General features: G+C 71.6%; 41 protein-coding genes and 1 pseudogene (1 of these 42 running past the window's edge). 24 read left to right on the top strand and 18 right to left on the bottom strand.

All coding sequences use genetic code 11. The annotated features are described in order from the left end of the window. From ACFY3N_RS31870 to ACFY3N_RS31825, 10 genes are all read left to right on the top strand, one after another. Positions 1–449, top strand: the end of a protein-coding gene (locus ACFY3N_RS31870; protein WP_390820258.1) for an IS701 family transposase. The gene continues 733 nt to the left of window position 1, outside the view; only the last 449 of its 1,182 coding nucleotides appear in the window; the start codon falls outside the window, past its left edge; it ends in the stop codon at positions 447–449. Positions 450–537: 88 nt separating this feature from the next. Further along, positions 538–981, top strand: coding sequence for a winged helix-turn-helix transcriptional regulator (locus ACFY3N_RS31865; protein WP_390820257.1), 444 nt, complete (start codon positions 538–540; stop codon positions 979–981). Positions 982–1,080: 99 nt separating this feature from the next. Then, the gene (locus tag ACFY3N_RS31860) at positions 1,081–2,061 is read left to right on the top strand and encodes a DUF1702 family protein (RefSeq protein WP_390820256.1); all 981 of its coding nucleotides are present in this window, start codon (positions 1,081–1,083) and stop codon (positions 2,059–2,061) included. Between the two features lie 83 nt (positions 2,062–2,144). After that, a complete protein-coding gene (locus tag ACFY3N_RS31855) occupies positions 2,145–3,131 on the top strand; it encodes a DUF1702 family protein (RefSeq protein WP_390820255.1) in 987 nt (328 codons plus the stop codon). Positions 3,132–3,187: 56 nt separating this feature from the next. Then, positions 3,188–5,038 (top strand): CRTAC1 family protein, encoded by a 1,851-nt coding sequence (locus ACFY3N_RS31850; protein ID WP_390820269.1) that lies wholly within the window; start codon positions 3,188–3,190, stop codon positions 5,036–5,038. Positions 5,039–5,040: 2 nt separating this feature from the next. Then, positions 5,041–6,159, top strand: a complete 1,119-nt coding sequence (locus ACFY3N_RS31845; protein ID WP_390820254.1) for an enediyne biosynthesis protein — start codon at positions 5,041–5,043, stop codon at positions 6,157–6,159. Beyond that, on the top strand, positions 6,156–12,080 hold the full coding sequence (locus tag ACFY3N_RS31840) for an SDR family NAD(P)-dependent oxidoreductase (RefSeq protein ID WP_390820252.1): 5,925 nt from the start codon (positions 6,156–6,158) through the stop codon (positions 12,078–12,080). The genes ACFY3N_RS31845 and ACFY3N_RS31840 overlap by 4 nt, the downstream gene beginning before the upstream one ends. Continuing rightward, positions 12,070–12,531, top strand: coding sequence for an acyl-CoA thioesterase (locus tag ACFY3N_RS31835; protein ID WP_390820251.1), 462 nt, complete (start codon positions 12,070–12,072; stop codon positions 12,529–12,531). The genes ACFY3N_RS31840 and ACFY3N_RS31835 overlap by 11 nt, the downstream gene beginning before the upstream one ends. Continuing rightward, positions 12,528–13,073, top strand: coding sequence for a flavin reductase family protein (locus ACFY3N_RS31830; protein WP_390820250.1), 546 nt, complete (start codon positions 12,528–12,530; stop codon positions 13,071–13,073). Before ACFY3N_RS31835 ends, ACFY3N_RS31830 begins: the two co-directional genes overlap by 4 nt. Then, a complete protein-coding gene (locus tag ACFY3N_RS31825) occupies positions 13,070–14,422 on the top strand; it encodes a cytochrome P450 (protein WP_390820249.1) in 1,353 nt (450 codons plus the stop codon). Before ACFY3N_RS31830 ends, ACFY3N_RS31825 begins: the two co-directional genes overlap by 4 nt. 59 nt (positions 14,423–14,481) lie before the next feature. Here the strand turns inward: ACFY3N_RS31825 and ACFY3N_RS31820 are convergent, their stop codons facing one another. Together ACFY3N_RS31820 and ACFY3N_RS31815 are read right to left on the bottom strand one after the other, a co-directional pair. After that, positions 14,482–15,276, bottom strand: coding sequence for a helix-turn-helix domain-containing protein (locus ACFY3N_RS31820; protein WP_390820248.1), 795 nt, complete (start codon positions 15,274–15,276; stop codon positions 14,482–14,484). Between the two features lie 68 nt (positions 15,277–15,344). Then, a complete protein-coding gene (locus tag ACFY3N_RS31815) occupies positions 15,345–16,451 on the bottom strand; it encodes a ParB/RepB/Spo0J family partition protein (protein ID WP_390820247.1) in 1,107 nt (368 codons plus the stop codon). A 275-nt stretch (positions 16,452–16,726) separates the two neighbouring features. Between ACFY3N_RS31815 and ACFY3N_RS31810 the strand changes: the two genes are divergently transcribed. The 3 genes from ACFY3N_RS31810 (at position 16,727) to ACFY3N_RS31800 (ending at position 19,848) form a co-directional block, all read left to right on the top strand. Further along, positions 16,727–17,257 (top strand): DUF5987 family protein, encoded by a 531-nt coding sequence (locus ACFY3N_RS31810; protein WP_390820268.1) that lies wholly within the window; start codon positions 16,727–16,729, stop codon positions 17,255–17,257. Further along, a complete protein-coding gene (locus ACFY3N_RS31805; protein WP_390820246.1) occupies positions 17,254–18,912 on the top strand; it encodes an FAD-dependent oxidoreductase in 1,659 nt (552 codons plus the stop codon). The genes ACFY3N_RS31810 and ACFY3N_RS31805 overlap by 4 nt, the downstream gene beginning before the upstream one ends. Before the next feature lie 132 nt (positions 18,913–19,044). Then, on the top strand, positions 19,045–19,848 hold the full coding sequence (locus ACFY3N_RS31800; protein WP_390820245.1) for a TIGR03084 family metal-binding protein: 804 nt from the start codon (positions 19,045–19,047) through the stop codon (positions 19,846–19,848). Between the two features lie 177 nt (positions 19,849–20,025). On the opposite strand, the gene ACFY3N_RS31795 is transcribed toward ACFY3N_RS31800, so the two are convergent. Further along, a complete protein-coding gene (locus ACFY3N_RS31795) occupies positions 20,026–21,354 on the bottom strand; it encodes an FAD-dependent oxidoreductase (protein ID WP_390820244.1) in 1,329 nt (442 codons plus the stop codon). A 227-nt stretch (positions 21,355–21,581) separates the two neighbouring features. Here ACFY3N_RS31795 and ACFY3N_RS31790 point away from each other — a divergent pair, with 227 nt between their 5' ends. Next, positions 21,582–22,745, top strand: coding sequence for an epoxide hydrolase family protein (locus ACFY3N_RS31790; protein ID WP_390820243.1), 1,164 nt, complete (start codon positions 21,582–21,584; stop codon positions 22,743–22,745). A 157-nt stretch (positions 22,746–22,902) separates the two neighbouring features. Here the strand turns inward: ACFY3N_RS31790 and ACFY3N_RS31785 are convergent, their stop codons facing one another. Both ACFY3N_RS31785 and ACFY3N_RS31780 read right to left on the bottom strand, forming a co-directional pair. Next, positions 22,903–24,291: an FAD-binding protein gene (locus ACFY3N_RS31785; RefSeq protein ID WP_390820241.1), complete on the bottom strand. Its 1,389-nt coding sequence runs from the start codon at positions 24,289–24,291 to the stop codon at positions 22,903–22,905. 299 nt (positions 24,292–24,590) lie between these two features. Next, a complete protein-coding gene (locus tag ACFY3N_RS31780; protein ID WP_390820240.1) occupies positions 24,591–25,208 on the bottom strand; it encodes a TetR/AcrR family transcriptional regulator in 618 nt (205 codons plus the stop codon). Between the two features lie 588 nt (positions 25,209–25,796). Here ACFY3N_RS31780 and ACFY3N_RS31775 point away from each other — a divergent pair. From ACFY3N_RS31775 to ACFY3N_RS31760, 4 genes are all read left to right on the top strand, one after another. Continuing rightward, entirely contained in the window at positions 25,797–27,293 is a 1,497-nt protein-coding gene (locus ACFY3N_RS31775; RefSeq protein ID WP_390820239.1) for an MFS transporter, read from the top strand. A 164-nt stretch (positions 27,294–27,457) separates the two neighbouring features. Continuing rightward, positions 27,458–27,841 (top strand): VOC family protein, encoded by a 384-nt coding sequence (locus tag ACFY3N_RS31770; RefSeq protein WP_390820238.1) that lies wholly within the window; start codon positions 27,458–27,460, stop codon positions 27,839–27,841. Between the two features lie 374 nt (positions 27,842–28,215). After that, positions 28,216–29,460 carry a cytochrome P450 gene (locus tag ACFY3N_RS31765; RefSeq protein WP_390820237.1) on the top strand — a complete coding sequence of 415 codons (1,245 nt, stop codon included), beginning with the start codon at positions 28,216–28,218 and terminating at the stop codon, positions 29,458–29,460. 95 nt (positions 29,461–29,555) lie between these two features. Then, entirely contained in the window at positions 29,556–30,425 is an 870-nt protein-coding gene (locus tag ACFY3N_RS31760; protein ID WP_390820236.1) for an alpha/beta fold hydrolase, read from the top strand. Between the two features lie 826 nt (positions 30,426–31,251). On the opposite strand, the gene ACFY3N_RS31755 is transcribed toward ACFY3N_RS31760, so the two are convergent. Then, positions 31,252–32,409 (bottom strand): epoxide hydrolase family protein, encoded by a 1,158-nt coding sequence (locus tag ACFY3N_RS31755; protein WP_390820235.1) that lies wholly within the window; start codon positions 32,407–32,409, stop codon positions 31,252–31,254. A gap of 1,001 nt (positions 32,410–33,410) precedes the next feature. Here ACFY3N_RS31755 and ACFY3N_RS31750 point away from each other — a divergent pair. Next, a complete protein-coding gene (locus ACFY3N_RS31750) occupies positions 33,411–33,857 on the top strand; it encodes an enediyne antibiotic chromoprotein (protein ID WP_390820234.1) in 447 nt (148 codons plus the stop codon). A 163-nt stretch (positions 33,858–34,020) separates the two neighbouring features. On the opposite strand, the gene ACFY3N_RS31745 is transcribed toward ACFY3N_RS31750, so the two are convergent. Together ACFY3N_RS31745 and ACFY3N_RS31740 are read right to left on the bottom strand one after the other, a co-directional pair. Further along, complete coding sequence (locus ACFY3N_RS31745) at positions 34,021–34,914, bottom strand: ChbG/HpnK family deacetylase (RefSeq protein WP_390820233.1); 894 nt, start codon at positions 34,912–34,914, stop codon at positions 34,021–34,023. Further along, a complete protein-coding gene (locus tag ACFY3N_RS31740) occupies positions 34,911–36,119 on the bottom strand; it encodes a glycosyltransferase (protein WP_390820232.1) in 1,209 nt (402 codons plus the stop codon). The genes ACFY3N_RS31745 and ACFY3N_RS31740 overlap by 4 nt, the downstream gene beginning before the upstream one ends. A 225-nt stretch (positions 36,120–36,344) precedes the next feature. On the opposite strand from ACFY3N_RS31740, the gene ACFY3N_RS31735 reads away from it, so the two are divergent. The 4 genes from ACFY3N_RS31735 to ACFY3N_RS31720 all read left to right on the top strand — a co-directional run bounded on the left by ACFY3N_RS31735 (position 36,345) and on the right by ACFY3N_RS31720 (position 41,182). Next, the gene (locus ACFY3N_RS31735; RefSeq protein ID WP_390820231.1) at positions 36,345–37,061 is read left to right on the top strand and encodes a class I SAM-dependent methyltransferase; all 717 of its coding nucleotides are present in this window, start codon (positions 36,345–36,347) and stop codon (positions 37,059–37,061) included. Positions 37,062–37,202: 141 nt separating this feature from the next. After that, a complete protein-coding gene (locus tag ACFY3N_RS31730) occupies positions 37,203–38,198 on the top strand; it encodes an SDR family NAD(P)-dependent oxidoreductase (protein ID WP_390820230.1) in 996 nt (331 codons plus the stop codon). Positions 38,199–38,212: 14 nt separating this feature from the next. Beyond that, complete coding sequence (locus ACFY3N_RS31725) at positions 38,213–38,926, top strand: sugar phosphate nucleotidyltransferase (RefSeq protein ID WP_390820229.1); 714 nt, start codon at positions 38,213–38,215, stop codon at positions 38,924–38,926. A gap of 66 nt (positions 38,927–38,992) precedes the next feature. Then, a complete protein-coding gene (locus ACFY3N_RS31720; RefSeq protein ID WP_390820228.1) occupies positions 38,993–41,182 on the top strand; it encodes an ArnT family glycosyltransferase in 2,190 nt (729 codons plus the stop codon). Between the two features lie 64 nt (positions 41,183–41,246). On the opposite strand, the gene ACFY3N_RS31715 is transcribed toward ACFY3N_RS31720, so the two are convergent. Beyond that, positions 41,247–42,923: a (2,3-dihydroxybenzoyl)adenylate synthase gene (locus tag ACFY3N_RS31715; RefSeq protein ID WP_390820227.1), complete on the bottom strand. Its 1,677-nt coding sequence runs from the start codon at positions 42,921–42,923 to the stop codon at positions 41,247–41,249. Between the two features lie 425 nt (positions 42,924–43,348). On the opposite strand from ACFY3N_RS31715, the gene ACFY3N_RS31710 reads away from it, so the two are divergent. After that, positions 43,349–48,655 carry a beta-ketoacyl synthase N-terminal-like domain-containing protein gene (locus tag ACFY3N_RS31710; RefSeq protein WP_390820226.1) on the top strand — a complete coding sequence of 1,769 codons (5,307 nt, stop codon included), beginning with the start codon at positions 43,349–43,351 and terminating at the stop codon, positions 48,653–48,655. 528 nt (positions 48,656–49,183) lie between these two features. On the opposite strand, the gene ACFY3N_RS31705 is transcribed toward ACFY3N_RS31710, so the two are convergent. From ACFY3N_RS31705 to ACFY3N_RS31665, 9 genes and pseudogenes are all read right to left on the bottom strand, one after another. Further along, positions 49,184–49,612 (bottom strand): SgcJ/EcaC family oxidoreductase, encoded by a 429-nt coding sequence (locus ACFY3N_RS31705; RefSeq protein ID WP_390820225.1) that lies wholly within the window; start codon positions 49,610–49,612, stop codon positions 49,184–49,186. Positions 49,613–49,737: 125 nt separating this feature from the next. After that, positions 49,738–50,736: a methyltransferase gene (locus ACFY3N_RS31700; RefSeq protein ID WP_390820224.1), complete on the bottom strand. Its 999-nt coding sequence runs from the start codon at positions 50,734–50,736 to the stop codon at positions 49,738–49,740. 148 nt (positions 50,737–50,884) lie between these two features. After that, positions 50,885–51,928, bottom strand: a complete 1,044-nt coding sequence (locus ACFY3N_RS31695; protein WP_390820223.1) for a carboxymuconolactone decarboxylase family protein — start codon at positions 51,926–51,928, stop codon at positions 50,885–50,887. Beyond that, positions 51,925–52,479, bottom strand: a complete 555-nt coding sequence (locus ACFY3N_RS31690; RefSeq protein ID WP_390820222.1) for a hypothetical protein — start codon at positions 52,477–52,479, stop codon at positions 51,925–51,927. The genes ACFY3N_RS31695 and ACFY3N_RS31690 overlap by 4 nt, the downstream gene beginning before the upstream one ends. Positions 52,480–52,677: 198 nt before the next feature. Further along, positions 52,678–54,252 carry a tyrosine 2,3-aminomutase gene (cmdF, locus tag ACFY3N_RS31685; RefSeq protein ID WP_390820221.1) on the bottom strand — a complete coding sequence of 525 codons (1,575 nt, stop codon included), beginning with the start codon at positions 54,250–54,252 and terminating at the stop codon, positions 52,678–52,680. 292 nt (positions 54,253–54,544) lie between these two features. Further along, complete coding sequence (locus ACFY3N_RS31680) at positions 54,545–55,456, bottom strand: NAD-dependent epimerase/dehydratase family protein (protein ID WP_390820220.1); 912 nt, start codon at positions 55,454–55,456, stop codon at positions 54,545–54,547. 98 nt (positions 55,457–55,554) lie between these two features. Further along, a complete protein-coding gene (locus ACFY3N_RS31675; protein WP_390820219.1) occupies positions 55,555–55,953 on the bottom strand; it encodes a hypothetical protein in 399 nt (132 codons plus the stop codon). Continuing rightward, complete coding sequence (locus ACFY3N_RS31670; protein WP_390820218.1) at positions 55,953–56,228, bottom strand: hypothetical protein; 276 nt, start codon at positions 56,226–56,228, stop codon at positions 55,953–55,955. The genes ACFY3N_RS31675 and ACFY3N_RS31670 overlap by 1 nt, the downstream gene beginning before the upstream one ends. A gap of 90 nt (positions 56,229–56,318) precedes the next feature. Further along, positions 56,319–57,435, bottom strand: a pseudogene (locus ACFY3N_RS31665) (IS3 family transposase). Positions 57,436–57,671: the final 236 nt, after the last annotated feature.

The following is a 57,671-nucleotide window of genomic DNA, read 5'->3' as shown; positions in this document are numbered from 1 at the left end:
ACGCGGGCGAACGCGGCCTGGCCCTGGCCGCCCGAAGCCTGTTCGAATTCGATTCCGGTCTCACCCATGCGGAGGTGGTCGACACCGCTGACGCGAACACGCGGCGTCTGGAGGTCAGGTCCGTCCGGGTCTACCTACCGGACACCCACCCGTCCTTCCCTCCTCGTACCTACTCGCTGTTCACCGTGGCCTCGGAGAACAGCAGGCGGCCGGTACAGACGTGGCTCACCAGCCTGACGCACGCCCGGGCGGCCGAGGTGGTCGGTCTGACGCGGTTGCTGGCACACAGCCAGGAGGCGGTGCGCCGCATGGAGAGCGATTTCGGTCTGCTCGACTTCGAAGGGCGGTCCTACCCGGGCTGGCATCACCACATGACCCTGGTGTCCGCGGCATACGCGTACAGCAGGACCGGACACCTCTCGGCCGTCGAAAGACCCGAGGCCGCCTGATCGCGTACGGCCGCTCCTTTCCGGCGGCCCCGCTGGCCCCTGCACGTCAACCCCCTGCGCGGTCGGAGGCGGCACCCACGGTGAGATCATGCTGAAGCACACGTACGAGGGGCAGGACTGCAGTCTGGCCCGGGCCCTCGAGGTCATCGGTGAGCGCTGGACCCTGCTCATCGTCCGTTCGGCACTGCTCGGTGTCCGCCGCTTCGACGGCTTCCTGGGCAGCCTGGACATCGCCCGCAACGTCCTGACGAACCGGCTGGCACGACTCGTCGACGCCGGGCTCATGGAGCGAGTCCCCTACCAGTGCAGACCCCTTCGTCACGAGTACGTGCTCACTCCTGCCGGGCATGACCTCACACGGGCGGTCCTGGCGCTCATGCAGTGGGGCGACCGGAACCTGCCCGCGCGCCTGGGGCCCCCGCGCAGGGCCGAGCACCGCGGGTGCGACGGATCCGTCCACGTCGAACTGCGCTGCTCGCGCTGCGGCCACGAAGTCGGTGACGAGGAAGTGGAGATACGACGCATGCGGTGACCGGAACGGCAGCGCACGACCGGAGATGCCCCGTGCGAAAACTCCGTCCCACGATGATCCCCTCCGCCCCGACCGGGCGGTTGGAGGAGGAGGTGGATCGTGGTGTCCGTCACGGGAGCGCTCCGCAGAGCGGTCATGGCGCCCTCTTTGACCGAAGTGAGTTTCGCAGGAAGGGGTTTCCCCGTCAGCCCCACCGAGGAGACCAGACGTCTGGAAGGCGTCCCGCAGGCGGTCGTCTGCGGTTTCGAATGGGCCATCGGAGACCGTTCCCTGGCGGACACGGAGCGCCGCCTGGCCATGGTCGACGCGGATGTCCGGGGCTTCGCCTACGAGGGGGCGACCATGGCGTGCGCGGTCAGGGACGTGATGGGCCGCCGGGGCCGCCGCACCCGGGACCTCCTGCAGGGTGACGGGGGCAGGCCCCACATCTTCCTGAACTACATCGGCATCGGCTTCGCCATGGCACGCCTGCCCCGGCCCCTGTGGCGGGGAATCCTGCCCCGGCTCACCGGTGCCGAGTACTACCCCGCCATGAACTGGCTGGCCGTGGACGGTTACGGGTTCGACCGCGCCTACTTCGACACGGCGCGCCGGGTCGACCGGCAACGGCGCCCACGACCGTATCCCTGGCAGGGCGACGCCGACTACTTCCTGCGCGCCGTCGACCAGGGCATCGGGCGCGCCCTGTGGTTCATCCACGGGGCCCACGTCGGCCACGTCACCGCTGCCGTCGCCGCATTCGCCGAACAGCGCCGGGCGGATCTGTGGAGCGGCGTCGGCCTGGCCGCCACCTTCGCCGGCGGCGCTCCCGCCCTGATGACCGCACTGCGCCGGAACGCCGGCCCGCACGGTGGGCACCTGGCCCAGGGAGCGGTCTTCGCCGCCAAGGCGCGCCACCACTCCGGGCATGTTCCCGAGCACACGCGGGCCGCCGTTCACGCCCTCACCGGGCTGGAGGTCCGTGCGGCCGCCGAACTCGCCGACGACTGCGCCGTCCCCGCGGCCGGAGGCGGGGCCGTGCCGGCCTACGAACTCTGGCGGCGCCGGGTGCGCGAGCAGGTCTTTCCCGTCTCCGTCTGAGCACGCTCGGAGTGGACGGCCGTTCCGGAACCACCGATACATTCGTCGCGGAATTCTTCGGCCACGAGGGGCGGTCTATCGCGGTGTCCACTGCATTTGGTGCGCTTCGGCGCCGACTACTCACACCTCCGCTTTCCGAGACGACAATGGAGGTGCGCGGATTCCATGTGAAGAACCTGGAATCCAAGGCGCGTCTCGAGAAAGTCGGCGAGACGTTTCTTCAGGGGTACGCCTTCGCCGTCGAGGCGGGTTCGGGGGCCGAGGCCGAGGAGCTCCTCGAGACGGTGCCGCGGGAATTCCGCGGCTTCGCCTACGAGGGTGCCGCCATGGGCGCCGTCGTCCACGACGCGCTCCCCGGCCACGGCGGCCGGCTCTCGAGCCTGATGTCCGGCCGCGGCCGGCATCACGACTACATGATCCATGTCGGAATCGGCTGGGCGATGGCCCGGCTGCCGCGCCCCCTCTGGCCGGACATCCGCACCACGGACCCCCTCCTGCGCTGGCTGGCCCTGGACGGGTTCGGCTTCCACCAGGCGTACTTCAAGACCTCCGCATACGTGCGCGATCCCTCCCCGCCCGCGCCCTTCCGCTGGAACGGCGGCCACAACCACTACACCGCCAACGCCATCGACCAGGGCATGGGGCGGGCGCTGTGGTTCGTGGGCGGTACGGATCCGGACACGGTCGCCGGCCTGATCCGCTCCTACTCCGCACACCGTCACGCCGACCTGTGGGCCGGTGCGGGACTCGCCTGCGCCTACGCCGGGGGTGCCACGGAGGAGGAACTCACCTTCTTCGCGCAGCAGGCGGGCGAGCACCGCTGGGCCCTCGCCCAGGGGGCGGCCTTCGCGGCCGAGGCCCGGGCCAGGGCCGGGACCGTGATCGAGCACACCCACCTGGCCGCCCGTGTCGTGTGCGGGGTCTCCGTCGAGCGGGCGTCCCGGATATGCAACGGCCTCAGGCCCTCCGCCGCCTCCCGGGACGCGCTTCCGGCCTACGAGAGCTGGCGCAGAGACATATCCGCCCGACTCGCTTCCGAATCGATCCTCCGGAAAGGTGCCGATCAGTGACCATAGCGAAGAGCTGGCTGCGCAGGAATTCCCCGGGGATCCTCGCGCTCACCCTCATGGCGAGCGTCTTCTATGCCGTCCGCATCCCCGAACCGTCTGCCGCCGACGTCAGGGAATCGGCAGCCGGATTCGCCTTCGAGCCGATGACCATAGCCATGCCGGGAGGGTTTCCCACGCAGAAGATAAGAAAGGTCAACAAGGCTTACGAGCACATCGACGCCTGGATTTCCTCGGTCGGCGCCGGCATCGCCCTCAACGACATGGACGGCGACGGCCTGCCCAACGACCTGTGCCTGACCGACCCCCGGATCGACCAGGCCGTGGTGACCCCGGCTCCCACCCGCGGCAAGGCCTACGAACCGTTCGCCCTCGATCCGGCCCCTCTGGGAACCAGCGACACCATGGCTCCGATGGGGTGCCTGCCCGGCGACTTCAACGAGGACGGCGCCATCGACCTGCTCGTCTACTACTGGGGCCGCACCCCTGTGATCTTCCAGAACGAGGGTGACCGCGGCGATCCGCTCGCCGCCTCCTCGTTCACGCCCGTGGAACTGCTGCCCGGCAAGCCCGGCCCGAGGTACACGGGTCCGTTGTGGAACAGCAACACCGCGGCCGTCGCCGACTTCGACGGCGACGGACACGACGACATCTACATCGGGAACTACTTCCCCGACAGCCCCGTCCTCGACCCGTCCAAGGACGGCGACGTGACCATGAACGACTCGCTGTCGCACGCCCAGAACGGCGGCGGCGGTCACTTCTTCCGCTGGACCGGGTCCGGTTTCGAGAAGACGGACGACGCCGTCCCGCAGGGCCTCAACAAGGGCTGGTCGCTCGGCGCGTCGGCCGCGGACCTCGACGGCGACCGGCTTCCGGAGATCTTCCTCGCCCATGACTTCGGGACCTCCGCACTGCTGCACAACACCTCGCGGCCGGGCCGGATCGAGTTCCGTGAGGTCAAGGCGGTGCACACCGGAACCGTTCCCAAGTCCAAGGAGATCGGGCGCAGTTCGTTCAAGGGGATGGGTGTCGACTTCGGGGACCTGGATCACGACGGCCTGTACGACATGTTCGTCAGCAACATCACGACGTCGTTCGGGATCCAGGAGTCGAACTTCGCCTTCATCAACAAGGCCGACGACAAGGACGACCTGCGGTCCCGCTTCGAGGACGGCGAGGCGCCCTACAGGGACGAGTCGACCGACCTCGGCCTGGCCTGGTCCGGCTGGGGCTGGGACGTGAAGATGGGCGACTTCGACAACAACGGCGATCTGGAGATCACCCAGGCGCTCGGTTTCGTCAAGGGCACGAACAACCGCTGGCCGCAGCTGCAGGAACTCGCCACGGCCAACGACGCGCTGATCGCCAACCCCACCTGGTGGCCGAACGTCAGGCAGGGGGACGACCTCGCCGGCGGTCAGCGGATGCGGTTCTTCGCCAAGGACCGGGACACCGGCCGCTACGTCAACCTCTCCACGGCTCTGGGCCTGGGGGATCCTGTGCCGACCCGCGGCATCGCGACCGGTGACGTGGACGGCGACGGCCGCCTCGACATCGCCGTCGCCCGCCAGTGGGACGAGCCCGTCTTCTACCGCAACACCGCCCCGGAGTCCGGCTCCTGGCTGGAACTCGTCCTCACCCACCCCGACGGTGCTCCGGTGATCGGCGCCGAGGTCCGCGTCGAGCTGCCCGACGGGAGCAAGCGCATCGCCCGCGTCGACGGGGGCGGTGGCCACTCCGGCAAACGCAGTACCGACATCCACATCGGCCTGGGCGAGGAGGTCCGGGGCGAGGTTTCAGGGACGGTCACCTGGCGCGACCGCGCGGGTGACGTCCACGAGCAGGAAATGAGGCTGGCGCCGGGCAGGCACAGCTTCGAGCTCGGCAGCCAGGTCAAGGAGAAGTGACCATGTCCGCAGCACAACCCCTGTCGCAGACCGCGGGACCGCGCCACAATCCGAAGGTCGTCACCGCGCTCCGCCGCTTCGCGATCTCGATCTCCGTACTCAACATCCTCGGCTACACGGTACTGGGCTTCGAGCAGCCCTGGACCTGGCCGTTCATCGCGCTGGCGACGGCCTACACCGTGGAGCTCGCGCTCGAGGCCGTCGGTGCGCGCGCCGAGAAGCGGGCGCCGCGCTCCCGCGGTGGCGGCTTCCGGGGGCTGATGGAATTCCTCTACCCCGCGCACATCACGGCCCTCGCGGTGAACATGCTCACCTACGTCAACGACCAGGTGTGGGTCATGGTGTTCGGCGTCGTGGTCGCCGTGGGCACCAAGTGGGTGCTGCGGGCTCCGGTGAAGGGCCGCATGCGGCACTTCATGAACCCCTCGAACTTCGGCATCGCGGTCATCCTGCTGCTGTTCCCCTGGGCCTCGATCGCCCCGCCGTACCACTTCACCGAGTACCTGGACGGCGGCTTCGACTGGCTCGTGCCGGCTGTCATCATCACCCTCGGCACCATGCTCAACGCGAAGCTCACCGAACGCATGTGGCTCATCGTCGCGTGGGTCGGCGGGTACGCCGTGCAGGCGATCGTGCGCGGGCTGCTGTTCGGCACGTCGATTCCCGCGGCCCTCGCGATGATGACCGGTGTGGCGTTCGTGCTGTTCACGAACTACATGATCACCGACCCGGGCACCACACCGTCCTCGAAGTGGGGCCAGATCGCCTTCGGCGGCGGTGTCGCCGCCGCGTACGGTGTCCTGACCGCGCTGAGCGTCGCCTACGGCATCTTCTTCGCCACCGCTCTGGTCTGCGCGGTCCGCGGCGGCTTCCTGTGGATCAGCGACATCGTCTCCCGCAGGCGTGCCGAGGAGGCCCTGGCCCTCGCCGCGGTCGGCCAAACCCTCGAACAGCCCGCTGTCCGGCAGCACTCCGCCGAGGAGTCCCCCGCCGAACGGACCTCGGCCGCGCACACGGAAACACGCGCGTGCGTGAACGGGTGCGCCGAAGGGGCCTGCGCCTGCTCCGGGAAGAGCGCGGACGACGAGGCGGACGACCGCAGGATCGTGGTGTCGGCATGACCAGAATCGCCATCATCGGCATGGCCTGCCGCTACCCCGACGCCACCGACCCCGCCGAGCTCTGGGCCAACGCCGTCGCCGGACGCCGGGCCTTCCGCCGCCTCCCGGAGGAACGGATGCGCCTGGACGACTACTGGGACGCCGATCCGTCCACACCCGACACCTTCTACGCCCGCAACGCGGCCGTGCTCGAGGGGTACTCCTTCGACCGCGTCGGCCACCGGATCGCCGGCAGCACATTCAGGTCCACCGACATGACGCACTGGCTCGCCCTGGACACCGCAGGGCGCGCGCTGGCCGACGCCGGGTTCCCGGCGGGGGAGGGGCTGCCCCACGAGCGGACCGGCGTCGTCATGGGCAACACGCTCACCGGTGAATTCACCCGCGCCAACGTCATGCGGCTGCGCTGGCCGTACGTGCGGCGGGTGATGGCCGCCGCACTCACCGGACAGCGGGACTGGGACGAGGCCCGGATCACCGCGTTCCTCGAGGAGGTCGAGACCTCCTACAAGGCACCGTTCCCGGCCGTCGACGAGGACACCCTGGCCGGCGGGCTCTCCAACACCATCGCCGGCCGGATCTGCAACCACTTCGACCTCAACGGCGGCGGTTACACCGTCGACGGAGCCTGTTCCTCCTCGCTGCTGTCGGTCACCACCGCCGGAACGGCCCTGGCCAACGGTGACCTGGACGTCGCCGTCGCCGGCGGCGTCGACCTGTCCATCGACCCGTTCGAGATCATCGGCTTCGCCAAGACCGGTGCTCTGGCCCGGGGGGAGATGAAGCTGTACGACAAGGGCTCCAACGGCTTCTGGCCCGGCGAGGGCTGCGGAGTGGTCGTGCTGATGCGGGAGGAGGAGGCGATCGCCCGCGGCCACCGCATCTACGCGACTGTCGCAGGCTGGGGAGTCTCCTCGGACGGCCGGGGCGGGATCACCCGGCCCGAGGTCGACGGTTACCGCCTGGCCCTCGAGCGTGCCTACGCGCGAGCCGGGTTCGGGATCGACACCGTCCGCCTCTTCGAGGGCCACGGCACGGGCACGGCCGTCGGTGACGCGACGGAGCTGGCGGCGCTGATGAAGGCCCGCTCGGCAGCCGACCCGCAGGCACCTGTCGCCGCCATCGGCTCCATCAAGGGCATGATCGGCCACACCAAGGCGGCCGCAGGCGTGGCAGGTCTGATCAAGGCGGCCCTGGCGGTGGACAACCGGACCGTGCCGCCCTCCATCGGCACCTTTGATCCGCACGAGCTGCTCACCGCGCAAGGGGCCAACCTCAAGGCGCTCCGCAAGGCGGAGGCCTGGCCCCGGGAGGCGCCGCGCCGCGCGGGTGTCACCGCCATGGGGTTCGGCGGCATCAACACGCACGTCGTCCTGGACGAGCCGGCGGGCCGGCGCCGGCCCGCCGGCGCCCGCCGTCCCACCCCCCTGGCCGACTCACTGCAGGACAGCGAACTCCTGCTGTTCGAGGGAGCCTCGGCCCGCGAGCTGGGCCACCGTTTGTCCGAGGTCGCGGACTACGCCGCGCGGCTCTCGTACGGGCAGATCACCGACCTCGCCGCCACCCTCCAGCGCGAGCTGCGTGGCCTTCCGCACCGGGCGGCGGTGGTGGCGACGTCTCCGGAGGACGCCGAGAGCCGGCTGCGCCACCTCGTCGGCCTTCTGGACCGGGGGGAGACGGAGCACCGGGCCGCGGACGGCCGGACCCTCCTCGGGAAGGCCACCGGCCGCAAACGGATCGGTCTGCTGTTCCCCGGCCAGGGGTCCGGACGCGGCACCGGTGGTGGTGCGCTGGGCCGCCGCTTCCCCGAGGCCGCCGAGGTGTTCGGTCGCGCCGGGCTGACGGCCGGCTCGGACACCGTGGCCACCGAAGTGGCCCAGCCGCGCATCGTGACCGGTTCGGCAGCGGGTCTGCGCGTGCTGGACGAGTTGCGCGTGGAGGCGTCCGTCGGCATCGGGCACAGCCTCGGCGAGCTCTCCGCCCTGTGCTGGGCCGGGGCCATCGAGGAGGACACCCTGATCGAGGCGGCGGGCGTGCGCGGCAGCGCGATGGCGGAGCACGGGACGCCGGGGACCATGGCGTCACTGGGTGCCGGCCCGGAGCGGGCGGAGGAGCTCATCGGCGCCCTCCCCGTGGTCGTGGCCGGCTACAACGGCCCGGAGCAGACGGTCGTCTCGGGTCCGGTGCGGGAAGTGGAGGAGGTGCGCCGACGCGCCGCGCGCTCCGGTGTGACGTGTACGCCGCTCGCCGTGTCCCACGCGTTCCACTCACCGCTCGTGGCGTCCGCCGCCGAGTCGTTCGGCGACTGGCTGAAGAGCGTCGCCTTCCGCGAGCCCGCCGGCCGTGTGGTGTCCACCGTCACCGGAGCCGAACTGGCACCGGACACCGACCTGTCGGCGCTGCTGCGGGAGCAGATCACCGCTCCGGTGCGTTTCACCGAAGCGGTCCGGGCCGCGGCCCGGGACGTCGACCTGTTCATCGAGGTGGGACCCGGCCGGGTGCTCGGCCACCTGGCCGGGGCGGCGACGAACGTTCCCGTGGTGTCCCTCGACACGGACGACGAGTCCCTGCGCTCGCTCCTGCAGGTGGTGGGCGCCGCGTTCGTCATCGGCGCGTCCGTCGCCCCCGAACGCCTCTTCCGGGACCGGTTGGTGCGCCCGCTCCGGATCGGCCAGGAACTCTCTTTCCTGGCCAGCCCGTGCGAACAGGTACCGGCGGCGGCCGTGCCCGCACCGCGCCGGTCCGCCGAGAGGCCGGCCGTGCCCGCGGTCCGCGGGCAGGAGCCGCCGTCCGCGGCCGTGTCCCCTCCGCCGGCACAGGACCCCCCGGCTTCGAAGGACGCGCCTGCCGCGGCCACGGCCGGGTCCGAGCGGACGCCCCGGGAGGAGGGGAGCGACGGGGTCGAGGCCATCGAGGTCCTCAGCGCTCTGGTCGCCGAGCGCGCCGAGCTCCCGGCCCACCTGGTGGATCCGGGCAGCAGGCTCCTGGACGACCTGCACCTGAGCTCCATCACCGTCGGGCAGATCGTGAACCAGGCCATGGCGCAGCTCGGTGTCGCCCCGGCGGCCCAGGAGCCGACGAACTTCGCCACCGCCACTGTGGCGGAACTGGCCGAGGCGCTGGAGACCCTGGCCCGTACCGGGAGCCGGGCCGATGCCGGTGCGGCTCCGCTCGTCGCCGGGGCGGCGCCGTGGGCGCGCCCCTTCGCGGTGGACCTGGACGAGGTCGCCCGGCCTCCGGCCGCTCCGGAAGCGGCTCCCGGCGCCTGGGAGCTGTTCGCGCCGGCGGGGTACGGGATCGCCGGGACACTGCGCGCGGCCCTTCAGGACGCCCGGGTGGGTTCCGGGGTTCTGGTCTGTCTGCCGCCCCGGTGTTCCGCCGACGGAACCGACCTGGTGCTCGCAGCGGCGAAGCGGGCGCTCGCCGCCCCGAAGGGCAGCCGTTTCGTGCTGGTGCAGCACGGACGCGGTGCCGCGGGCCTGGCCAAGACCCTCCACCAGGAGGCGCCCCACCTGGTGACGACTGTCGTCGACACCCCTCTCACCGAGGAGACGGTGGAGCGGGTGGTGGCGGAGGTGTCGGCGACGATCCGGTTCTCCGAGACGCGTTACGGCGCGGACGGAGTCCGCCGCGTCCCCACGCTGCGGGTCCTCCCCCTGCGCCCGGAGCGCCGGGACGACCCGCTCGGCGCATCCGACGTCCTGCTGGTCACCGGGGGCGGCAAGGGCATCTCCGCCGAGTGCGCCCTGGCGATCGCCCAGGACAGCGGGGCGCGGCTTGCGGTGCTGGGACGCTCCGACCCGGCCACGGACCGGGAACTGGCCGACAACCTGAAGCGGATGGCGGACCGCGGTGTCACCGTGCGGTACGCACGCGCCGATGTCACCAGCCCGGACCAGGTCCGGGCGGCGGTCGCCGGACTCCGTGGCGAGCTGGGGCCGATCACCGGAGTGCTGCACGGCGCCGGACGCAACGAGCCCGGGCCGTTGCACGCGCTGGAGCCGGAGGACTTCCGGCGCACCTTCGCTCCCAAGGTGGACGGCCTGCGGACCGTGCTCGAGGCGGTGGACGCCGGGGCACTGAGACTGCTGGTCACGTTCGGCAGCATCATCGGCCGTGCCGGCCTGCGGGGCGAGGCGCACTACGCCACCGCGAACGAGTGGCTGGCCGACCTCACCGAGGAGATCGCACGGACGCATCCGCAGGTCCGCGCCCGCTGTGTGGAGTGGTCGGTGTGGTCCGGGGTCGGGATGGGCGAGAAGCTCTCGGTCCTCGAGTCGCTCTCCCGCCAGGGCATCGTCCCGGTCTCCCCCGACCAGGGGGTGGAGATCCTCCTGCGGCTGATCCGCGACCCCGACGCGCCGGTGGTGACGGTCGTCAGCGGCCGCACCGAAGGCATCGAGACGGTACGCCGCGATCTGCCGCCCCTGCCGCTCCTCCGGTTCACGGGCACCCCGCTGGTGCGCTACCACGGCGTGGAGCTCGTCACCGAGGTCGAGCTGAACGCGGGCACGGACCCCTACCTCGGCGACCACCTGCTGGACGGCAATCTCCTGCTGCCCGCCGTGATGGGGATGGAGGCCATGGTCCAGGTCGCGGCCGCGGCCACCGGCTGGCCGGGGACACCGGTCATCGAGGGCGCGCGCTTCCTGCGCCCCATCGTGGTTCCGCCCGACGGGAGCACCACCATCCGTATCGCCGCGACGGTGACGGGGCCGGACACGGTCGATGTCGCCGTCCATGCCCAGGACACCGGCTTCGCCGCGGAGCACTTCCGCGCCCGGCTGGTGTACTCCGGCGCCGCTGTCCCGGACGGACCGCCGCTGCAGACGGGCGCCGGATTCCCGGAGGTTCCTCTGGACCCCGGGGCCGACCTCTACGGCGGCGTCCTCTTCCAGGGCTCCCGCTTCCAGCGGTTGCGGCGGTTCCACCGGGTGGCGGCCCGTCATGTGGACGCCGACGTGGCGGTGCAGCGGCCGGAGGGCTGGTTCGCCGGCTTCCTCCCCGGGGAGATGCTCCTGGCCGACCCCGGCATGCGCGACGCGCTGATGCACGGCAACCAGGTGTGCGTGCCCGACGCCACGCTGCTTCCCTCGGGGGTCGAGCGCGTCCACCCGCTGGGCGCCGGCGGCCCCGTCCCCGGTCAGCTGCGCTACTGCGCGGTCGAGCGCAGCCACGACGGCGACACGTACGTGTACGACATCGCGGTACGCGACGCCGAGGGCACCGTCGTCGAGCGCTGGGAGGGGCTGACCCTGCACGCGGTGCGCAAGACCGGCGGCTCCGGCCCCTGGGTCGCTCCTCTGCTGGGGCCGTACCTGGAGCGGACGCTCGAGGACGTGCTCGGTGCCCGCATCGGGGTGACGGTCGAACCCCACGGCGACACCCCGGCCGGGTCGGTCGCCGAACGCCGGGCGTTCACCTCCACCGCGGCCTCCCGGACCCTCGGGGCTCCCGTGGCCGTGCGCCACCGGCCCGACGGGCGGCCGGAGGTGGACGGCGGATGGCACGTCTCGGCCTCCCACGGCCTGGAACTCACCGTGAGCGCCCTGGCCCGGACGGAGGTCGCCTGCGACATCGAGGCGGTCAGCATGCGGGAGCCGGGCGAGTGGCACGGCCTGCTCGGTGAGCACGCCGCGGTCGCCGAACTCGTCGCCCGGGAGACCGGTGAGGCCCCCGACACGGCCGCCACCCGGGTGTGGAGCGCGGTCGAGTGTCTGAGGAAGGCGGGCGTCGCGGCGGGCACGCCGCTGACCGTGCTGCCTCGGGAGAAGGAGGCGTGGGTGGTCCTCACCGCCGGCGACCTGCGGATCGCGACCTTCGTCACGGCCCTGCGGGACGCTCTGGAACCCGCCGTCTTCGCATTTCTGACACGGGCACCACAACTGCTGGAAGGGCGGTCCCAGGACCATGTCGGATGACTACTTCGAGTACCGGCACACGGTCGGTTTCGAGGAGACCAATCTGGTCGGCAACGTCTACTACGTGAACTACCTCCGCTGGCAGGGACGCTGCCGGGAGCTGTTCCTCAAGCAGAGGGCACCGGAGGTCCTCGCGGACGTCCGGGAAGACCTCAAGCTGTTCACGCTCAAGGTGGACTGCGAGTTCTTCGCCGAGATCACCGCCTTCGACGAGCTGTCCATACGGATGCGGCTGTCCGACTTCGGGCAGACCCAGCTGGAGTTCACCTTCGACTACGTCAAGGTGGGCGAGGACGGCGGCGAGGCCCTGGTCGCCAGGGGCCGGCAGAGGGTCGCCTGCATGCGGGGGCCCAACGCCAACACGGTGCCCTCGCTGGTCCCCGAGGCACTGGCCCGGGCCCTCGAGCCGTACGGCGCGCGAGGCCGGGCGCTGTCGGGGCGGACGGCATGAGGACACTCGGCGCCGCACCCTCCCCGCACACGGGCGCGGCCGATCCGAAGCGGCTGCGCAGGGCGCTGGGGACGTTCGCCACCGGCGTGACCGTGGTGACGGTCGGTGGCTCCTCGCCGCACGGCATGACGGCCAACTCCTTCACCTCCGTCTCCCTGGATCCGGCCCTGGTGCTGGTGTGTCTCGGCCGGGACACGGTGATGCACCGTGTCCTGGCCGAGGCCGACGCCTTCTCCGTGTCCGTGCTGGACGCCGGGCAGGAGGAGGTGGCCCGGCACTTCGCCGACCGCTCCCGGCCGAGGGGCCCGGCCCAGTTCGAGACCGTCGGCTGGGTGCCCGGCCGGTCGGCTGACGCGCCGCTGATCGCCGGTGCCGCCGCACATTTCGAGTGCGCGAAGTGGCGTGCGTACGACGGCGGGGACCACACCATATGCGTGGGGAGGGTACTCACCCTGAGCGAGTCCCCCGATCAGGAGCCGCTGTTGTTCCACCGGGGCCGTTTCCGGCGCCTGCCCACCGGGCGACCGGGGGGTGCGGCATGAACGGGCCGCGTCCGGTCTCCCCTCCGCTGCGGGCGCTGCCCGGCCTGCTGCGCAAGCTCGCCGTCGACCGGCTCGGGATGATGCGCGACGCGGCGGCTCTGGACGACGCCGTACTGGTCTCCCTGGGGCCGAAGAAGATGTTCGTCTTCAACCGGCCCGACTACGCCAAGCACGTGCTGGCGGACAACGCCGCCAACTACCGCAAGGGCATCGGTCTGGTCGAGTCCCGGAAGATGCTCGGCGACGGTCTGCTGACGAGCGAGGGCGAACTCTGGCGCGAGCAGCGGCGCACCGTGCAGCCGGCGTTCAGGCCGGCACGCGTGGCCGCCCAGGCGGACGCGGTGGCGGAAGAGACCATGAAGCTGCGGGACCTGCTGGTGCGACGGGGTGCCGACGGTCCCGTCGACGTGCTCCAGGAGGTGACCGGGTTCACCCTCGGCGTACTGGGCCGGGCCGTGCTCGGCACCGACCTCGGGGGGCACGGGGGCATCGCCCACGCCTTCGAAGCGGTACAGGACCAGGCCATGTTCGACATGGTCACCCAGAACACGGTGCCGACGTGGGCTCCGCTGGCCACCCAGCGGCGGTTCCGCAGAGCCCGCCGGGAACTCGTACGGACCGTTGACGAACTGGTGGCCGACCGGAGCGCTCGCATGTCCGACGGCGAGGAGGCCGACGACGCCCTCTCCCTCATGATCACAGCCGCCCGCCGGCAGGCCGATCCGAGGGCGGGACGGAGGCGGCTGCGGGACGAACTGGTCACGCTGCTCCTCGCCGGCCACGAGACCACGGCGAGCACGGTGGGGTGGACCCTGCTGCTGCTCGCCCGTCATCCGCACCTGAGGGACCTGGTGCGCGAGGAGGCCCGCGGAGTGCTCACGGGCGGCCGGGCCCCGGACGCCGGGGACCTGCGCAAGCTGACGTACACGACGCAGGTCGTCCAGGAGGCCATGCGTCTGTATCCGCCGGTGTGGATCCTGCCTCGTGTGGCCCGGCAGTCCGACGAGGTGGGACCGTACACGGTGCCGCCCGGCGCCGACGTCCTGATCTGCCCGTACACCCTGCACCGTCATCCGGGCCTGTGGGAGCGGCCGGAACAGTTCGACCCGGGGCGGTTCGACCCGGCGCGCGCCGCCGATCGGCCCCGCTACGCCTACATCCCCTTCGGCGCCGGGCCTCGCTTCTGTGTCGGCAGCAGCCTGGGGATGATGGAGGCGGTCTTCGTCACCGCCCTCCTGACCCGGGATCTCGTCCTGGAGGCCGTGCCCGGCGACGAGGGGACGCCCGAGCCGATGATGTCCCTGCGCATGCGCGGCGGGCTTCCCATGACGGTTCGGCCCGTGCGATGACGGACCGTCCCGTGGACGTCCGGCCCCGGCCGCGGCACGTGCCGCGGCCGGGCGGCAGGTCAGCCGGTGGCGCTCTCCAGGGTGCCGGTGCGCAGGTCGAGCAGTGCCATCAGCACCGGCGGGTCGAAGACCTCCAGCGGCCGCAGCGCGACGCCCATCGGCAGAAGCGCCGTCTCGGCCTGCACCGTCACCGGGCCGTGGCGCCCGACGGAGACGGCGTCGCCGTCGCCCTCGCCGGCGCCGCCGGAGACGAGGTGCTCCTGGCCGTAGGGCACCGAGTGCACCAGGAGGTACCAGGTGCCGACGGGGACGTTGCGCAGCTCGAAGGCGCCGGGACCCTCCAGGACGGTGCATCTCACCGGTCGCCCCTGAGGGACCTGGGTGGGGAACAGGCCGACGTAGCAGTGCCCGGGAGCGCGCCCCTCGGGAAGCGTGACGTGGCCCCGCAGAGTGATGCCGGAGGCGCCGGCCGGGGAGGCGGGGGAGTCCGGCCACGGTTCCTGGTCGATGCCGGTGGCGAAGCCCTCCAGCTCCCGGTAGACGCTGGGGGAGACGCCCACACACGCCTTGAAGCGCGAGCTGAAGGTGCCGACGCTGCTGTAGCCGACCAGGCTGCTGATGTCCGCGACGCTGAACCGCGTCTGCACGAGCAGGCGCTTGGCCTCCTGGATGCGCAGAGCCGAGAGGAACCTGCCGGGCGAGGTACCGGTCACGTCCCTGAATATACGAGTGAAGTGGAACTTGCTGAACATGGCGGTGCGCGCCATGTCGTCGATCGTCAGGTCTTGCCCGAGGTTGGCCCGCATATTGCTGATGACCCGGTGAACTGCGTGCTCGATGGTGGCAGAAGTCACGATGTCTCCCTCTCGTTGAGCCATTTCAATCCACAGGCGTTCTGTTGAATCCGTCACTTCGGGTCGGATTACCTCTCCTCGGAGAGCTCGACGCCTTCCAACCGACGGCTTGCGAGGTCTTCAGCGAACCTTTTCCACGTGCGTGAACACTGGAGAGCGAGCTCCGCCAGCGTGGCCGCCGAGTGGGGTGGCACAGCTTCCATCCACTGGCGCCAGGAATCGTCCACGACGAAGTGGTCGTGGAGCCACCGCAAGAAGTGCCGACCGGATTCCGAGTGCCGCAGCGACGGGTCCGACGCGAGTTTGCGCAGCATTTCCAGGGAGGTGCGTGACCGGCCCGGGGCCGAGGCGCCCGGCGTTTCGGGCACGCGGCGGAGCGGGTCCTTTGGATCGCAGCTGTGCCGGGACGCGGGGACGCCGGTGCCCAGTGGCTCGGTCCGAGGCGGCCGCCGGCGGCCGGCGGGCACGGGTGCGTCCCCGCGCAGCAGGCGCTGGCGGACGTCGTGCACCGTCCCCAGCGAGAGCCCGGTCTCCCTGACGACCGCCCGCAGCGGGAGGTCGGGCCGGGCGATCATCAGTTGGGCCGCGTGCAGACGCTCGGCGGTGCGGTCGAGCGGATGAGCTTTGCCGTTGCTCCTCATCCGTACGTTCAACCGGGCGGAATCCCCGGTTGAACGCGGCCGGACCGCGGCCACCGTCTTCGGTGACAGCCCCGTGCACGCGCCGACGGCCCGGTCCGAGAGTTCCGGGCACATCTCCAGGATGCGGCGCGCCGCCACCTTGCGTTCGTCGGGTGTCAGCGGGAGGCCGTGTGCGACGTTGGCCGATACGGAGCGGAGGAACGACTCCTCCTCCGTTCCCGTGAAGTACCGCACCGCCACGACGTCCAGACGGTTGCGTCTCGCGGCCGCCAGTCGGTGCATCCCGTCGATCACACGCATCGTTCCGCTGTGCACGAGAATCGGTGGCAGCGCCGGATAGACGTCTGCCAGTTGTCTGACGTGCTGCTCATCGAGACCATTCAGCCGCGGAGAATCCGCCGGCAGCAGCGTGTCCACCTTCACCCAGTCGGTGAATCCCGTCAGCGATTCCGGGGTTTCGTCAGTGCTTTTCAATTCACTCCCCCGCAAGTTCAGACGTGCTGAAAACCCTTCCCATATCCAGATCGTTGACACGGGAAAGGAACATGCCTTCGGAAGAAGGTATCTGCCTTCCGTTTTCACCGCGAGGGGGCGAGCGACGAAGTCGCAACTTTGGCAACTGTACGATGAACCTGCTGTTCAGGCGAACATCGTCGTCGGTTGTTTGAAAAGACCGACCAGGCTTATTTTGCTTTCCGCATCGCCCGGGCAACGCCGATAGCAGGAGAACGGAGGCTCAGGTGCAGAAACAGAAATCGGAACGGGATGACGGATCGGAGCGCAGAGTCCGGATCACGGCCGATGCCGTGCTGACGCTCGAGGCCTACGCGGACTCGATCGTCCCCGGCGAGAAGCGCTGGCCGGAAGACAGGGCCGTGGCCGGCGCCTCGGAGGGCGGCGGAGCCGTCACCGCCGGTGCCCTCCGGCTCCTGCGCTGGGACGCCACGGGCATCCACGACGACCTCGAGAACCTGGCGGACCTCGCGAACGGCCATGCCCGCGCGTACGCCGAGGAGGCGGGGCTCGAGCCGGACCGTTCCGTGCCGCCCTTCGTGGCCCTGTCCTACGAGGACCGCGTGGCGCTGATCCACCGGCTCACCGCTCCCGGGCACCCGGAGAAGGAGTTCTGGGTCCTTCTGTCCCTCTTCTGCAACATGGCCTTCGACTCGGCCGCGCACCTGCACACCGCCGAAGCGATCGCCGACGGCCATCCGGGCCTGCGGGCCATGGGCGTCCCCGCTCCCGGCGACGACGGCCTGTGGCGCTTCGAGGACTTCGGCTACGGCCGTGAACTGGCCCGTCTCCACCCCGACACCACCTCCACCGGGAGTCCGGCATGAGCGGCAGTGCGGAGCGCACGGAGGTCCTGGTCGTCGGCAGCGGGTTCGGCGGCGCGATCAGCGCCTACCACCTCGCGGCCGGCGGCGCGAAGGTGACCGTGCTGGAGCGCGGTCCCTGGCTCGGACACGACGAGTTCGAGCACGACTACAAGCTCGGCTCCTCCTACACGAGGATCTTCGACTTCGTGGTCGGAGACGGAATGAGCGTGCTGGGCGGGAACTGCGTCGGCGGGGGCAGCGTGGTCTACTTCGCCGCCATGCCGCGCGCACCGCGCTTCGTCTTCGACCGGAAGGGCTCCATCGGCCGGCGCATGTGGCCGAAGTCGGTCAGCCGCGACACCCTGGACCCCTGGTACGACCGTGTCGAGGAATCCCTGTCGGTCACCCGGCAGGGGTGGCAGGACGTGAGCTACGCCGGCGGCCTGTGGGCCGCGGCGTGCTCCCACGCGGGCCGCACGGCCAACCCCCTCCCGGTCGCCATCGACACCGCCAGGTGCGTCAACTGCAACTGGATGATGGCCGGATGCCGCTTCGAGGCCAAGCAGTCGCTGCTGGTGAACTACCTTCCCGCAGCCGTGGCCCACGGCGCCGAGATCCGGCCGCTGCACGAGGTGCAGTACCTGGAGCGCACCGCGGACGGCGGGTACCGCGTGCACTACAACGTCGTCGACGGCGAGGACTACCGCACGACCGCCGGCAGCGGGGTGATCGAGGCGAAGATCGTCGTGCTGGCGGCCGGCGCCGGGGCGACGCCGGTGATCCTGCAGCGCAGCGAAGGACTGCTCGGCCGGATGCCCCATGCGGTGGGACGTTACTTCTCCGGCAACGGCGAACGGCTCAACACCGCCGTGGTGAACGAGGAGAAGGCGGCCGAACTGCTCGGCCTGGACCGTGGGACCGGGCCGGCGTACGGGGCCAACCACATCGGCCGGGGACCGACCGTCGCGAACTGGGACCGCCTGGACGGCTCCCTGCCCGAGTACTCCCGTTATTCGCTGGAGCAGCTCTACTTCCCGCCCGGTCTGGGAACGATCCTCGCCCAGGCGCCGCACGGCACCGGCCCCGCCTGGTTCGGCGCGCGGAAGAAGGAGATCCTCAAACGGTGGACCTCCTGGCTGACGGTCTTCTCGATGATCGAGGACGACAACGAGGGGGTGTTCGGCCCGCCGCCGGCGACGGGCAACGCCCACCGCATCTCGCAGCAGATGCTCGGCCGCGGCAACCTCCGGTACGCGCCCACGCGGAACACGCTCGACGCCTGGGCCGCCTCCGACGCGGAGGTGAAGGAGATCCTCGAGAAGGACGGGCTGGCACAGGTGATGCCGTGGACCAACGACCTGGTCGGCGCGTACACCGTGCATCCCCTCGCCTCCTGCCGGATGGGGGACGATCCGCACACGTCCGCCCTCGACGACCGCAACGAGCTGCGCGGGCACCCCGGGATCTTCGTCACCGACGGGTCCGCCGTGCCCGGCGCGCTGACCGTCAACCCGGCCATGACCATCTCGGCCCTCGCCGAACGGGCCGTGCCGGGCATCGTGCGGGCCGCGCAGGACCGTGGCGTCCGCGTCGGCTACGGCGCGCCGGCTCCCAGCGGCTCCGTCGGCGGCCTCAGGCAGGTCCGCCCCCTGCTGCCCCGTCCCGTGGGCGCCTGACGGCAGGCGTCGAGCCCGATCACGTCGGGGCGGACGCCCCCGACGGCCCGGGGGCGTCCGCCCCGGCCCCGTGAACTGTCCGAGGAACCAGAACGTCGGCGCCCGGAGCGCCGACCGGCCCAGGAGACACAGATGACCACCACCAACGAGGTTCTCGAGGATCTCGCCGCCGACATCGACGAGGTCGCCCGTCTCGTGGAGGGCCTGGACGACGCGGCCTGGTCCGGCTCCACGCCTGCTCCCGGCTGGAGCGTCGCGGACCAGATAGCACACCTGACCTTCATCTTCACGCTGGCCAGGAACGCGGCAGCGGCGCCGGACCGTTTCCGGGCGATGACCGCCGCGGCGGCGCAGGACTTCGACGGCGCGGTCAACGCCGCGCTCGCCCGATTCAACGCGTTCCCCCCGCGGGAGTTGCTCGCCCGTTTCCGCGCCGAGGGGGACGCCTCGCTGGAGGCCCTGGCCTCCGTTCCCGCGGGCCAGGTCGTTCCCTGGCTCGTTCGTCCGCTGCCGCCGGCGGTGCTCGCCAGTGCCGGGATGATGGAGGTCTTCGGTCACGGGCAGGACATCGCCGATGCCCTGGGAGTACGCAGGGAGCCCACGGACCGACTGCGCCACCTGGTGCAGTTCGCTTTTCTCACAAGGGACTTCGGGTACGAGGCGCGAGGCATCACGCCACCGGCCGATCCCTTCCGCCTCGTGCTCACGGCGCCCTCGGGCGAGGTGTGGGCCGTGGGACCGGAGGATGCCGCTCAGACCGTCAGCGGCCCCGCACACGACTTCTGCCTTCTGGTGACCCGCCGCCGCCACCGCGACGACCTCGGGCTGACGGCGACGGGGGGCGACGCGGAGGCCTGGCTGGACATCGCTCAGGCCTACCGCGGCCCTGCGGGTGAGGGCCGCACACCGGGTCAGTTCGCCAAGGCCGTGGGGTGAGCGCACGCCGCGACGAGGTTCTGCCCCGGCGGGCCGGTTCCGGAGACCACCTCGATGGTCTCCGGAACCGGCCCGGCCGTTTCCCGCGTCGCTCCGCGGTCCGGGAACGGGGCACGAGGCCGGGAGCCCCGGCCGCGGTCCCCCTCCGCTCCGGGCGAGCACACGGCGGTCGCCGTCCTACCGGGCAGAACCGCGCAGCACGCGGGAGACCAGCCGCGGCCGCATGAGCGCCTGGGGCGGGTCGACGAGACCGGCGGCGCGCAGAAAGGCCACGGACAGCTCGCTGTCCCCGGCCGCGGCGGCCTGGAGGCGTGTGACGTAGGCGTTGCCGAGCCGCGTCTTCGCCGTTCGCCGCCCCTGGACCTCCGGGAAACCCAGGTCCGCTCCCGCGGACATGTCCCAGGGGCCGTCGATGGCGCCGGCGAGATCACGGAAGAAGGCGCGCGGCTCGGGCGGTCCCTGGCGCAGGTGCTCACGCAGTACGAGCGACTGGATCGCGGCCACCGACATGCCCTGCCCGTACACCGGGTTGAAGACGCAGGCCGCGTCGCCCATCACGAGCAGTCCCCGCAGATGGCGCGCCTGCCGTTCGTAGCGGCGGCGGATGCTGGCCGGGAAGTGGAACGACGCGGGAGGGCCGATCGGTTCCGCGTCGCGCAGGGCCTTGTACACCTCCGGAACCGGCAGGGATTCGGCGTAGGCGAGGAACCCCTCGTGGTCCGTGGGGGGCCGGTCGCCGAGGACCCCCGTGAGTGACAGTGAGTACCGGTCGGGCATCCGGGCGAAGATCGCTCCTCGCCGGACGGCCGGGGTGGCGACCGGCAGGAGGGCGATGTCGTCGCCGATCGGGTCGAACGGCAGAGGACCGCGGAAGTGACAGGTCGTGTAGGTCAGATCCATCTTCACCCGTTCCTCGGGGACTTCCGGATAGCCCAGTTCCGCCAGCCACCGCGGTGTCCGCGTGCCACGCCCGGTCGCGTCCACCACGAGGTCCGCGGCGAGCACCTCCTCGGCACAGTCGCGTGAACGGCCCTGCACCCGGACCCCGGTCACGGTGCGGCGGTCCGGGGACGTCACCAGCCCCAGTACGTCCGTCCGTTCCCGCAGCATGACGTTGGGCAGGCGCCGGATCCGGTGCCGGATACGGTTCTCGAGGAGCGGCCGGCCGGCAGCCACACACGTCAGCCCGGTCTCTGCCTTCTTGATCGCGGTTCCCTTGAAGTACCAGGTCAGGCTGGTGCCGAAGTCACCGGTGGGGACCCCGAGGGCGACCAGTTCGTCGGTGAAGCCGGGAAAGATCTCATCGAGGATCTGCTGGCCGCGGGCAAGGAGCGCGTGGATGTGGTGTCCCTGGGGGGCGGAGTGCCGCGGATCGGCACGGTCGGTGAGGTCGTCCCGGTCGACCACGGTCACCTCGCGGTAGGCGTCAGCGAGTATCCGTGCCGCGAGGGACCCCGCGATGCTGCCTCCCAGGACCACCGCGCGATCTCCGACATAACCACTCATCATGGGTCCTCCGAAACATGCGGAACGGGTCTGTGCGTAAGGAAAAGTAGCGGCGCGGAGGTCGCCGTAATTCTTCCTGTGTGCTCACTGCACGATTTCCTCTTGCCGTCGCGCCAAGCGGCTTCCTAACGTGACGGAGAAGCGGTTCCGCAGCTTGGCGCCTTCCGCCTCGATCACGCGGATTCTCGCTCTTGCCGGCGCTCTAAAGAATTCAAAGGGAGCTATCCATGGAACCGTTCCGTATAGCGATTCCGCAGGCGGATCTGGACGATCTGCACAGGCGCCTGGATGCCACTCGGTGGCCGAGCGAGATCCCCGGGACGGGCTGGAGCCGCGGCGTCCCGTTGGACTACCTCAAGGAACTGGCCGGCTACTGGCGCGACAGTTACGACTGGCGTGCGGCCGAGGACCGCCTGAACGCGGTCCCCCAGTTCACCACCGAGATCGACGGCACGAACGTGCACTTCATGCACATCCGCTCCCCCGAGCCCGACGCTCTCCCGATGATCATCACCCATGGCTGGCCGGGTTCGGTCGCCGAGTTCCTCGACGTCATCGACCCCCTGACCAATCCGCGGGCGCACGGGGGCGATCCGGCCGACGCGTTCCACCTGGTCATCCCCTCCCTGCCCGGATTCGGCTTTTCCGGACCCACTCCGGAACCCGGCTGGAACCTGCCCCGGGTGGCTTCCGCGTGGGCGGAATTGATGCGGCGTCTCGGATACTCCCGGTATGCCGTCCAGGGCGGCGATCTGGGTGCCTGGACCAGCCTGACGCTCTCCGGCGTCGACCACGAACACGTCGTGGGAACGCATGTGAACTTCCTGATCACCCCTCCTTCCGATGACCCGGCGGACCTTGCCGGACTCGGTGAGCAGGACCTCGCGCGCCTGGAACTGCTGGGCAAGTTCGGCGCAGAGGGCTCCGGGTACATGAAGATCCAGTCGACGCGACCGCAGACCCTCTCCTACAGCCTGACCGACTCGCCCGTGGGACAGCTCGCCTGGGTGGTCGAGAAGTTCATGGAATGGGCGGACACGGACAAGGCGCCCGAGGACGCCGTGGACCGTGACCGGCTGCTGACCAACGTCATGATCTACTGGCTCACCGCGACCGCCGGCTCGAGCGCCCACTTCTACTACGAGATCTCCGACGTGCTGCCGACGGCCCCCACTCCGCCCCCTCCCGCGCCACCGCTGCCGACGCCCCTGGGCGTCGCGGTGTACCCGGCCGATTCGGCCCGGCCCGTCCGCCGGTTCGCGGAGCGCGCCTTCCCCAACATCGTGCACTGGGCGGAGCTCGAGCGCGGCGGTCATTTCGCCGCCCTGGAGCAGCCCGGCCTGTTCGTCTCCGACCTGCGGGCGTTCGCCCGCGCCCTGCGCACGTCCTAGCCGGCCCCGGGTTCCCCCGGGGGGGGGGGGGGGGGGGGGGCGGCCGGGGGGGGCGCCCCCCCCCCCCGCGCCCCGCCCCCCCCGCCCGGCCCCCCCCGGGGGGGCGGCCCCCCCCCCGGGGGGGCGGGCCCCCCCCCGCGCCGGGGAACGGTTCGTCCTAGGGGCGCGGAGAGCGGGACGGTGCGGTCCGGCCGAACGGCTCAGGGGCGTCCGGGGCTTCGCAGTGCGTCGCCGCGTACGCGTAATCGGCGCCCCCCGCCTTCCTGACCGCCGCCCGCAGTGCCAGGTTGTCGCGCACCATGCGGTCCAGCAGTTCGGGCCGGCCGGGGGGTGCGGTCCGCTGGAGCCCGAAGACGACGGTCAGGGCGTCGCGCGCCTTCGGGACGTTCGGCGCGGCGAGACGGGCGGTGGGGACGGGGTAGAGGAGAACGCTCCCTCCCGGTCCGATGTCCTCCTCGGTGAGGCCGGCCAGGGCCTCCGTGACGAGCGCTGCCGCTTCGCGTCCCGGCAGGAGCACGTTGCACCGCGGATGCGGATGGTGCTGCCACGAGCCGATCGCTCTCAGCCTGGCCTCGAGCGGCGCGACCCGGTTCAGGAAGTCGCGGTAGGAGGTGGTCCCGATCGTGTCGACGTGATGGTGCGTCAGGCCCTTCAGCAGCGCGGTGTCGTCGGGCTCGTGCGGTGCGTCGAAGGACTGCATCGCCTCCAGGACGAACCTCCAGCCCGACGTTCCGGAGCGGTGGGCGTGCCCCTCCACGTGCTCGAACCGTCCCTCGTGGACCAGCCGTCGCTGGTCCACGAGGAGTGCGGCGGGATCGTGGTGGACAAGTCGGTACGTCCGCGCCGAACTCCTCGCCCCGGTGAGCGCGAGGGTGGCACCGGTGATGATTCCGTACCGGCCCAGGCTCCCCCTGACCGCGTCGAAGAGTTCGGGACGCCGGACGGGCGAGCAGGTGAGAAGGTCCCCGTCCGCGGTGACGACCTCGAGCTCGAGAACGTTGTCGGCGACGCTGCCGTACCGGTGGCTCGTGCCGCCGATCCCGCCGACCGACAGTGTCCCGCCGACGGACAGCCCGAGGTGGTCGGGCACCACTAGGGGGGCGCGGCCGCGGGGCAGGGTGGCGTCGAGGACTGCGCTCCACCGCGCACCGCCGTCCACCCGCACGCGATCGGGGGCCGGCTCACCGACGGCGGAGAGCGAGGACAGGTCGACCACGATCCCGTCCGATGCCTGCGCCTGGCCGTCCACCGAGCAGCCCGCACCCCGGGGGACCACCGCGAACCCGTTCTCCCGGCCGAAGCGCACGATCGCCGCGACGTCCTCGGCGTCGGCGGGGTGCAGCACGGCGACGGGCCGGAGGTGTACGCGGTTGCCGAAGTCCCGCGCCGCGGCGGCGAGGTCGCTGTCGCGTGTGCTGAGGACACCGCGCAGGAGCGGCGGGCCAAGACGGGAGAAGAGCCCGGACCGGGGGAGGACGCCGGTCACGATGCGGCTCCCCGCGGGCTCGGCCGCTTCCGCGTGGTCCTCGGAGGTGCCTCTCGGCACATGACGGGTTCCTCGCTCATGACGACTCCCTGCAGTCCGGTGGTACGGGGCTCACACGTCCCTGCGCGACTCGACGTCCCGGGCTTTTGCCGGCGTGGGCCGGGGCCGCGAAACCGCTTCGCCCGCACGCGCAGGAGTTCCGCCCGCGCCGGCAGCCGCTCGTCCCGGGACTCGGTTCATGGTCGTGACCGCGGGGCGGCCGGTACATACTCCCGCGTGCGCTGTTTCCCGTACCGCGGGTCCGGCCGGCCGTCCGGGGCGCCGGACGCGAACGAGGACGCGCCGGCGGCCGTGGGCCGTCAGGTCCTGATGTCGCCGATGACGGTGTCCACGACGTGGACGGCGAGCCTGTCCACGACTGCGCGGTCCTGTCGGCGCAACGGGCCGCGGATCGCCAGATCGGCGAATCCGTGGACCCCCGACCAGCAGACCCACTCGGCGTCCACCCGTCGCTCGGGAGTCAACGCGTCGGCCTCGACCATGCCGTCGAGGGCGTCGACCAGGAGCTGGTAGGGCGGCGGCACACGGGCCTCCGCATCACCGTCGGGTTCGTCCTGGAGCAGGATCGCGAGCTCGAACCAGCCGGGTTCGGACAGTGCGAAGTGGATGTAGCCGAGGCCGACTCCACGCAGCTGCTGCACCGCGTGGGCAGCGGGGTCCGTCCGGTCCGCGACGTCCTGCATGCGGTCGAGCATGGCCTGCGCCAGCTTGTCCTGGGCCCGGGCGGCGACGGCGAGCACGAGTTCGCGCCGGTCGGCGAAGTGCCGGTAGGCGGCGTTCGGCGTGACTCCCACGGACCGGGTGATCTCCCGGAGCCCGAGCGCGTCGGCTCCGCCCTTCCGGGCACGCTTCAGGCCGGCTTCGATGAGCGCGGACCTCAGACCGCCATGGTGATAGGGCTGCGCGTCACGGATCATGGTGTGCCCCTGCCTTCCGGCCGCGGTGCGAACAGCCGGAACCGGCGGTGCCGGTCCGGACCGGGCGGTGGCGCGCACCGCGCGGACAGGTCCCGCACGGATGCCTTCCGATCTGTGCGCCGTGCCCGATTCCGCGTTTTCCGGAATTCCGGAGACGGTTGATGTGGACAGTGTACGCGTTCGGCCGGTTCTGCACCAAACGCCGGATGGTCGCGCACATCGAGCAATCCGGAAGAAGGCGGTACCCGCCCCGGTGTGGAAGCGTGGACGGGACAGGCCTCCGCCGCGGCGTGCGACCCGCGCAGTGCGCGGAAGCCCGTTCTGCGGGGACCGGGCTCCGAGTGGCCGGCACCGTGCTGCCGGACCGCGGATCTTCATCCGGTATTCCGCTGTCCGTGGCCCCCTTGGGCCGTGAAAAGTATATGGTGTGAACAACCTGATGTGCACAGCGTATACATCAGGGTGGTCGATCAGGTGGGACGAGGAGGCAGCACCGGTTGCGCGGGGTACCCCGCCCGCTCCCGGCAGCCCTCGGTCACTCGGCACCGGGCCGACTTCACGGCATCCACGACCAAGGGAGACAAACGCGTGACCACGGTGAACCCGGATGTGGCCGCGGACGGCGCCGAGGACGCCCCTCGGGCGAAGGCGGATCCTCGGCGTTGGTGGGTACTGGCCCTGCTCTCCGGGCTGCAGTTCATGATCCTTCTGGACATGACCGTCGTGAACGTGGCGCTGCCGCTCGTCCAGGACGGCCTCGGCTTCTCGGAGGCAGGCCTGACCTGGGTGGTCAACGGGTACGTGCTGGCGGCCGGGGGTCTGCTGATCCTCGGCGGCCGCCTGGCCGACGTCTTCGGCCGGCGGCGCCTGCTGCTGATCGGCGTCGGCATCTTCGCGGTCTCCTCGGCCGTGTGCGGCGCGGCCGTCGTTCCCGGGATGATGGTCGTGGGCCGGTTCGCCCAGGGGACGGCCGAGGCGATCGCGGCTCCCGCGTCACTGGGACTGATCGCACTGCTCTTCACCGATCCCGGGGAACGGAACAAGGCCCTGGGGATCTGGGGCGGACTCGTGGCGCTCGGCGGGACCCTGGGGTACATCGTCTCGGGAGTGCTGACCGACCTGACGTCCTGGCGCTGGATCTTCTACATCAACCTGCCGGTGGCCCTGGCCGTGCTGCTGGTCATTCCGCGCATGGTCACCGAGAGCCGGATGGAGCGCGAGAAGGACCAGGGGCTCGACATCGCCGGCGCGGTCACCTCGACCGCGGGGCTCGTGGCCGTCGTCTACGGACTGCTGCAGGCCGCCGAGCACCCCTGGGAGTCGGCCTCGGTGGTACTGCCGCTCGCCGGCGGCATCGCCCTGCTGCTCGCCATGGTCATCATCGAGCGCCGCGTCGGGAACCCGCTCATCCCGCTGGAGTTCTTCGCCAACCGGACCAGGTCGGTCATCAACCTGACCTCGCTGTTCTTCATGGCGGCGTTCATCTCGTACACCTTCATCCTGACGCTGTTCGAGCAGCACGTGCTGGAGTACTCGCCACTCGAGACCGGCCTGGCGTACCTCCCCCTCGGATTCGGCATCGGCATCGGCATCGGGGTGGGGACCGCGCTGACCCCGCGTATCGGAGTGCGGGCGGTCGTGGCGATGGGCTTCATCGGGGCCGGGATCGGGCTTCTGCTGACGAGCACGGTCGACGTCGGCACCCATTACGCCGGAGGGATCCTGCCGGGAATGATCGTGTTCGGCGTGTTCGCGGGCGCCACCATGCCGGCCGCGACGAGTGCCGCCCTGCACCAGGTCACCGACCAGAACTCGAGTCTCGCCTCGGGCGTGCAGAACACCATGCAGCAGATCGGAGGAGCCCTCGGGCTCGCCGTTCTGGTGCCCCTGGCCATCCGGTACACCGCCAGTGAGATCCAGGCAGGTGTCCCGGTCGACACCGCGGTGACGTCGGGGTACGTCCTGGCCTTCCGGGTGGGAGCGGCGCTGATGATCACCGGCGGCCTCCTGATCATGGCGCTCTTCGAACGGGTGGATCCCGAGCTGCGCGACCCGACCTCCGAAATAGTCGCCCGGACCCGCTGACGCGAGCCTCCGGCAGCCCATCGGCTCCGATTCTCCGAACCGACCCGACACAACGAATCAAAATGGGCTCCGCCGAGCGGACCCCGCGGAGGGAATTCAAGTATTTCTCTCCACTTTGGCAAGTCCGGTTGCCCGGCGGTCCCCAGATTGCGTACGGTGTAAACATGGCAAACGAAAAAGAAAAGACCAACGAATCCCCCTCCTTTCCCGCCGTTCCTGGCTGGTTCGATATATCCACCCCCGACTCCTCCCGGACGCGGGCTTTCTACCAGGAAATCTTCGGCTGGACGATCAGTGCCCTGGACGACACCTACGCCATGGTGAGTTCCGGGGACGGCCCGCCCTCCGGCGGAATCGGTCAGGCCGGCCCCGAAAGCCCGTACGTCGGGGTCGTCCCCTATTTCCCGGTCGCCGACGTGGAGGCGGCCCTCGCTCAGGCGGAGAAGCTCGGCGGCTCCGTGAAGATGCCGCCGCAGGACACCCCCACCGGCCGTATCGCCGTCTTCACCGACCCCGACGGCAACAATGTCGGAGTCATGAGTTCCTGAACCCCCACGTGCCTGGGCCCCGCACGGTGTTCCTCCGTGCGGGGCCCAGGCACGTCACGGCGCCGACGACGCCCCGCCGGGGCGCACCCGGGGACACCCGGTTCCGGCCGGCCCGGGCCCGCCCGGCTCCCGGCTCCCCGTGCCCCGGCTCCCCTCCCGAACGGCCGCCCGTACGGGAGGGCGACTCCCGCTCTCCGCAATCAGGAAGACGCCGCGGAAGGGCCGTGGGACTAGCGTGAACAACGATCGAGCCGCCCGCACCGGCATGCACCGGTGCCTGCCGCGCGCCCTGTGGCGGCCCTCCCGCGTCTTCATCCGCCGCAAGCCGCCTGGCGCCCGTTCCGCTACAACAGACCCTGCTGGAGGTTGTGTCCATGACCGAGGCTGTGTGCCCTTACCGTCTTGACCCCGAGGGCGCCGACACGCACGGGGAGACCACTCGTCTGCGCGAGCAGGGCCCGATCGCGCGGGTCGAACTCCAGGACGGCGTGCTCGCGTGGTCGGTGCACGACTACGCGGTCGCCAAGCAGATCATGGCCGACGAGCGCTTCTCCAAGAACCCCCGCAAGAACTGGCCCGCGTACATCAACGGGGAGATATCGAACGGCTGGCCCCTGATCACCTGGGTGGCCATGGACACCATGGCCACCCAGGACGGCGCCGACCACGCCCGTCTGCGCAAGCTGCTGCTGAAGGCCTTCACCGAGCGTCGTGTCGAGTCCATGAGGCCGCACATCGAGAAGACGGTGAACGAGCTCCTCGACACCATGGCCGCCAGGGCCGACGACGAGATCGTGGACATCAAGGCGATGTTCCACGCCGAACTGCCCACGCGGCTGATGTGCGACCTCTTCGGTGTGCCGGAGGAGAGGCGCGCCGAGGTGCTGGCCGGGGGGCACAAGAACATCGACACCCGGATCTCCTCCGAGGCCGCGGAAGCCAACCTCGGGCAGTGGCAGGAGGCCATCTCCGATCTCGTCGAGTACAAGCGCCATCACCCCGGTGACGACCTCACGAGCGCACTGATCGAGGCCAGGGACGAGGGTTCGCGGCTGACCGACTCGGAGCTGATCGGCACGCTGCACCTGCTGCTCGGCGCCGGCTCCGAGACCCTGGTGAACGCCCTCGCCCACTCCTCCCTCGCCCTGCTCACCGACGCCGACCTGCGCAAGAAGGTGACCTCCGGCGAGATCCCCTGGGGGAACGTGTGGGAGGAGACGCTGCGGGTGGAGTCGCCCGTGGCGCACCTGCCCTTCCGCTACGCGACCCAGGACTTCGAGATCGGCGGTGTGAGGATCTCGAAGGGTGATCCCCTGCTGGTCGACTTCGCGGGCATCGGCCGGGACCCCGCCGTGCACGGCGACACCGCCGACGAGTTCGACGCCCTCCGGCCCGACAAGACACACCTCTCGTTCGGGCACGGCGTCCACTACTGCCTCGGCGCGCGGCTCGCGAAGCACGCCTGGATGATCGGCATCCCCGCGTTGTTCGAGCGCTTCCCCGACATGGAACTGGCGGTCCGCCGCGACGAACTCGAGGGGCAGGGGAGCTTCGTGGTCAACGGTCACGCCGGTCTGCCGGTGCACCTGAAGGGCAGGGCCGCGGCCCCCGCCCGGTGAGGCCCGCGCCGACGACTCGACCACGCCCGTCGCGCCGTTCGCCGATGCGCGCGGACGCGCCGGGCGACGTGAACCCTCGTACAAGGAGACTGTCGATGGTGGATTCAGCAGCAACGGCCGGAGCCGGGGTCGTGGGGGACGGACTGCCCCTGGGCGAGGACTACGCGGGACCGCGTGACCTCCCGGTCGAGACCGTGGTGTCGGCCGACGGCACCACGATCGCCTACGAGAAGTCGGGAAGCGGCCCGCCCGTCGTCATCATCGGGGGCGGACTCAACGACAAGGCCATGTTCACGCCGCTCGCCCAGATCCTGTCCCGGCGGTTCACGGTGTTCAACTACGATCGCCGCGGCCGTGGGGGCAGCGACTACGGGGACCCGGAGCAGTACACGATCGACCGTGAGGTCGAGGACCTGGTCGCGGTGCTCGACGCCATCGGGGAACCCGCCCACGTCTTCGCCAACTGCAGCGGCGGCATGATCGCCATCCATGCCGCGGCGGCCGGCGTCCCCATGGCGAAGCTGGGCCTCTACGAACCGCCGTACTCCTCGCCCCCGCTCGACGGCGACGAGGTCGACCGGTTGAAACGGCTCGTCGCCGAGGACCGCCGGGAAGAGGCGGTGACCCTCTTCGGCAAGGAGATCGTCAAGTTCATGACGGACGAGACGCTGGAGAGGTTCAAGCAGCACCCTGCCTGGCAGGCGTTCGAGTCCATGGCGCCCTCCTGCGTCTACGACGCGATCATCAACGATCGGTACGGTTCCATCCCTCACACGCTGCTGCCGAGGATCGCTGTCGAGACGCTGGTCCTCAGCGGCTCCGAGAGCGCTCCGTGGATCCAGGAGGCCTGTGTGACGCTCTCCGAGGAGATCCCCCGCGCCCGTCTGCTGCGCATCGAGGGCGAGGGGCACCTGTTCAACCAGCAGACGGGCGCGCCGTTGCTGGCGGAGTTCTTCGGGGGGTGACACCACCCGTGCGGCCCTCCGCGGGGAGCCTGCGGCGGCAGTGACAGCGGGCCGGGTGCGGCCGCACCCGCCGGGGCTCGATGAATGCCGGGGGCCTGTGAGCGTCGTACGACGCTCACAGGCCCCCGGCATTCCGCGTGCGAGCCGCTTCCCGCGTGCTTCCGCGGCTCGGCAACGGCGTCGGCGGCGCCCTCACCGGGGCCGGCGTCGAGTGCCGGGCCGGCACGGGCTGCCGGGGCTCGGGCGGCACGGTGCGCACCCGGGGGTGCCGAGGGCCACGTCCTCACGGATCGGGCGGCGGGAGCACACCCGTGCGGGACGCCGCCGGGTCCATCATGCCGGTGGGGGCGAGGAGACCGGGTCGGTCCGCGCCGCCCGGGCGCGGTGGCGGTGGAGAAGTCGCCCGCGGGGACCGCGCAGGAGGGCGGCCCGGCTTTGGAAGTCGTGTCCGGGTGCGGGCCCCGTCCCGTGTGCCCGCCGTGTCCCCCGGACCGCGGAGGAGCGGCTTCGGCGCCGGACGACCGGTGAGGGTGCGCCCCGTGTCCTGGCCGTCCGGCTTCCGCCGGCCCGGCCCCCGCCGCGGACACCGCCCTCGCCACCCCCCGGCCTTCCCCGGGCCCGCCGCGGTCCTGTGCCGCCACAGGCGGCCCCGTGCCGTGACGAACGGCCCGTACGCCTCCGCCCACGCGGGACACGGTCCCGCGGCATGCCCTCGGGGTGCCGTCGCGCGTGTTCCGCGGGGATTCCCGAGCCGTCACGCAAAATCGCCGAAGCGGGCCGGGGCCTCCTGTTCGAGGATTCCCCGGCCCGCCGCCCGTGTGCCGGGTCAGAGCTTCTTCAGCGTCCGGTTGAAGGTGCGCAGGTCGTCGACGAACAGGTCCGGCTCCTCCATGGCCGAGAAGTGGCCGCCGCGGTCGAGCTCCGCCCAGTGCACGATCTGCTTGAAGTCGCGCTCGGCCAGGCTGCGGACCGGCTGGAAGAGCGCCCCGGGGTAGACCGCGACGCCCATGGGGACGTCGATGGTCGGGGACCGCCCGATCAGGCTGGTGATCGGAAGGAACGGCTTGAGCTCGTAGTGCGCCTGCGCCGCGGAACCGCCGGTCGCGGTGAACCAGAAGAGCGAGATGTGGGTCAGCATCAGGTCGCGGTCGATCGCGTCCTCGGGGACGTTCTCCGTCTGGGCCCAGTGCTTGAACATCTCGAGCAGGTACGCCAGTTGCGCGACCGGCGAGTCGTTCAGCATGTAGCCGATGGTGTGCGGCCGGGTCGACTGCATCTTCATGGGCCCGGACAGGTCGTCGAGGAAGCGCTCGGAAACGGCGAGACGGGCCTTGTCCGCATCGCTCAAGGTCTCCAGCTCACCGGGTTCCCCGCTGAGGTTGGTCTGCAGGAGGTTGACGTGGATGCCGGCCAGGTGGCCGGGGTCGATCGCGCTGAGCAGCAACGACGTGAAGGCGCCGATGTCGCCGCCCTGGGCGATGTAGCGCTCGTAGCCGAGACTCGCCATCAGCCGGGACCAGGCCATGGCTATCCGCCCCAGGTCCCAGCCGGCGGTCTTGAGCGGGCCGGAGAGGCCGAAGCCCGGCAGCGAGGGGATGACCAGGTGGAACGCGTCGGCGGGGTCGCCGCCGTGCGCCCGCGGGTCGGTCAGCGGGCCGATGATGTCCAGGAACTCCACCGGCGTGCCGGGCCAGCCGTGCGTGATCACCATCGGCGTGGCGTCCGGCTCGGGCGAGCGGACGTGCAGGAAGTGGATGGTGGCCCCGTCGATCTCCGTGGTGAACTGCGGGTACTGGTTGATGCGGCGTTCGGCGGCGCGCCAGTCGAAACCGTCCCGCCAGTACTCGGCCAGCTCCTTGATGTAGTGCAGCGGAGCGCCACGGGACCAGCCGACGTCGACGAGCTCGGGCCAGCGGGTCGCGCTCAGTCGGCGCTTGAGGTCGTCGATGTCGGTCTGGGGGATCTGGACCTGGAACGGCCGCATGGGGAAGCTCCTTCGTCTGGTCGAACGCCGTGATGACCGCGGCCGGCGTGCCGCGCCGCGCCGGCCGGCAGCGCGGCATGGACGCCTCGCTGCCGTGAGGGGGAGGGATGGACCGATGAGTGACTGCCGCCCTGACGGCGTCGTGCCGGGGCACCGGCACGGGCCGACCGACTGATCGGCGCAGCGGCCGTCAGGGCGGTTCCCGCGGCGCTGCGATCGGCGTCGGCCAGGGCGGTCGAGGAATCGGGCCTCGAACTCGCCGTCACGCTAGTGCCGGCCTTCGGAGCTCAGCAAGATCCTCGGTGAGGCCCCGCAATACCGGAGAAGCCGACCGGCCGGCCGGCGGTCCGCACGGCGGCCTCGGCGCGCACGACATCCGCCGCCCCGCGACCACTCGCTTCACATAGGGCATATGTATTGAATGTTCACAGTGTATACTAGTTGGCTCTTTTCGTCGGCACCGCAACCGCTCGATCCATTCGGGAGCAGCCGCAGAGAAGGACCTCCGAGCACTCCCCGGCACACCCGAAAGCCGCACACCGGCAGCATCCGGCACCCTCACCGGGAATTCCGAAAGCGAGTTTTCCCGCACCCCGCCGCCGGCTCCCCCGCACCGCCGGGCGAGCACCGCACGGGCCCGGAGGGCACCCCGGCGCCCGTCCCGCGGGGCCGGGGAAGCACCCGGCCCCCTGACACCCCTCCACCTCCCTGAACTGCCCATACGGTCACCCACGGGGGCACATCCCGGGAAGCGGCCCCGGCCGCCCCCTCGGTCCGGAGCGGCAGTCGGCCACGACAAACGGAACAAGAAAAAGGATTCGCAATTCAATGCTTCCCCTTGCCGAGAGGGCCGGATTGTACACACGCATCACTTCGAGCGCTTCTCCGAGAATGCCATTTATATTCATTGACACCAATGAGGGCGTCATGCAATCGTCATTGATGCAGCTTTCGAAGGCATTCTGCTTCAGCCTTCGAATTCCCCCTGTATCGACGAAGGAGTGGTCCCCATTTCCATCATCAGAAATCGTGCAGCCAAGGTCGTCGTCGGCTCGGCGGCGGTGCTGGGGCTCGCCATGGCGTTCCAGAACCCCGCCGTGGCCACCACGGCGCCGACGGCCACGGTGACCCCGTCGTCCGGCCTGTCCGACGGCACCGTGGTCAAGGTCGACGGTGCGGGCCTCGACGCCGGAACCGCCTACGACGTCGGGCAGTGCGCGTGGGTGGACACCGGCGTTCTGGCGTGCAACCCGGCGGACTTCTCCTCCGTGACCGCGGACGCCAACGGCTCCGCGAGCACGTCGCTGACGGTGCGCCGCTCCTTCGAGGGCTTCCTCTTCGACGGCACCCGCTGGGGCACCGTGGACTGCACCGTCGAGCAGTGCCAGGTCGGCCTCTCGGACGCGGTCGGTAACGGCCCGGAGGGTGTGCCGATCTCCTTCAAGTGATCGGCGGGCCCGGCCCGCCATCGGCGCGGCCGGTTCCACCGCGGCCGGCACCGCCGGCGTGCGGGAGCGCTCGCGCTCCCGCACGCCCCGGCCGCCGGCTCCCCGCGGCGCACTGCCTCCCGGACCGCACCACGGCTCCCGCCGTGGTGCGGTCCGTCTTTCGTCACCCGGTGCGGCGGGGCGGCTCACCTCCTCCCGCCCACGGCGCACGCGTGCCGTGGGCGGGAAGATCGCTGAACCTGCCGAGGCGCAGGTCCAGCCGCTGCAGCGTCTCGCGCAGGAACGGGGAGGTGAGGCCCGCGAGTTCCTCCTCCCACCGGTAGCCCCACGCGTAGCGGGCCCGGTCGCCCGCTGTGGGTTCACCGGGGTGGCAGTTGACCTCGATGACGTCGGCCCGGCCGTGGGCCAGGCGGTCGACAAGGGCTTCGAGGCGCGGGAGCGTCAGGGCACCCGCCTCGTCGAGTCCCCCGTACGTCTGCGGGAAGGCCAGCCGCGCGGCGTTCAGCCGGGACGCCAGAGCGCGGCTCCAGTGACGGATCACGAGTCCCCGCGGTCCGAGGGCGGCGCTCGTCGGCACGCGCACGGCACCGATTCCCCGGTCCGCGGCCAACCGCGTCACGATCCGCGCGACAGGTGGGTAGAGGTGGAGGTGCTGGTGGGTGTCGACATGGCTCAGCGTCAGACCGAGGTCCTCGACGAGGCGGCCGAGTTGCGCCTGGAACTCCCGGCGCACGTCCGCCATGTCGACGCGCCCCGTGACCGCGGCGGTCATGAACGCCCGCCAGCTCGGGCGGAAGGAGCCCCGCCGGTCGACCAGGGTGGGGATCTCACGTGCGCTCAGCAGCGGGGGGTCCTCCCCGACCACCGCCAGGTGGGCACCGACCCCGAGTGCCGGCCGGTCCCGCAGCCAGGCGGCCGACCGTGCCACCGCCGGACCGACGGCGAGGACCGAGACGCTCGTCACCACTCCCTCGTCGTGCGCCCTCAGGATGCCCCGGGAGATCCCCTCGCTGAGACCGTAGTCGTCGGCGTTGACGATGAGCAGCCGTCCCGTCACCGGTCCGTCCCCTTGCCGTCCCGGCTCCGGGAGGGACCGAACACCCAGTGCCGCAGGAGGGCGAACCTCACCACGGAGGCGAGAGCGTCGCCGGCGAGCAGTACCGTCAGTTCGACGGCCCTGCCGCTCCCCGGACCGGCCGCGAGCAGAGTCGCGCTGGTGCAGGCGAGACCGAGCAGGAAGGCGACGAACCCCTTGGCCTGATGGCGCAGGGCGTCCTGGCGCCCGCGTACTCCGAAGGTGATCCGGCGGTTCGCCGCGGTGTTGAGGACCGTGGCGAGGAACAGACCGAGCGCGTTCGCCGCCAGCGCCGGCATCACGGTGGTGAACAGCAGGTAGAACACGACGTGCAGGAGTCCGCTCGCCGCTCCGACCACGGCGAAGCGGAGGAACCTGCGTGCCGGGGCGACGGGCACTTTGAGGCGCTGCAGGCGGGACGGCAGCGGCGCCCCGAGGGCGCCCCTCGTCCGGCGGCCCGCCACGCGGACGACCCCCCGCAGCATGTCCACGACGGTACGGCCGATGTCGACCGTGGTGTCGGGGTCGTCGAGGCAGTCGACCGGGACCTCGTGGATGCGCAGCCCCTGGCGCTGCACCGCACAGAGCAGTTCCGTGTCGAAGAACCACTTGTCGTCGTGGACGGCCGGGAGTATGGCCTGCACGATCTCCCGCCGGCCGGCCTTGAAACCGCACTGGGCGTCGGAGAAGCGCACCCCGAGGACCACGCGCAGGATCAGGTTGTACGTGCGGGAGAGCGTGGCGCGCAGCAGGGACCGCTGCACGCTCGCCCCGCGCGCGTGCCGCGTGCCGATGGCGAAGTCGCTGTGGCCCGATGCGAGCGGAGCGATGAGCGGGAGGAACCCGTCCAGGTCGATGGAGAGATCGGCGTCCATGTAGCTGACCACGTCGGCCCGGCTCGTGCCCCACACGTGTCTGAGAGCCAGGCCCCGGCCCCTCGAGTCGAGACTCACGAACCGCACCTCGGACAGCTGACGGGCCAGCGCCTCACCGATCTCGCGCGTCCTGTCGGCGCTGCCGCTCTCCGCAATGGTGATCACGAAGGGATACGGGAAGTTCCGGACGAGGTAGTCGCGCAGCCGGTGCACGTTCCGTGCGAGCGCCTTCTCCTCGTTGCGCACCGGAATCACGATCTCGGTCAGGGACACGCGGGTCGGTTCGGCGGACTCTTCGGCGGTCGCGGTCATGGACGCTGCCTCTCAATGGCCGCGCGGCGAGCGCGCATCGGGCGGTGGAGGGTCCCAGCGTCGGCCTGACGGGCCGCCGGCGGCATCCTCCCCCTTGCGCCACTTCCGCTCCACCGCAACCAGGGAGACGGCTTCGCCCCGGTGGTCGGCCAGACTGTGCCGCAGCACGGCCCGCCTCCGCACGCGGTCGGGCCGTGACGGGCGGTCCACCGGAAAGGAGCCGCCATGTCGGCCTGGCTCGAGGAATGGAACAGCAGGCAGGACGTCTACATCGGCGACCGGCACCGGGACCGGCACTTCCGGGCGGTGGCCCGCGACATCGTCCGTCTGCTTCCGGAAGGAAGCGGACGCGTGCTCGACTACGGTCCCGGAGACGCCCTGTCCGCCACGCGCATCGCCGCGGCATGTGAGGAAGTGGTCCTCTGCGAGGCGGCGGAGACGATCCGGGCCCGGATCACGGACCGGTTCGCGGACGAGCCGGGGATCCGTGTCATCTCGCCGGGTCAGCTCACGGACCTGGCCGCCGGGTCGGTCGACCTGATGGTCGTGCACTCGGTGGTGCAGTATCTCGACGCGGACGAACTGGACGCCCTCCTCCGGGAGGCGCACCGGCTCCTGGGCGCCGACGGACTGCTCGTCGTCGGAGACCTCGTGCCCCCGGGAGCGGGGCTGGTGTCGGACACGGCCGAGCTCCTGCGTTTCGCCCTGCGCGAGGGTTTCCTCGGGGAGGCGGTGCCGGCCCTCGTACGGTTGGCGTTCTCCCCCTACGCCCGTCGGCGGCGGCGGCTCGGCCTCACCCGGCTCGGCGAGGCCGAGATGACGGACCGAGCACGGCGAGCCGGCCTCTCGGGCCACCGGGTGCGGCCCAACATCGGTAACAACCAGGCGCGTTGGACTTTCGTGGCCAGGCACGCGGCTGCATCCGCGCGACCGGGCCGATGAGCGTCTCCGGGCAGGCCCGCACATTGGAAGAAGCGGAAGTGCGCTGCCGTGTGTGACCGTAGGGGGGCCTCCGAGCGGGTGGACGGCACCACCGGCCCCGCCGGGTCGGCAGGTTCTCGGCGCACACCTCCAGGAGGATCCATGGCCGGACTCGTAGCGGTCACCGGGGCCGAAGGATTCATCGGGTCGCACCTGGTCGAGACGCTGGTGCGGCGGGGACACCGGGTGCGGGCCATGGTCCTGTACAACTCGTTCGCCTCGTGGGGGTGGCTCGACCGGCTCGACGCCGAGGTGATGGCCCAGGTGGAGGTGTGCCCCGGCGACGTCCGCGACCCGGCGTCCGTACGGGCGCTGGTCGAGCGGGCCTCGGTCGTGTACCACCTGGCGGCCCTGATCGCGATCCCCTACTCCTATCAGGCGCCGCGCTCGTACGCGGACACCAATGTCATGGGCACGCTGAACGTGCTCGAGGCGGTGCGTGCCAGTGGGACATCCAGGCTGGTCCACACCTCGACGAGCGAGACGTACGGTTCGGCGAGGACGGTACCGATCCGGGAGGACCATCCCCTGCAGGCCCAGTCGCCCTACGCGGCGACGAAGGTGGCCGCGGACAAGCTCGTCGAGTCCTACCACCTCAGCTACGGTGTGCCCGCGGTGACACTGCGGCCGTTCAACACGTTCGGTCCCCGTCAGTCGGCCCGCGCGGTGATACCCACGATCGTCGGCCAGCTCGCCGCCGGGGCCCCGCGGATCACCCTCGGCTCCCTGGCGCCGACCCGTGACTTCACCTACGTCACCGACACCGCCGAGGCCTTCGTCTCGGTCGGCACCGCGCCGGCGTCGGCCGTGGTCGGGGAGGTCTTCAACGCCGGCACGGGGACGGAGGTGTCCATCGGCCGGCTCGCCGCGGACATCATGCGGCTGATGGGTGCCGACGCGTCGATCGACGAGGATCCAGAGCGTCTGCGCCCCAAGGACTCCGAGGTCGTACGCCTGGTCTGCGACGCCGGGAGACTGCGCGCGCGCACGGGGTGGCGCCCCCGGGTGGACCGTGAGGACGGCCTGCGGCGGACCATCGAGTGGTTCCGGGATCCCGTGAACCGAGCGGGCTACAGACCGGCTCACTACAACCGCTGAGGGAGACGCGGAACATGCACGCAGTGATCCTGGCGGGCGGCAAGGGGACGAGGCTGCGGCCGTACACCAGCCGGCTGCCCAAGCCCCTGGTACCGATCGGTGACGAGTTCTCGATCCTGGAAATCGTCCTGAGCCAGCTCTCCCAGCAGGGATTCGACTCGGTGACGCTCGCCATCGGGCACCTCGGCCACCTCATCCGGTCCTTCGTGGGCGACGGCAGCCGATGGAACATGGACATCACCTATGCCTCGGAGGACACGCCCCGGGGGACGATCGGCCCGGTCCTGGGCATCCTCGACCGGCTGCCCGAACACTTCCTGGTCATGAACGGCGACATCCTCACCGACCTGGATTACGCCGATGTGCTGACCCACCACAGGAGGGGCGACGCGCCGCTGACGGTGGCGACCTGCACGCGCGAGGTGCGCATCGATTTCGGCGTGCTGACGACGACCGGCAACCGGGTGGTCCATTTCGTGGAGAAGCCGACGATCGACTACCGGGTCAGCATGGGTGTCTACGGCCTGAGCCGCACCACCCTCGAAACCTATCCGCCCCACATGCCGTTCGGCTTCGACGACCTGGTCCTGGACCTGCTGGCCCGCGGTGTCCAGCCGGCGGAGTACCCCTTCGACGGGTACTGGCTGGACATCGGCCGCCCTGACGACTACGACCGCGCCAACGCCGAGTTCGACTCGATCAAGGGGACCCTGCTCAAGGGGGCGTGAGGGTGTTCCACCGGCCTCTCCTCAGCTGCCGAGGGGCGTACCAGAGATGAAAGGGACAAGAGAAGCATGTCTTCCGTCACACACGGGCCCCCGTCGGCGACCGCGTCCTCTCCGGCTCCGGTGCCCTTCGCCCGGGACGGCCGGAGCCGGGCGAAGGCATGGGCACTCGCCGGGATCTGCGGGCTCGCGGGCCTGCTCTACCTGTGGCTCATCGGCTCCAGCAACTACGGCAACGCCTACTACTCCGCCGCCGTGCGGTCGATGACGGAGAGCCCGGCCAACTTCCTGTTCGGCGCCGCGGACCCGTACGGCGCCGTCTCGGTCGACAAGCCGCCTCTGGCACTCTGGCCCCAGGCGGCGTCGGTGGCGGTCTTCGGGTACCACAGCTGGTCGATGCTGCTTCCCCAGGCCCTCGAAGGCGTGGCCACCGTGTTCCTGCTGCACCGCACGGTCCGGCCGTGGGCGGGGGAACGCGTCGCGCTGCTCGCGTCATTGATCCTCTCGCTGACCCCCATCACCGTCGCCATCAACCGCGACAACAACACCGATTCCCTCCTGATGCTGCTGCTGGTCGCGGCGGCGTACGCGTTCACCCGCTCGGTCCACGCCGGGACGGACCGCGGCCGCACCAAGTGGCTGCTGCTGTGCGCCTTCTTCGTGGGCTGCGGGTTCACGGCGAAGATGCTGCAGGCGTGGATCATCGTGCCGGTACTGGCTCTCGCGTTCCTGCTCAGCAGCGCCAGCCCGGTGAGACGCAGGATCAACGACGTCCTGGCCGCGGGTGCCGTACTGGTCGTCTCCTCGTTCTGGTGGCCCGCGTTGCACGATCTGTGGCCGGGCGACAAGCCCTACATGGGCGGCAGCACGAACGGGAGCGCGTTCCAGCTCGTCTTCGGTTACAACGGGTTCGGCGCGCTGTTCGGCACCGGCCAGCAGCCCGGCGGCTCCGGGATCAACGTGCCCCTCGCGATGGTCGGGCTCTCCGGCGGAATGCCCGGGGTCACCCGCATGTTCTCCGCCGAGGTCGGGGACCAGATCTCCTGGTTGCTCCCGCTCAGCCTGCTGGTGCTGGCCGTCGTGGGAGCCGCCGGCTACCGCCGCCTGTGGTTCGAGACCCCGGGTGATCCCCTGCAGCGGGCGGGCTGGCTCCTGTGGGGCGGATGGCTGGTGCTCGTCGGCGGAGTCTTCAGCTTCACCCAGGGCATCTTCAACACGTACTACACGACGATGCTGGCGCCGGCGGTCGCCGCGGTCTCCGCGGCGGGTATCGCCCTGCTCTGGCGGAAGTACTGCCGGCCGGACGGCCGGGAGTGGATGCTCCTGCCGGCCGCGGTCGCGCTCACGGCCGTCTGGGCGTTCGTCCTGGTCTCCAGGGACACCTCGTGGCACGGTTGGACCAGATGGGCGGTCCTGGGGCTCGCCGCCTTCGCGGTCCTCGCACTGGTGGTGGCCAAACTGTCGCCGGGACGGCGTCCCCTGGGCCACGCCGGGCTGGTCGTCGGGGCGGCAGCGGTGCTGCTGGCCCCCGGAGTGTGGTCCGTGGGCACCGCGGCCGTGGCCGCCGACAACGGCGGCTTCCCCACGGCGGGTCCGCCGAACAACGCGTTCAGCGCCCTGCTGCGCGGGGAACTCCCGGACGGCATGACGCCGCCCGCCGGCATGCCCCCGGACGGGGGCCGGACACCCGAGGGCATGGAGATGCCTCCCGGTCTCCAGCTGCCCGAGGGCATGGAGATGCCCGGCGGCATGCGGATGCCCGAGGGCGTCCCGGCGTCGGGCGGGGACGGCGCCGCCTCCTCCGGCACCCGGAGCGGGAAGGGCTTCGGCGGCTCCGACCTCTCCGCCGGCAACCGGCGGATCCTCGAGTACGCCGAACGCCACTCGGACGGTGCCGGCGTGACGCTCGCCGTCGAGGGGGGCGGGCTCGCCTCGTCGTCGTTCATCATCGAGACCGGTGCCGCGGTCGTCGGCATGGGCGGATTCCTGGGCGCCGACGACTCGCCCACCGTCGACCAGCTCGGCGAGTGGGTCGACCGGGGGGACCTGAAGTTCGTTCTCACCGCCCATCCGGGCGAAGCGCGGCTGGGCGGCATGGCCGGGATGGGCGGCAGCGTGCAGCAGAAGCGGGTGGCCTGGGTGCGCGAGAACTGCCGGCTCGTCGACCCCGGCGCCTACGGCGGCGAGCCCTTCGACGAGGAACAGGCTCGGCTGCCGGTACCGGGGTTCAGCGACGCGGCGCTGTACCGCTGCGGATAGCGTCCGCGACCGCGCGAAGGGCTCCCCGCCGGTGTGGCCGGCGGGGAGCCCTTCGCGCGGTCGATCAGGTGGTGGACGTCCGGCCGGCGGCAGCGCGCAGCGCCTTCTTGTCGATCTTGCCCATCGGTGTGGTGGGCAGGGAGGGGACCGTGACCAGACGCTCCGGGAGCTTGAACGACGCCGTCCCGGCGCTCTCCATCACCCTCCGGATGTCCGCCAGCTCCACCTGCGCGCCGTCGGCCTGCACGACGAACAGGCAGACCAGTTCGCCGAGTTCGCTGTCCGGCAGGCCTACGGCGGCCGCCTGCAGAACGCCGTCGGCCTGCACCGCGAAGCTCTCCACCTCCTCGGCGTTGATCTTCTCGCCGCCCCTGTTGATGAGGTCCTTCTCCCTGCCGACCACGACCAGGTTGCCGTCCGGCGTACGGCGTACCAGGTCACCGGTCCGGTACCAGCCGTCGGGGGTGAACGCCCGCGCGTTCGCGGAGGGCGAGTCGTAGTAGCCGCGCGGTGTGTACGGGCCCCGGGTGAGCAGTGCCCCGGGTTCGCCCACGCCCACCGTCCTGCCCTCCGGGTCCACCACCCGGATCTCGTCGGCGGGGCAGATCGGCCGTCCCTGGGTGTGGTGGACCACGTCGTCCGGATCGTCCAGGCGGGTGAGGCACAGCAGGCCCTCCGCCATTCCGAAGACCTGCTGCAGCCTGCAGCCCAGTTTCGGTCCCACCTGCCGGGCCGCCTCCGGCTCGAGCCGCGAGGCCCCGACCTGGAGGAGCTCCAGCGAACCCAGGTCGGCGCCCGGGTTCTCGTCCCGGTACTGGAGCCAGCGCATGACAACGGCCGGAACCACGGACGTGGCGGTGACCCGTTCCCGCTCGATCGCCTCGAACGCGGCCTCGGGCGCCGGCGATCCGGAGATCACCACCCGCCCCCCGGTCAGGAGCGTGCCGAGGACCCCGGGACCGGTGTTGGGGAAGCCGTGGCCGAGCGGCAGGACGGCCAGGTACACGGTGTCGCGCCCGAAGCCGCACAGCTCGGCGGCGCGCTTGATCATGCAGGCGAGGTCGTTGTGCGTGCGCGCCACGAGCTTGGGCAGCCCGGTCGTTCCGCCGGACAGCTTGAGCATCGCGACCTCGTCACCACGCGGCGCGGACAGATCCAGCTCGGCCGCGACCCGCGCGGCCTCGTTCGCGTCCAGGGGCTCGCACAGCGCACGCAGATCGACGCTGTCCGGCCGGACGTCGGCCCCCGCCACGAGGACGTGTCCGGCAGCCGGCTGCGCCCCCGCCACCTCGTGCGCCATCGCCTGGTGGTCGAACCCCTTGTACACGTCCGGCACGACGACGGCCCTGGCCCGGGCGTGAGCCACCACGCCCGACAGTTCGCGGTACCGGTACTGCGGCAGCGCCCAGACCGGCAGGGCACCGAGCCGCAGGCACGCGACGGTCACGACCACGTGCTCCCAGCAGTTGGGCAGCTGCACCACCACCCGGTCGTCCGCACGAAGACCGAGCTCCCTCATGCGGACGGCGGCCCCGTCCGCGCGCGCCATCAGCTCGCGGTAGCTCATCCGGACCGGACCGTCGACGAGGCAAACGGCTTCCGGGACCTTCCGCGCGGCCTCCACCAGGTGCGCTCCGAGCGAGCGTCCTTCCCAGTGGCCGTCGGCCGCGTAACGGGCCGCCACGTCGTCGGGCCAGGGGACGAATCCCGCGCGGGCCGGCCTTGCTGCTGTCTCATGCATGACTGCTCCGTAGGCTGTTCCGCCACCCGGGGTGCCGGACACGGCTGATGACGACCTCCCGGCGGCTTCGGGCGGACTGGCGCCGGTCGGGCCGGAGGGCCCGGCCGGCGGGGCTGACGCGCATCCGCCACGGCCGCTGAGCTCCTGCCCCGGAAGCCTAGGGACGCTTCGCCCCGCGGTCGTCTCACCGATTGCTGGATCACGCGGTGCGATCGGGGCGCCCCCACACGCCGCACGCCAGGAGTTGTCCGGGTGTCACGGGCAGGCCGAATCTGTCGCTCACGGGGACGGCTCACCCTCGCGTGGGTTCTTCCCGGGCGAAGGCAGCGGGGCGGAACGCCTCCGCAGACACGGCTGCCGGACGAGGCGATCGTCGGCCCCGATTCGTGTCGTGTCGGTTCGGTGGACTGAACAGGAGCGAGGACTTGACGGAGTACGCAGCACCCGACGAAGCAATCGCCATTATCGGTATGAGTTGCAGGTACGCCCCGGATCTCGACTCGCCGGACAAGTTCTGGGACTTCCTCGTCCACGGCAGGAGCACGGTCGGCGACATGCCGGACAAGCGGTGGGAGCCCTACGCATCGGGCAGCCCGCAGGCGACCGCGGCCATGCGGGACACCGTTCGCCGCGGTGCGTTCCTCGAGGACATCGAGGGCTTCGACGCCGACTTCTTCGGAATCTCGCCCAGGGAAGCCGACTTCCTGGATCCCCAGCAGCGCTTCATGCTCGAGCTCACCTGGGAGGCGCTGGCCGACGCCGGGATCCCCCCGCTGTCGCTGCGCGGCACCGACACCGGCGTGTACGCCGCCGCGAACTCCAACGACTACGGCAGGCGGCTCCTGGAGGACATCCCGCGCACCGGCGCCTATGCCGTGAACGGGACGACGCTGTACGGCATCGCCAACCGCGTCTCCTACTTCCTGGACCTCCACGGACCGAGCATGGCGGTCGACACGGCCTGCGCCGGTTCGCTGACGGCCCTCCACCTCGCCCGCCAGAGCCTGCTGACCGGGGAAACGCCCCTGGCGATCGTCGGCGGCCTCAACATCATGTCCACCCCCTCCCTCAACGTGGCCCTCGACGACGCCGGAGCCATGTCCCCGGACGGCCGCAGCAAGGCGTTCGACGAGGACGCCGACGGGTACGGCCGCGGTGAGGGGGCGGGGGTTCTCGTCCTCAAGCGGCTCTCCGACGCACGGCGCGACAACGATCCCGTCCTCGCGGTCATCCGCGGCAGCGGTGTCTTCCAGGACGGCCGCTCCGACGGCATGATGGCGCCGGACGGGGACGCCCAGGAGCACATGCTCCGGCAGGCCTACCGCCGGGCGGGAGTGGACCCGGCCACCGTGGACTACGTCGAGGCGCACGGCACGGGGACACCCACCGGTGACCGTGAGGAGATCACCGCTCTCGCCAAGGTGTTCGGAGAAGGCCGGTCGCCGGAGGCTCCCTGTCTGGTCGGATCGGTGAAGCCCAACGTCGGTCACGTCGAGGGAGGCTCGGGCATCACCGGCGTGATCAAGACGGTCCTCGCGCTGAGGAACGAGCTGATCCCCCCCACCCTCCACGACCGGCCCCGCACCGACATCGACTGGGACTCCTGGGGGCTGCGCCTGGTCGGGCGGGTGCAGGACTGGTCCCGCTCCGCACGGCCCCGGCGCGCGGGAGTCTCCAGCTACGGCGTCGGGGGCACGATCTCCCACGTGATCCTGGAGGAGGGCCCGGTGCCGGCGGCGTCCTCGTCCCGCGGCGCCTCCACCGGCGCGCGGACGCCCGCGCTCTTCCCCGTCTCGGCCGCCTCCGAGGCGGGACTGCGCGCGTTGGCGGACGGGGTCGCCGACTGGGTGGCCTCTCGTCCGGACACCCCGCTGCCCTCGGTCGGACACACCCTGGCGCGGCGGCGCTCGCACCTCGCCCAGCGCGCCGCGGTCGTCGCGGACTCCGCCGAGCAGCTCGTCGACCGGCTGCGCGAGATCGCCGAGGGCCGTGGCGGCCCCGGCACCGCGTCGGCGCGCACCGGTGCCGGGCGCGCCGACGACGCCGTCTGGATCTTCTCCGGTCATGGCGCCCAGTGGCCCGGAATGGGCCGCCGGCTGCTGGCGGGCGAGCCGGTCTTCGCCACGGCCCTCGACGCGCTGGCGGAGGTGTTCCGCGACGAGCTCGGCTGGACCCCCCGGGAAGCGCTCACCGAGGGCGGGCCGTGGACCGCCGCCCACGTCCAGGCACTGACCTTCGCCGTCCAGATGGGCCTGGCCGACGTGTGGCGCAGCAAGGGCATGCGGCCGGGCGCGGTCATCGGGCATTCGGTCGGTGAGATCGCGGCCGCCGTGACGGCCGGCTGCCTCGACCGTGACGAGGCCGCCCGCTTCGCGTGCCGCCGTGCGGCGGCACTCCAGCGGCTCGACGGGCGGGGCGCCATGGTCATGGTCGGGCTTCCGTTCGAGGAGGCGGCCCTGCGCCTGGAGGGCAGGCGGGACGTGGAAGCCGCCATCTCGGCGGGTCCGCACTCCACGGTCCTGTCCGGCGACCGTTCGGCGGTTCTGCGCGTCGCGGAGGAGTGGCGGGTGTCGGGCGTGTGGACGCGAACCGTCGACTCCGACATCGCTTTCCACAGCGTCCACGTGGACGAGGTGATCGGCGACGTCGAGTCGGCCGCGCGCCGGCTCACGCCCTGGCCGCCGTCCGTCCCCCTCTACACCACCGCCCTCGGCGACCCGCGGTCGCGGGCTCCGCGCGACAGCGGCTACTGGGCGGCGAACCTGCGCAGGCCGGTCCGCTTCACCGAGGCCGTGCGTGCGGCGGCCGAGGACGGCCACCGGCTCTTCCTCGAGGTGTCCAGCCACCCGGTGGTGGCCCATTCGGTCAGCGAGACGCTTCTGGACCTCGGCATCGAGGACGCCGCCGTGGCCGGGACGCTCCGGCGGAACACCGACGAGGTGGAGTCGCTGCTGGAGAACCTCGCCGAACTGCACTGCCACGGCGTGACCGTCGACTGGACGAGCCACCACACCGACGGCGGGCTCGTGGGGCTGCCGTCGGCCGTGTGGCAGCACCGGGCCTACTGGATCTTCCCCGAGGCCACCGCCGACGCGGGTCTGGGGCGTGGGCACGACCCCGCAAGCCACAGCCTGCTCGGCGGCCGGATGACCGTCAGCGGCTCACCGACCAGGCAGGTGTGGCAGACCCGCCTCGACATGGACAGCCGCCCCTACCCGCAGAGCCACGGGCTCGTCGGCGTCGAGGTCACCCCGGCGGCGTCCATCATCAACACCTTCGCCGCCGCCGCGGAGGAGGACGGTCCGTCGGCTCTGACGGACATCGTGCTGCGTACGCCCCTGGCGGTGGAACCGCCCCGTGTGGTCCAGGTCGTGCGCGAAGGCAGGTCGCTCTCGCTCGCCACCCGCATCGCCGACGACGACGGCGCCGGCGGGGACGAATGGATCACGCACACCACGGCCACCGTCGCGCCGGGGGTCCGGCCGGCGGGCGGACGGCTGGACACCGGGGCCATCCGTTCCCGGCTCCCGGAGGGGTCGCTCACCAGGGCCGACGAGATGTTCGAGCGCATGGGGGTCGAGGGCTACGCCTTCCCCTGGGACCTGGAGGAACTGCGCCACGACGACCACGAGCAGCTCGCCGTGCTGCAGATCGAGCCCCCGCCCGCGGAGCGGGCGACCAGCTGGGCGCACGTCATCGACGGCGCGCTGACCATCAGCGCCATGGTGGTCTCCCCGGGGGACGCCACCGTGCTCTGGATGTCCCGGTCCATCGACCAGGTGACGTGGTCGGGTGAACCCCCCGCCAGGCTCACCGTGCACAGCACGCGCTCGCTCCGGTCACCGCACGACACGGTCGACGTACGGGTCGCCGACGAGCGGGGGGATGTCGTCTGCGAGGTCGTCGGGCTCCGGTTCGCGGCCGTGGAACATCTCGGCGCCGCGGTACTGCCCAGCGAACTGGTGCACGAGATCGCGTGGCGTCCCTGGGATCCGGAGGACCACGAGAAGGCCGGGGACGGCCCCGTGGAGCAGGTGGTCCTCGTCGGGGACCCCGAGGCCACCGTCCCCCTCGCCGAACAACTCGAGTCGGTCGGCATGACCTGCATACAGGCGGGCGGCTCACCGGAGACGGGGTTGCAGCCGGGCCTGTTCGCCCGGCCGGGCGCGGTGGTCGTGGCGCCTGCCCGGCCCGGCGCGGGCACGTCGCCGGAGGAGGAGGCGGAGCGGGTGTCGTGGCTGCTCGTCCGGACCGTGCAACGTGTCGCCGAGATCCGGGCCCACCTCACCGGGGACGCGGCGGCACAGCGGGTGTGGTGCCTCACCGGTGACGTCCGCGGGGCCCGTGACGAGCGGTCGGTGGCACACGGCCCGCTGTGGGGCCTGGCACGCATCATCGCGGGGGACCACCCCGAACTGTGGGGTGGGGCCGTCGACATCGGGACGCCGGCCGACGGCATCGGCGCACGGCTGGTCGCTCTGCTGGACGGTGCCGCCGGCGCGGAGGACGTCATCTCGCTGACGGGGGAGGGAGCCGAGGTCGCCCGGCTGAGCCGCATCGACCGCAGTGCGGACGGCACGCCGCTGCAGTGTTCGCCCTCGGGCACGGTCCTGATCACCGGCGGGCTGGGCGCTCTGGGACTGGAGGTCGCGAGGTGGCTGGTGGACCGGGGCGCCCGCCGGCTCCTGCTCGTCGGCCGCCGTGGTCTGCCCGACCGTGCCGAGTGGCCCGCCGTCACCGACGCCGAGACCAGGCGCCGGATCGACGGCGTGCTGGCGCTGGAGGCACTCGGTGTGACGGTCCGGGTGCTCGCGCTCGACATCACGGACGGCGACCAGGTGTCGGCGGCGCTGGCTCCGGGGACGCTCGGTCTGCCGCCGGTGCGGGGGGTCGTGCACGCCGCCGGTGTCGTGAAGAACGCCCTGGTGGACAAGGTCGACCTGGAGGGGCTGCGGGAGGTGATGGCCCCCAAGGTCCGCGGGGCCATGGTGCTGCACCGGCTCTTCCCGCCCGGTGACCTCGACTTCTTCGTGATGTTCTCCTCCTGCGGCCAGTTCGCCCGCCTCTCGGGCCAGGCCAGTTACGCCGCGGCCAACTCGTTCCTGGACGCACTCGCGAGCCACCGCAACGGGGGAGGGCACACCGAGACCGTCAGCCTGGGCTGGACGGCTTGGCGGGGGCTGGGCATGTCGTCGGACATCGACACCACGATGTTCGAGGCCAACTCGCGCGGCCTGGAGGCCGTCTCCGCGTCCGAGGCGTTCCGGGCGTGGTCCTTCGGAGACAGGTTCCGGTCCGACTACCAGGCCGTGCTCCGGGTGGTGCCGACCCCCGCGCACGCACCGCGCCTGCCGGTGTTCCGGGACCTGCCCGTCTCCGGCGAGACGGACGGCACCACGGGCGACCAGCTCTTCACCACCGCTCTCGAGGGCCTTTCGGAGCAGGAGGCGCGTGAGGCGGTCACCGCCGATGTGCGCGAACAGGTGGCCGGGGTGCTCAACTTCGACCCCTCGGAGGTGGAGATCAAGCGTCCCCTCGTCGAGCTCGGGGTCGACTCCGTGATGACGGTCGCTCTCCGCGTGCGCCTGCAGCGCAGGTACGGCTTCGAGCTTCCGCCCACGATCCTGTGGGCGAAGCCGACCGTGGCGGCCCTCTCCGAACACGTCTGTGACAGCCTGCGTCCGGACGGGGAGGCCCACGAGGACCCGGCCGTGCCGGCCGCGGCGCTGTAGGGCCGGGTGGCAGGGGCTGCCCCCGGCCACCGCACGGTCCCTCTTCCGCCCCCGTGGGCGCCGCCCCGTCAGGCGGCGCCCACGGGGGCGCTCCGTGCTCGGCCGGGCTCTTCCGGGGTTGCGTGCCGTCGCGGGCCTGCCGCGGCGCGCGTGTGCGCGGACGGTGTCCAGGACGGCCCGGCACGGTGGACTGCCGGGAACGCGCGGCGCGTCGGGCCTGCCGGCCCGCGCCCGGCCCCTCCGCCCGCCCGGCGTCGGCGCGGCGAACGCGCGCGCGAGTGACCGGAACGGGCGTCACCGCCGAGGCCGGAACGGCTTTCCGGAGCACCGGAGAGGACATGGCTCCGCCGGCGCGGCGAACGCGCACGCCGAGAGGCCCTTGCGGGCCGGACGGGAGGGTCCGGCCCGCAAGGGCCTCTTGACGCGGGCGGGCAGGGACACGCGGGGGACCGGAAACGCCCCCGCCCGCCACCGGTCGCCGCCGGCCGTGGGCAGCGACCGGGCTTCGGTGCCCCGGTGCGGGGGGCTTCAGGAGGACGGCAGGCGGACGGGGCTGTTGTGGTAGGCCTCGATGAGCCACGCACCGTCCCGCTTGCCGAGGACCCAGGTGGCCCGGATCTCCTTGTCGGGGGTGACCGAGTCCTCCCCGGGAGCCATGACCCCTCCCTGGGTGATCAGGATCGCCGCGTCGGGACCGAGGAACCTGACGTCGATGGGCACTCCGAAAACCGACGTTCCCTTGTACGGCCCGGCATAGCACTCGGCCATGAACTCCCGGATTCCGTCGGCTCCCTTCCGGAAGACGTCGCCGGGAAGCACCATGGTCGCGTCCTGGGCGAAAAGGCCCGCGAAGGCGGAGGCGTCATTGGACGCCCACGCCTTCATCATGCGCTGGGGGACGTCGGCCACAGCCGCGACGTCCCGGTCGGTCATGACTGCCGAAGGGCCAGAACTCATTTCCACTCCCATTCCGTGAATTCTCCTGCGAGGTTCCCCTGGCATCCTGCCCCCGGAATCCGGAATCGGAAATATCGCGGATTGCGGTCTCCGCCGGCAGGTGTTCTCCGGTTCTCGGACGGCGTTCAGGCAGCGGACATCTCGACTATCGAGACGTAACCGATCGGGTGGACCGCGCGTACGGAAAGGCCGGCCCGTGAGGCGAGTTCGCCCAGTTCGGCGAGGCCGCGTTCCCTGCCGCCGAAATAGGTGAGCATGCGCAGGTCCATACCGGTGCCGGCGTGCTCGTCGGAGGCGACCGCCTCGATGACGAGCACGACGCCACCGCTGCCCGCCGCCTCCGCGCACCGCCTCAGGATCGCCACGGCGGACCGGTCGTCCCAGTCGTGGAGCACGGCCGACAGCACGTAGCCGCCGGCGCCGGCCGGCAACGGGTCGAAGAAGCTGCCCACCACCGCCCGCGCCCGCTCGGACACCCCGGTGTCCAGGAACCTGCGGTGTGCGGCCGATGCCGGCCCCCGCAGGTCGAGGACGGTTCCCGACAGGTCCTCGTGGGCTGCCAGCAGCGCGCTGAGCAAGCCGCCGCTGCCGCCGCCCACGTCGACGACATGCCCGAGGGCGGCCCAGTCGTACGCGGCTGCGATGCCGCTGTAGTCGAGCTCCAGGTGATGGCTCATCAGCGTGTCGAAGGACGCCGAGAGACCGGGGTCGGAGGCAAGGTCCTCCCAGAAGGACTTTCCGTAGCGCACCGGGTACGCGGGCCGCCCCGTGCGGATGCTGTGGGCCAACTCGACGAAACCGAGGTCGCCCCGCCCCACGGCACTGTTCATGTCCAGCCACTTGCGTTTCCCCGCGGCGTGGTCGTCGCGCAGTTGCTCCCCTGACTCCGTCAGGCCGTAGACACCCTGACCGTCCCTGGTGAACAGACCGACGGCGACCAGGTGGCGCAGCAGTCTGTCCAGGGAATCCGCGTGTGCCCCGGCCGCGGCGGCGATCTCCTCGGCGGTGCGGTGTCCGGCCGTTATGTGATCGGCGACCCGCAGCGTGGCCGCCACGCGAACCGCCATCGGAGTCGCCAGATCGGCCAGCGCCCTCAATCCGACGTGTGCTGCCCTGGTTCCCATACCCGCTCCCTCCTCCGTCCGGCGAGCACAAGCCCGACACGGTTGTGCTCCTTGTCCGTGATTGCTGAGAACACCCGGGGCGAAATCCGCCTGCTCGATGGCGACGCGCCGCGGGGCCGGAACCCTCCGAGGGGCACCCGGCGCGCCTTCACCGGTCGGGGGCCGTCCGGTGAAGGCGCGGGAAACCGGCCCCGACGTGGACGGCGGTGGTCAGCGCCGACCAGGAGGTGGCCTCGATCAGCTCCCTGTCGGAGGAGCGCCTCTCACGGAAGGAACGCACATCGGCCTCCACGACCTGGTACGGGGCGAAGGCCGTCAGGAGGGCCAGCCGGGCGATCGGCGCTTCCGCCGGGGAGAACTCCCTCGTCGCTTCGTCGAGCCAGGCACGACTGGGTCCCACGGGTCCCCCGTCCCACTCGGAGAGACGCCCCCGGAGCCCCTCGCGTACCCGCGGAGGGACCCAGCGCGCCGCCCGGTTCACGGCCGCCGTCGCGCGGGCCAGGGACTCCGACACCGCTGGACTCGCTTCGGCCCACGCCAGTTCGGGGGGCAGGCCGGCCGGGGGCAGGAGACCGAGCGACGTGCCGGGCTCCAGACGGCCACGGGCGGCGGGAACCATGCCCCTGGCGACGGCACGCATGATCACCCCCCGCATACGTCCGGGCACGTGCCCGGGCAGGGGCGAGTCCCCCAGGAACACGCTGACCATACGGTTCAGATAGTGGAACGTGACCGCCACACCGAAGAGCTCCGCGGCTCGTGCCGGGGTCAGCCCGTCGGGGGCGGGGAGTCGGGGACGCCCGGGCCTCCCGACGGCCTGCACCCATTCGGCGGTTCCCGTGACCGCGTCCTTCGCCGCGGGCAGGCGCAGGGTGTCGAGCTTCGCCTGGTGGACGTCGACGCAGTAGGGACACCCGTTGGCCCGGGAAACGGCGGTGGCCACGGCTTCCTTCACGGCGCGGTCCGCACTCCGGCCCGCGAGCAGCGTCTCGCGCAGCAGCAGCCAGCCGGCGGCAAGGGGCACGGCAGCCGCGGAGTGCAGGGCGAGCGGCGGGGCCAGCACGCCGAAATCCCGCTCGCACTGCGCGTAGACGGCGGCGACCAGGCCGTCAGCCGTACGCGGGTCCACGACATCGACGTGCCGCACCTGCCGTGACGAGTCCCTCAGCAACCGTCGGACAACGGTTCTCAACGTTCCTCCTCCGTGCCGTGCACGACGGCCGGGCCGCCCGGCACCGTCGTCGGGGGCGTGGCGCTCACGTACCGGCCGTGACGGCCCTCCTCGGCCTGCGTCCGGTCCGTGAGGAGTCCTCTCCTCACGGACCGGACCGCTCGGCGACGGCGGCGCAGGGCCGACGGGGACTCGCTTCTCGCCGTGGCCGCACGGCCGGTCTCCGGGGGGCCGGACGCCAGGGTCGTGGACGCCTTCGCAGCACGGCCCTCGGGCCCGGCCGCGCCCCGGTCACCGGTGGCGCCGGCCGGGGCGGCCGGTGACCGTCCTCCCGTTCCCGGCTCGTCCTCCGGGTCCTCCGGGCCGGCGAAACCGAAGCCGGGGACGCCTCGGTCCATGAAGAGACGCATCAGCGCGGCTGCGGCCAGGCGCGCGGAGTCGGCCGTGTACGCCGGGGCCGCGGCGGTCGGTACGGTCGTCGGTCCATCGGCACGGCACCCCGTGGACGCTCTGCGGCGCCCGCCGACCGGAACGTTCCTCGTTGCGGAATCCGACAGGGGGATGTCGCTCATGCTCTGTCTCCCTCGCCGTGACGGCAGCCAGGCGTCCGCACGGGCGAGGGCCGCGGTCACGCGTACCTGTGCCGCCCGGACGGATGCGTGCCCGGGCCGGGAGGCCCCTGGCTGTGGAGGATCATTCTCAGCCGGTCACGCAGGCCCGTGCCTCTTCCCACGTGCGCAGCTTCGCCGCTCCGCCCCTGCTTCGGACCGTCAGCGCAGAACGATCCCTTCCTGCCGGGCGAGCAGGTGGAGGAACTCTCCCCGGGAGAGGGCGGTGGCGATCAGTTCGATGTCCTGCGCCATCGAACGGTCGACGCCGAGGGGCGGGACCAGGGAACGCACCATGTCGTATGTCGCCATGTTCGCCCGGCTCAGATCGTCGGATCTCCGGGAGAGGTCGATGGCCTGTGCGGCGGCGAGGAGGTCGATGGCGATGATCCGGTCGTTGTTCTGCAGCACGCGCCGCGCGTTGCGGGCCGCCAGGAGCCCCGTGCCGGCCGTCCCCCGGTCGTCGCCGAAGGCGGTCACGGCCTGCGTGCCGGCCGTCCGGTTCTCCGCCATGAGGGCCCGCGCGGTGTGGCCGATGCCCGCGAACCCGTGGTGCAGTGCCGGATCCGAGGTCACGAGGTAGCGCGGAACGTCGGGGTCCGGGTGCCGGGTGAGCATGCGGTCGATCTGCCGTTCGACCAGCGCGCCGACGTGGCTGAGCGCGATGGTGACGAACTCCATGGCGAGCGCCACGGCCTGGCCCTGCGCGTTCCCGCCGTACAGGACCTTCCCGTCCGGGAAGAAGAGAGGGTCGTCGTTCGCGGAGTTGAGTTCTGTCTCCAGCTCCTCCTTGGCGTGCCGAAGGGTGTCCCGGACCGCGCCGAACAGCACCTGCGGCACCGCACGCGCCGTGCAGGCCCCGTACGCCTGCGGCCCCGGGAACCCGGTCACGGCGTCCCCGTGCTCCGCTTCCCCGCTCCTCCGGCCCTCCGCCAGCAGATCACGCAAGTTGGCGACGGAGTCGTTCCGCCCCCGGCGAGGACGGGCCGCGTCGTGTCCTTCGGCCGGGAACGGGGTGCCGGGCCCCTGCACCGCGTCGTTGAAGAGGGCGGAGGCGATCTCCGCCTGGCGCACCTGGTCGAGGGCCCGTGCCACTACGAGCGCTCCCAGGCCGACCGTGCCGGACGTACCGTTGATCAGCGCAGTGCCCTCTTTGACGCCGAGCCGGAGCGGGGTGACTCCGATCCCGCCCAGGACCCTGCGGGTCTCCTGGCGCCTGCCGTCGTGCAGAACGTGTCCTTCCCCGATCAGGGTGCTCGCCACGTGGGCGAGAGGAACGAGATCGCCCGGACCCGGTGATCCGATCTCGGGGACGGCCGGGGTTATCCCCTCGTTCAGATAGAGCACCATGCGGTCGAGAAGGTCCGGCCGCACGGCCGAGTACCCCTTGGCCAGGGAGTTCAGCCGCGCCGTCAGCATGGCCCGTGCCTCGTCCTCGGCGTACAGGGGCCCGACGCCGACGCTGTGGCTGCGCACCAGGTTCGTCTGCCGTTCGGACTCCCCGGACACATCGACGCCTGCCGGGCCCTCGTCGTCGTGACCGCCGACGACACCCGGCACGGGCACTCCGCGAAGGATCAGGTCCTCCAGCGAGGCACGGCTCCTGAGCACCTTCTCCACCGTGCCGGCGCGGACCTCCACCGGGGTGCCCGACTCCGCGACGCGACGCAGGGCGTCGACGGTGAGGCTCTCGCCGTCGACGACGACCGGACCGGCGGCGGTCTCAGCTGTGGTCACTTCTCACACTCCCTGCGAGGCGCTCACGGGTCCCGGGCAGAAGGAGGCAGCAGCCCGGGCGGCCGTCACGAACCGGGCGGCACCGGTTCCGCCGCTGTCCGGCGGGCGCACGCCCGGCCTTCCTGTCCAACGAGCGCCTCCGGAAGCATGCGGCGTACAACGAAAAGGTGTACAGGCCGAGTTGCGCAAGCCGTCGGGCGCGTCGCAGCACGTGGCGACTTCGCCAAGTCCGGTGGACGGTGCGGCGTCCGGAGCGGACGGGCCCGGGTGGCGTCCGGCGGGACCGGCACGGTCACGCCGGACGGTCGCCTCCCGACCGGTCGCCTCCCGACCAGAGCGCGGCCAGCGACCGGTCGAGCGAGTACGTGGGCCGCCAGCCGAGGACCTCGGCGGCGGCGGAGATGTCGGAGCACTGCCAGGAGACCCGCTCCGACCGGGTAGAACCGGCGCCCTGTTCCTCGACGCGCCCGCGGAAACCGGCGATGTCCGCGAGCCGGTGCACCAGGTCGCGCACCGGGACGGCCTCCCCGCCGCCGACGTTGAGCACGGGCGGCAGCGGGCCGGGCGCGGTCACCGCCCGCACCACCGCCCGCGCCACGTCGCGCACGTCGACGAAGTCCCGGTACGCCGACAGGTCGCCCAGCCGCAGCACCGCGTCGGGGCCGGTACCCGTCTCCCGCAGCAGGGCGGCGACCCGGCCGGGCAGCCCCGAGGCCGGCGCGCCGGTCCCCACCGGGTTGCCGACCCGCAGGACCACCGCGTCCAGCCCCGAGGCGGACACCGTCACCGTGCCTGCCAGTTTCGTGGCACCGTAGACGGTCACCGGGCGGGCGGCCGCCGACTCCGGCACGGGGACCCGGTCCGTGCCGGGACCGTACTCGGCGGCCGACCCCAGGTGGACCAGGCGGGCGGCGGGACGGGCCCGGGCCAGCGCCTCGCAGAGCACGGCCGGGCCGCGGGCGTTGACCTCCGCGAGCGTCACCGGGTCGCCGCCGGTCGCTCCGGCGCAGTTGACGACGGCGTCGGGCGCCGCCGAGGCCAGTTCCTCGGCCAGCCGGCCCACGGAGTCGGACGCCAGGTCGACGGGCACGTCGGCGGCGGCCGACCGGCCGCCGCCGAGGACCCGCGCGCCGGACAGCGCGGCGAGCCGCCCGGCGACATGGGTGCCCAGATAACCGGTGTGGCCCAGGACGAGAATGCGCATGCGGCGGTCGGGCTCCCTCGAGCGACAGGGCCTCGCGGCCGGTGCACTCCGCGCCGGCCCGGGGCGATCCGGCAGGACGCCCGGGCCCGGCTCGGCGCCTACTGGTCGGGGTGGACGGCCTGGACGCCGGTCCCCGCATACGCCTTGGGGGTCAGGGTGAGGAGGAAGCGCCCGGCGGGAAAGGCGCTGGAGGGCCGGGCGGCGTGGATGGCGTGGACGGCGGCCCAGGAGTGCCCGAAGCGCAGCAGCTCGGTGGCGGTGACCGCGGCGTCGGTGTCGAAGGCCTCGATGCGGATGAACCGCAGTCCCTTGACGTAGCCGAGGAGTCCGGGCCGCTCGGCGTCGCCGGCCGTCAGCGACAGCACCGGCGCGTACAGCGTCCCCAGCCCTCCGGAGGCCTGGACGTAGAAGGCCGAGACCGCCTCGTTGAACGGATCCTTCGGGTCGTACAGCGCTGCGGCGGTCGTGTGGTCCAGGACGACCGCGATCGCCCCCACTACGCGGCTGCCTGCGGGGCGTGCTGCGTCCCGCCCAGGCGCTCCAGCAGCGCCCGCGCCTTCGCCTCGGCCTCGGCGCTCGGCGCGCTGCCGAGGGCGGAGGCGAGCTCGGCACGGGCCAGTTCGGCACGCTCGGCGTACTCGGCCTGGGTCGGGGTGCCCTGCGCGAGGTCCTCGACCAGGGCGCGGATGGTCGTACCGTGCTCGGCCGCCAGCCGGGCCAGCCGGTCACGTGCCGCCACGCTCACCTTGATGCTCGTCTCGTCTGCTGCCATGCCTGCACTGTACCGCGTTCCTCTACTCCGAGTAGAGACACGAGGGTGATCGCGCTGGTGAGGCTGCTCCCGAGGAGTGGACACCGGGTTTCATGCGACGAGTGACAGCGTACGTGTGGTGATCAGTTGCTGTTCGAACTCGGCTGGTGTCCGGTAGCCGAGCGCGGAGTGGCGACGGCGCCGGTTGCAGTAGGAAAGCCAGCGGAACAGCTCGAGCCGACCCGGCCCATGCTGCGGCGGATGCCGTGCCGGCGGCAGACGTCGGCGAAGGCGGCCGCGCTGTGCTGGGCGCCCCTGTCGGTGTGGAAGACGACGCCGTTCACCCGGCCGCCGCGGGCGGCCACGGCCATCTCGATCGCGTCGGTGACCAGCGAGGTGCGCATGTGATCGGCGATCGACCAGCCCACCACCCGCCGCGAGCAGATGTCGATCACCGTGGCGAGGTAGAGCCACGTCGTGCCGACAGGTATGCAGGTGATGTCGCCGCACCACCTGGTGTTCAGCCTGTCGGCGGTGAAGTCGCGCATCACCAGGTCCGGCACGGGCAGCGTGGTCCTGTCGGTGATCGTCGTCCGCTTCTTCTTCCGCAGGTGCCGGCCGACGATGCGGTTGTTCCGCATCAGCCGGGTGACGCGCTTGCGGTTGATCCTCCGTCCCCTCGCCCGCAGCTCGGCGTGGACGCGCGGAGCGCCGTAGGCGCCATGGTGCTCGGCGTGGATGGAGCGGATCTCGGCCACGGTCCGCTTCTCCTCGGCCTGGCGCCCGGCGCGGGCCTGTTCGGTGGCCAGGTGGCGGTAGCAGCCGGCGCGGGACGCCCCGAGCACACGGCAGATCCGCTTGACGCCGAAGTCGGCTCGGTTGTCGGAGATGAAGTCCCAGCGGCAGGGTGTCACCTCACCTCCCGGGCGAAACAGGCCGCTGCCCGGCGCAGGATCTCGCGCTCCAGGTGCCACTCCTTCTCGGCCTTGAGCAACCGGGCGTTCTCCGCACGCAACCGGGCCAGCTCCTCAGCCTCGCTCACGTCGGCGCCGCGGCACTCGCGCACCGCCTGGGACTCGTTCTCCTTGCGTACCCACGTCCGCAGCGACTCGGCGGTGATGCCGAGATCCGCTGCCACCGCGGCGTAGGCGCGCTTGCCGCCCGCAGCCTGATAGAGCGCGACGGCGTCCTTCCGGAACTCCTCCGGATACGGAGACTTGCGTCCCACCTGGACATCCCTCCCTGGACCACCAAGATCCACTGTCAGGGCGTCCACTCCAAGGGATCAGCCTCACCCGGCCTCATGGGCCGCACGGCGCACCGGTGCATGTTGCGCCGAGGCCCGTACAGGGCCGCTCGGGGTCGGCCAGGACGCAAGGGCGTCGGGTCCGCCGCGATCGTGGCGGACCCGGCGCCTGGACCGTCGCAGCCGTTACCGCCGGCGCGGCGCCCACCGGCCCGCCG

This window comes from Streptomyces sp. NPDC000348, assembly GCF_042898795.1.
GTDB lineage: Bacteria > Actinomycetota > Actinomycetes > Streptomycetales > Streptomycetaceae > Streptomyces.
Note: the sequence above shows the minus strand (reverse complement) of the source record. Positions and strands in the feature narration are given on the sequence as shown.

Excerpts from the sequence above, each read along its gene's own strand:
- ACFY3N_RS31715 (WP_390820227.1), bottom strand. The coding sequence starts at position 42,923 with ATGCATGAGACAGCAGCAAGGCCGGCCCGCGCGGGATTCGTCCCCTGG.
- ACFY3N_RS31760 (WP_390820236.1), top strand. The coding sequence starts at position 29,556 with ATGGTGGATTCAGCAGCAACGGCCGGAGCCGGGGTCGTGGGGGACGGA.
- ACFY3N_RS31740 (WP_390820232.1), bottom strand. The coding sequence starts at position 36,119 with ATGACCGCGACCGCCGAAGAGTCCGCCGAACCGACCCGCGTGTCCCTG.
- ACFY3N_RS31790 (WP_390820243.1), top strand. The coding sequence starts at position 21,582 with ATGGAACCGTTCCGTATAGCGATTCCGCAGGCGGATCTGGACGATCTG.
- ACFY3N_RS31725 (WP_390820229.1), top strand. The coding sequence starts at position 38,213 with ATGCACGCAGTGATCCTGGCGGGCGGCAAGGGGACGAGGCTGCGGCCG.
- ACFY3N_RS31735 (WP_390820231.1), top strand. The coding sequence starts at position 36,345 with ATGTCGGCCTGGCTCGAGGAATGGAACAGCAGGCAGGACGTCTACATC.
- ACFY3N_RS31780 (WP_390820240.1), bottom strand. The coding sequence starts at position 25,208 with ATGATCCGTGACGCGCAGCCCTATCACCATGGCGGTCTGAGGTCCGCG.
- ACFY3N_RS31800 (WP_390820245.1), top strand. The coding sequence starts at position 19,045 with ATGACCACCACCAACGAGGTTCTCGAGGATCTCGCCGCCGACATCGAC.
- ACFY3N_RS31865 (WP_390820257.1), top strand. The coding sequence starts at position 538 with ATGCTGAAGCACACGTACGAGGGGCAGGACTGCAGTCTGGCCCGGGCC.
- ACFY3N_RS31770 (WP_390820238.1), top strand. The coding sequence starts at position 27,458 with ATGGCAAACGAAAAAGAAAAGACCAACGAATCCCCCTCCTTTCCCGCC.
- ACFY3N_RS31840 (WP_390820252.1), top strand. The coding sequence starts at position 6,156 with ATGACCAGAATCGCCATCATCGGCATGGCCTGCCGCTACCCCGACGCC.
- ACFY3N_RS31835 (WP_390820251.1), top strand. The coding sequence starts at position 12,070 with ATGTCGGATGACTACTTCGAGTACCGGCACACGGTCGGTTTCGAGGAG.
- ACFY3N_RS31705 (WP_390820225.1), bottom strand. The coding sequence starts at position 49,612 with ATGAGTTCTGGCCCTTCGGCAGTCATGACCGACCGGGACGTCGCGGCT.
- ACFY3N_RS31690 (WP_390820222.1), bottom strand. The coding sequence starts at position 52,479 with ATGAGCGACATCCCCCTGTCGGATTCCGCAACGAGGAACGTTCCGGTC.
- ACFY3N_RS31825 (WP_390820249.1), top strand. The coding sequence starts at position 13,070 with ATGAACGGGCCGCGTCCGGTCTCCCCTCCGCTGCGGGCGCTGCCCGGC.
- ACFY3N_RS31720 (WP_390820228.1), top strand. The coding sequence starts at position 38,993 with ATGTCTTCCGTCACACACGGGCCCCCGTCGGCGACCGCGTCCTCTCCG.
- ACFY3N_RS31795 (WP_390820244.1), bottom strand. The coding sequence starts at position 21,354 with ATGAGTGGTTATGTCGGAGATCGCGCGGTGGTCCTGGGAGGCAGCATC.
- ACFY3N_RS31850 (WP_390820269.1), top strand. The coding sequence starts at position 3,188 with ATGGCGAGCGTCTTCTATGCCGTCCGCATCCCCGAACCGTCTGCCGCC.
- ACFY3N_RS31730 (WP_390820230.1), top strand. The coding sequence starts at position 37,203 with ATGGCCGGACTCGTAGCGGTCACCGGGGCCGAAGGATTCATCGGGTCG.
- ACFY3N_RS31845 (WP_390820254.1), top strand. The coding sequence starts at position 5,041 with ATGTCCGCAGCACAACCCCTGTCGCAGACCGCGGGACCGCGCCACAAT.
- ACFY3N_RS31765 (WP_390820237.1), top strand. The coding sequence starts at position 28,216 with ATGACCGAGGCTGTGTGCCCTTACCGTCTTGACCCCGAGGGCGCCGAC.
- ACFY3N_RS31805 (WP_390820246.1), top strand. The coding sequence starts at position 17,254 with ATGAGCGGCAGTGCGGAGCGCACGGAGGTCCTGGTCGTCGGCAGCGGG.
- ACFY3N_RS31700 (WP_390820224.1), bottom strand. The coding sequence starts at position 50,736 with ATGGGAACCAGGGCAGCACACGTCGGATTGAGGGCGCTGGCCGATCTG.
- ACFY3N_RS31755 (WP_390820235.1), bottom strand. The coding sequence starts at position 32,409 with ATGCGGCCGTTCCAGGTCCAGATCCCCCAGACCGACATCGACGACCTC.
- ACFY3N_RS31680 (WP_390820220.1), bottom strand. The coding sequence starts at position 55,456 with ATGCGCATTCTCGTCCTGGGCCACACCGGTTATCTGGGCACCCATGTC.
- ACFY3N_RS31830 (WP_390820250.1), top strand. The coding sequence starts at position 12,528 with ATGAGGACACTCGGCGCCGCACCCTCCCCGCACACGGGCGCGGCCGAT.
- ACFY3N_RS31670 (WP_390820218.1), bottom strand. The coding sequence starts at position 56,228 with ATGGCAGCAGACGAGACGAGCATCAAGGTGAGCGTGGCGGCACGTGAC.